This window comes from Chryseobacterium sp. CBSDS_008, assembly GCF_049959325.1.
GTDB lineage: Bacteria > Bacteroidota > Bacteroidia > Flavobacteriales > Weeksellaceae > Chryseobacterium.
This window is the reverse complement of sequence record NZ_CP188202.1, coordinates 1,211,101-1,268,771: the sequence shown is the minus strand read 5'-3', so window position 1 is coordinate 1,268,771 and position 57,671 is coordinate 1,211,101. Positions and strand designations below refer to the sequence as shown.

52 protein-coding genes and 1 CRISPR repeat array (2 of these 53 only partly in view) are annotated in these 57,671 nt (G+C 36.4%); of the genes, 31 read left to right on the top strand and 21 right to left on the bottom strand.

From position 1 onward, the window contains the following. From ACP3T3_RS05635 to ACP3T3_RS05620, 4 genes are all read left to right on the top strand, one after another. A protein-coding gene (locus tag ACP3T3_RS05635; protein ID WP_426478936.1) for a bifunctional 4-hydroxy-2-oxoglutarate aldolase/2-dehydro-3-deoxy-phosphogluconate aldolase crosses the window boundary here: on the top strand, positions 1 to 96 show its end. Its footprint begins 573 nt before the window's first position; only the last 96 of its 669 coding nucleotides appear in the window; its start codon lies beyond the left edge, outside the window; its stop codon occupies positions 94 to 96. 226 nt (positions 97 to 322) lie between these two features. Beyond that, positions 323 to 1,849, top strand: coding sequence for an MFS transporter (locus tag ACP3T3_RS05630; RefSeq protein ID WP_426478935.1), 1,527 nt, complete (start codon positions 323 to 325; stop codon positions 1,847 to 1,849). Between the two features lie 108 nt (positions 1,850 to 1,957). Next, positions 1,958 to 3,421, top strand: a complete 1,464-nt coding sequence (locus ACP3T3_RS05625; protein ID WP_426478934.1) for a tagaturonate reductase — start codon at positions 1,958 to 1,960, stop codon at positions 3,419 to 3,421. Between the two features lie 5 nt (positions 3,422 to 3,426). Further along, complete coding sequence (locus tag ACP3T3_RS05620; protein ID WP_426478933.1) at positions 3,427 to 5,040, top strand: UxaA family hydrolase; 1,614 nt, start codon at positions 3,427 to 3,429, stop codon at positions 5,038 to 5,040. Positions 5,041 to 5,268: 228 nt separating this feature from the next. Here the strand turns inward: ACP3T3_RS05620 and ACP3T3_RS05615 are convergent, their stop codons facing one another. Next, the gene (locus ACP3T3_RS05615; RefSeq protein ID WP_426478932.1) at positions 5,269 to 6,297 is read right to left on the bottom strand and encodes a LacI family DNA-binding transcriptional regulator; all 1,029 of its coding nucleotides are present in this window, start codon (positions 6,295 to 6,297) and stop codon (positions 5,269 to 5,271) included. Positions 6,298 to 6,694: 397 nt separating this feature from the next. On the opposite strand from ACP3T3_RS05615, the gene ACP3T3_RS05610 reads away from it, so the two are divergent. Then, positions 6,695 to 7,735, top strand: a complete 1,041-nt coding sequence (locus ACP3T3_RS05610) for an alpha/beta fold hydrolase (protein WP_426478931.1) — start codon at positions 6,695 to 6,697, stop codon at positions 7,733 to 7,735. Between the two features lie 77 nt (positions 7,736 to 7,812). Here ACP3T3_RS05610 and ACP3T3_RS05605 read toward each other — a convergent pair whose 3' ends face one another. Then, positions 7,813 to 8,385 (bottom strand): ferritin-like domain-containing protein, encoded by a 573-nt coding sequence (locus tag ACP3T3_RS05605; RefSeq protein ID WP_426478930.1) that lies wholly within the window; start codon positions 8,383 to 8,385, stop codon positions 7,813 to 7,815. Positions 8,386 to 8,590: 205 nt separating this feature from the next. Here ACP3T3_RS05605 and ACP3T3_RS05600 point away from each other — a divergent pair, with 205 nt between their 5' ends. Both ACP3T3_RS05600 and ACP3T3_RS05595 read left to right on the top strand, forming a co-directional pair. Further along, positions 8,591 to 9,010 (top strand): low affinity iron permease family protein, encoded by a 420-nt coding sequence (locus tag ACP3T3_RS05600; RefSeq protein WP_426478929.1) that lies wholly within the window; start codon positions 8,591 to 8,593, stop codon positions 9,008 to 9,010. Positions 9,011 to 9,642: 632 nt separating this feature from the next. Next, positions 9,643 to 10,779 (top strand): hypothetical protein, encoded by a 1,137-nt coding sequence (locus ACP3T3_RS05595; RefSeq protein WP_426478928.1) that lies wholly within the window; start codon positions 9,643 to 9,645, stop codon positions 10,777 to 10,779. 81 nt (positions 10,780 to 10,860) lie between these two features. Here the strand turns inward: ACP3T3_RS05595 and ACP3T3_RS05590 are convergent, their stop codons facing one another. Then, on the bottom strand, positions 10,861 to 11,499 hold the full coding sequence (locus ACP3T3_RS05590; RefSeq protein ID WP_426478927.1) for a response regulator: 639 nt from the start codon (positions 11,497 to 11,499) through the stop codon (positions 10,861 to 10,863). A gap of 1,000 nt (positions 11,500 to 12,499) precedes the next feature. Here ACP3T3_RS05590 and ACP3T3_RS05585 point away from each other — a divergent pair. Then, on the top strand, positions 12,500 to 14,302 hold the full coding sequence (locus ACP3T3_RS05585; protein ID WP_426478926.1) for a hypothetical protein: 1,803 nt from the start codon (positions 12,500 to 12,502) through the stop codon (positions 14,300 to 14,302). 126 nt (positions 14,303 to 14,428) lie between these two features. Here the strand turns inward: ACP3T3_RS05585 and ACP3T3_RS05580 are convergent, their stop codons facing one another. The 5 genes from ACP3T3_RS05580 to ACP3T3_RS05560 all read right to left on the bottom strand — a co-directional run bounded on the left by ACP3T3_RS05580 (position 14,429) and on the right by ACP3T3_RS05560 (position 17,954). Next, positions 14,429 to 14,887 (bottom strand): organic hydroperoxide resistance protein, encoded by a 459-nt coding sequence (locus tag ACP3T3_RS05580; protein WP_426478925.1) that lies wholly within the window; start codon positions 14,885 to 14,887, stop codon positions 14,429 to 14,431. A 214-nt stretch (positions 14,888 to 15,101) separates the two neighbouring features. Continuing rightward, a complete protein-coding gene (locus ACP3T3_RS05575) occupies positions 15,102 to 16,217 on the bottom strand; it encodes an epoxide hydrolase family protein (RefSeq protein ID WP_426478924.1) in 1,116 nt (371 codons plus the stop codon). 245 nt (positions 16,218 to 16,462) lie between these two features. Further along, the gene (locus tag ACP3T3_RS05570; protein ID WP_426478923.1) at positions 16,463 to 16,753 is read right to left on the bottom strand and encodes a hypothetical protein; all 291 of its coding nucleotides are present in this window, start codon (positions 16,751 to 16,753) and stop codon (positions 16,463 to 16,465) included. Continuing rightward, positions 16,734 to 17,270: an SDR family NAD(P)-dependent oxidoreductase gene (locus ACP3T3_RS05565; protein ID WP_426478922.1), complete on the bottom strand. Its 537-nt coding sequence runs from the start codon at positions 17,268 to 17,270 to the stop codon at positions 16,734 to 16,736. Before ACP3T3_RS05565 ends, ACP3T3_RS05570 begins: the two co-directional genes overlap by 20 nt. Positions 17,271 to 17,366: 96 nt before the next feature. After that, the gene (locus tag ACP3T3_RS05560) at positions 17,367 to 17,954 is read right to left on the bottom strand and encodes a TetR/AcrR family transcriptional regulator (protein WP_426478921.1); all 588 of its coding nucleotides are present in this window, start codon (positions 17,952 to 17,954) and stop codon (positions 17,367 to 17,369) included. A 141-nt stretch (positions 17,955 to 18,095) separates the two neighbouring features. Between ACP3T3_RS05560 and ACP3T3_RS05555 the strand changes: the two genes are divergently transcribed. After that, the gene (locus ACP3T3_RS05555; protein WP_426478920.1) at positions 18,096 to 18,374 is read left to right on the top strand and encodes a response regulator transcription factor; all 279 of its coding nucleotides are present in this window, start codon (positions 18,096 to 18,098) and stop codon (positions 18,372 to 18,374) included. 200 nt (positions 18,375 to 18,574) lie between these two features. Here the strand turns inward: ACP3T3_RS05555 and ACP3T3_RS05550 are convergent, their stop codons facing one another. Continuing rightward, entirely contained in the window at positions 18,575 to 18,934 is a 360-nt protein-coding gene (locus tag ACP3T3_RS05550) for a prevent-host-death protein (RefSeq protein WP_426478919.1), read from the bottom strand. 252 nt (positions 18,935 to 19,186) lie between these two features. Between ACP3T3_RS05550 and gndA the strand changes: the two genes are divergently transcribed. The 5 genes from gndA to ACP3T3_RS05525 all read left to right on the top strand — a co-directional run bounded on the left by gndA (position 19,187) and on the right by ACP3T3_RS05525 (position 25,416). Then, positions 19,187 to 20,605, top strand: coding sequence for an NADP-dependent phosphogluconate dehydrogenase (gene gndA / locus ACP3T3_RS05545; protein WP_426478918.1), 1,419 nt, complete (start codon positions 19,187 to 19,189; stop codon positions 20,603 to 20,605). Positions 20,606 to 20,616: 11 nt separating this feature from the next. Beyond that, a complete protein-coding gene (gene zwf / locus ACP3T3_RS05540) occupies positions 20,617 to 22,098 on the top strand; it encodes a glucose-6-phosphate dehydrogenase (protein WP_426478917.1) in 1,482 nt (493 codons plus the stop codon). Positions 22,099 to 22,123: 25 nt separating this feature from the next. Further along, positions 22,124 to 22,834, top strand: coding sequence for a 6-phosphogluconolactonase (gene pgl / locus ACP3T3_RS05535; RefSeq protein WP_426478916.1), 711 nt, complete (start codon positions 22,124 to 22,126; stop codon positions 22,832 to 22,834). 636 nt (positions 22,835 to 23,470) lie between these two features. Next, positions 23,471 to 24,109: a TetR/AcrR family transcriptional regulator gene (locus tag ACP3T3_RS05530; RefSeq protein WP_426478915.1), complete on the top strand. Its 639-nt coding sequence runs from the start codon at positions 23,471 to 23,473 to the stop codon at positions 24,107 to 24,109. A gap of 668 nt (positions 24,110 to 24,777) precedes the next feature. After that, positions 24,778 to 25,416: a TetR/AcrR family transcriptional regulator gene (locus ACP3T3_RS05525; protein ID WP_426478914.1), complete on the top strand. Its 639-nt coding sequence runs from the start codon at positions 24,778 to 24,780 to the stop codon at positions 25,414 to 25,416. A 58-nt stretch (positions 25,417 to 25,474) separates the two neighbouring features. Here ACP3T3_RS05525 and ACP3T3_RS05520 read toward each other — a convergent pair whose 3' ends face one another. From ACP3T3_RS05520 to ACP3T3_RS05510, 3 genes are all read right to left on the bottom strand, one after another. After that, positions 25,475 to 25,726 (bottom strand): hypothetical protein, encoded by a 252-nt coding sequence (locus ACP3T3_RS05520; protein ID WP_426478913.1) that lies wholly within the window; start codon positions 25,724 to 25,726, stop codon positions 25,475 to 25,477. A gap of 300 nt (positions 25,727 to 26,026) precedes the next feature. Beyond that, positions 26,027 to 26,446, bottom strand: a complete 420-nt coding sequence (locus ACP3T3_RS05515; protein WP_426478912.1) for a RidA family protein — start codon at positions 26,444 to 26,446, stop codon at positions 26,027 to 26,029. A gap of 148 nt (positions 26,447 to 26,594) precedes the next feature. Further along, a complete protein-coding gene (locus ACP3T3_RS05510; RefSeq protein WP_426478911.1) occupies positions 26,595 to 27,197 on the bottom strand; it encodes an FMN-dependent NADH-azoreductase in 603 nt (200 codons plus the stop codon). Positions 27,198 to 27,312: 115 nt separating this feature from the next. On the opposite strand from ACP3T3_RS05510, the gene ACP3T3_RS05505 reads away from it, so the two are divergent. Together ACP3T3_RS05505 and ACP3T3_RS05500 are read left to right on the top strand one after the other, a co-directional pair. Next, entirely contained in the window at positions 27,313 to 27,669 is a 357-nt protein-coding gene (locus ACP3T3_RS05505; protein WP_426478910.1) for a winged helix-turn-helix transcriptional regulator, read from the top strand. A gap of 103 nt (positions 27,670 to 27,772) precedes the next feature. Continuing rightward, positions 27,773 to 28,369, top strand: coding sequence for a Crp/Fnr family transcriptional regulator (locus tag ACP3T3_RS05500; protein WP_426478909.1), 597 nt, complete (start codon positions 27,773 to 27,775; stop codon positions 28,367 to 28,369). 15 nt (positions 28,370 to 28,384) lie between these two features. On the opposite strand, the gene ACP3T3_RS05495 is transcribed toward ACP3T3_RS05500, so the two are convergent. Beyond that, positions 28,385 to 29,227 (bottom strand): universal stress protein, encoded by an 843-nt coding sequence (locus tag ACP3T3_RS05495; protein ID WP_426478908.1) that lies wholly within the window; start codon positions 29,225 to 29,227, stop codon positions 28,385 to 28,387. Next, a complete protein-coding gene (locus ACP3T3_RS05490) occupies positions 29,224 to 29,700 on the bottom strand; it encodes a MarR family winged helix-turn-helix transcriptional regulator (RefSeq protein WP_426478907.1) in 477 nt (158 codons plus the stop codon). The genes ACP3T3_RS05495 and ACP3T3_RS05490 overlap by 4 nt, the downstream gene beginning before the upstream one ends. 202 nt (positions 29,701 to 29,902) lie before the next feature. Between ACP3T3_RS05490 and ACP3T3_RS05485 the strand changes: the two genes are divergently transcribed. Then, positions 29,903 to 30,256: a DUF488 domain-containing protein gene (locus ACP3T3_RS05485; protein WP_426478906.1), complete on the top strand. Its 354-nt coding sequence runs from the start codon at positions 29,903 to 29,905 to the stop codon at positions 30,254 to 30,256. 94 nt (positions 30,257 to 30,350) lie between these two features. Here ACP3T3_RS05485 and ACP3T3_RS05480 read toward each other — a convergent pair whose 3' ends face one another. The 3 genes from ACP3T3_RS05480 to ACP3T3_RS05470 all read right to left on the bottom strand — a co-directional run bounded on the left by ACP3T3_RS05480 (position 30,351) and on the right by ACP3T3_RS05470 (position 33,223). Then, positions 30,351 to 31,568 carry an MFS transporter gene (locus tag ACP3T3_RS05480; RefSeq protein WP_426478905.1) on the bottom strand — a complete coding sequence of 406 codons (1,218 nt, stop codon included), beginning with the start codon at positions 31,566 to 31,568 and terminating at the stop codon, positions 30,351 to 30,353. Between the two features lie 87 nt (positions 31,569 to 31,655). Continuing rightward, complete coding sequence (locus ACP3T3_RS05475) at positions 31,656 to 32,570, bottom strand: helix-turn-helix domain-containing protein (protein ID WP_426478904.1); 915 nt, start codon at positions 32,568 to 32,570, stop codon at positions 31,656 to 31,658. A 137-nt stretch (positions 32,571 to 32,707) separates the two neighbouring features. Continuing rightward, positions 32,708 to 33,223, bottom strand: a complete 516-nt coding sequence (locus tag ACP3T3_RS05470) for a hypothetical protein (protein ID WP_426478903.1) — start codon at positions 33,221 to 33,223, stop codon at positions 32,708 to 32,710. Positions 33,224 to 33,571: 348 nt separating this feature from the next. On the opposite strand from ACP3T3_RS05470, the gene ACP3T3_RS05465 reads away from it, so the two are divergent. The 3 genes from ACP3T3_RS05465 to ACP3T3_RS05455 all read left to right on the top strand — a co-directional run bounded on the left by ACP3T3_RS05465 (position 33,572) and on the right by ACP3T3_RS05455 (position 37,950). Beyond that, positions 33,572 to 33,748, top strand: coding sequence for a histone H1 (locus ACP3T3_RS05465; RefSeq protein ID WP_027373301.1), 177 nt, complete (start codon positions 33,572 to 33,574; stop codon positions 33,746 to 33,748). Between the two features lie 294 nt (positions 33,749 to 34,042). After that, entirely contained in the window at positions 34,043 to 35,614 is a 1,572-nt protein-coding gene (locus ACP3T3_RS05460; RefSeq protein ID WP_426478902.1) for a M28 family peptidase, read from the top strand. Between the two features lie 995 nt (positions 35,615 to 36,609). Further along, positions 36,610 to 37,950 (top strand): hypothetical protein, encoded by a 1,341-nt coding sequence (locus tag ACP3T3_RS05455; protein WP_426478901.1) that lies wholly within the window; start codon positions 36,610 to 36,612, stop codon positions 37,948 to 37,950. 89 nt (positions 37,951 to 38,039) lie between these two features. Here ACP3T3_RS05455 and ACP3T3_RS05450 read toward each other — a convergent pair whose 3' ends face one another. Both ACP3T3_RS05450 and ACP3T3_RS05445 read right to left on the bottom strand, forming a co-directional pair. Beyond that, positions 38,040 to 38,675 (bottom strand): HAD family hydrolase, encoded by a 636-nt coding sequence (locus ACP3T3_RS05450; protein ID WP_426478900.1) that lies wholly within the window; start codon positions 38,673 to 38,675, stop codon positions 38,040 to 38,042. 38 nt (positions 38,676 to 38,713) lie between these two features. After that, positions 38,714 to 40,837: a Tex family protein gene (locus ACP3T3_RS05445; RefSeq protein ID WP_426478899.1), complete on the bottom strand. Its 2,124-nt coding sequence runs from the start codon at positions 40,835 to 40,837 to the stop codon at positions 38,714 to 38,716. Between the two features lie 624 nt (positions 40,838 to 41,461). Between ACP3T3_RS05445 and cas9 the strand changes: the two genes are divergently transcribed. The 4 genes from cas9 (at position 41,462) to ACP3T3_RS05425 (ending at position 49,389) form a co-directional block, all read left to right on the top strand. Continuing rightward, complete coding sequence (cas9, locus tag ACP3T3_RS05440) at positions 41,462 to 45,748, top strand: type II CRISPR RNA-guided endonuclease Cas9 (RefSeq protein ID WP_426478898.1); 4,287 nt, start codon at positions 41,462 to 41,464, stop codon at positions 45,746 to 45,748. Positions 45,749 to 45,752: 4 nt separating this feature from the next. Beyond that, positions 45,753 to 46,646, top strand: coding sequence for a type II CRISPR-associated endonuclease Cas1 (gene cas1 / locus ACP3T3_RS05435; protein ID WP_426478897.1), 894 nt, complete (start codon positions 45,753 to 45,755; stop codon positions 46,644 to 46,646). Beyond that, positions 46,643 to 46,981 (top strand): CRISPR-associated endonuclease Cas2, encoded by a 339-nt coding sequence (gene cas2 / locus ACP3T3_RS05430; protein ID WP_007842732.1) that lies wholly within the window; start codon positions 46,643 to 46,645, stop codon positions 46,979 to 46,981. Before cas1 ends, cas2 begins: the two co-directional genes overlap by 4 nt. A gap of 57 nt (positions 46,982 to 47,038) precedes the next feature. Beyond that, a CRISPR array of direct repeats spans positions 47,039 to 48,471; the repeat unit is 47 nt; unit sequence GCTGTGACTAATCACGAAGATAATAATTTTTGAAAGCAATTCACAAC. A 240-nt stretch (positions 48,472 to 48,711) separates the two neighbouring features. After that, positions 48,712 to 49,389, top strand: coding sequence for a YceI family protein (locus tag ACP3T3_RS05425; RefSeq protein ID WP_426478896.1), 678 nt, complete (start codon positions 48,712 to 48,714; stop codon positions 49,387 to 49,389). A gap of 81 nt (positions 49,390 to 49,470) precedes the next feature. Here ACP3T3_RS05425 and ACP3T3_RS05420 read toward each other — a convergent pair whose 3' ends face one another. Further along, the gene (locus ACP3T3_RS05420) at positions 49,471 to 49,827 is read right to left on the bottom strand and encodes a hypothetical protein (protein WP_426478895.1); all 357 of its coding nucleotides are present in this window, start codon (positions 49,825 to 49,827) and stop codon (positions 49,471 to 49,473) included. Between the two features lie 173 nt (positions 49,828 to 50,000). On the opposite strand from ACP3T3_RS05420, the gene ACP3T3_RS05415 reads away from it, so the two are divergent. The 6 genes from ACP3T3_RS05415 (at position 50,001) to ychF (ending at position 56,312) form a co-directional block, all read left to right on the top strand. Continuing rightward, positions 50,001 to 50,255 (top strand): DUF1294 domain-containing protein, encoded by a 255-nt coding sequence (locus ACP3T3_RS05415; protein ID WP_426478894.1) that lies wholly within the window; start codon positions 50,001 to 50,003, stop codon positions 50,253 to 50,255. A gap of 89 nt (positions 50,256 to 50,344) precedes the next feature. After that, complete coding sequence (locus tag ACP3T3_RS05410) at positions 50,345 to 50,551, top strand: bacteriocin-like protein (protein ID WP_426478893.1); 207 nt, start codon at positions 50,345 to 50,347, stop codon at positions 50,549 to 50,551. A 133-nt stretch (positions 50,552 to 50,684) separates the two neighbouring features. Beyond that, complete coding sequence (gene typA, locus ACP3T3_RS05405; RefSeq protein ID WP_426478892.1) at positions 50,685 to 52,490, top strand: translational GTPase TypA; 1,806 nt, start codon at positions 50,685 to 50,687, stop codon at positions 52,488 to 52,490. A 128-nt stretch (positions 52,491 to 52,618) separates the two neighbouring features. Beyond that, positions 52,619 to 54,232 (top strand): glycoside hydrolase family 10 protein, encoded by a 1,614-nt coding sequence (locus ACP3T3_RS05400; RefSeq protein WP_426478891.1) that lies wholly within the window; start codon positions 52,619 to 52,621, stop codon positions 54,230 to 54,232. Between the two features lie 258 nt (positions 54,233 to 54,490). Further along, positions 54,491 to 55,042, top strand: a complete 552-nt coding sequence (locus tag ACP3T3_RS05395) for a ferritin (RefSeq protein WP_426478890.1) — start codon at positions 54,491 to 54,493, stop codon at positions 55,040 to 55,042. A 178-nt stretch (positions 55,043 to 55,220) separates the two neighbouring features. Further along, a complete protein-coding gene (ychF, locus tag ACP3T3_RS05390; protein WP_426478889.1) occupies positions 55,221 to 56,312 on the top strand; it encodes a redox-regulated ATPase YchF in 1,092 nt (363 codons plus the stop codon). A 128-nt stretch (positions 56,313 to 56,440) separates the two neighbouring features. Here ychF and ACP3T3_RS05385 read toward each other — a convergent pair whose 3' ends face one another. Then, positions 56,441 to 56,599 (bottom strand): hypothetical protein, encoded by a 159-nt coding sequence (locus tag ACP3T3_RS05385; RefSeq protein ID WP_426478888.1) that lies wholly within the window; start codon positions 56,597 to 56,599, stop codon positions 56,441 to 56,443. Between the two features lie 167 nt (positions 56,600 to 56,766). On the opposite strand from ACP3T3_RS05385, the gene ACP3T3_RS05380 reads away from it, so the two are divergent. After that, on the top strand, positions 56,767 to 57,671 hold the 5' portion of the coding sequence (locus tag ACP3T3_RS05380; RefSeq protein ID WP_426478887.1) for a helix-turn-helix domain-containing protein. The gene runs 34 nt beyond the window's last position; the window shows 905 of its 939 coding nt (coding positions 1-905); it begins with the start codon at positions 56,767 to 56,769; its stop codon lies beyond the right edge, outside the window.

The following is a 57,671-nucleotide window of genomic DNA, read 5'->3' as shown; positions in this document are numbered from 1 at the left end:
CAGTTATTTGTGAAAAATGAAAATGGGGAATATGACTATGCGAAAATTAGAGAAGCTGTTGCCCATTCAATACAGATGATTAAAGAAATAAGATAATCTGGTCTTACAATTTTAAATATGTGATGAAGGAACCCCGAAAAATTAATTAAGAGATCAGCAGAAATCCTTACATAAAGTTCAACCTGATTATTCCCAGTTCCTTAAGTCAATGTAAATGATTTAAAAAAATTAACCAATTCCGTACTATAGCAGTATGGATAAGGAGCTTTTTGCTCTGTTTTGTTGTCAAAATCAATAAAAATCAATACTATTAACGATTGATATGAAAAAAGAAATATCCCCGAAACCGACTCACTTCAGATGGACGATCTGCGTGCTTCTTTTTATAGCAACGACCATCAATTATATGGATCGGCAGGTACTGTCACTCACCTGGAAAGATTTTATCGCTCCGGAGTTTCACTGGAATAATAATGACTATGGAAATATCACGGCATTATTTTCTATTTTCTATGCAGTAAGTATGCTTTTTGCAGGAAAGTTTGTAGACTGGATGGACACTAAAAAAGGGTTCCTCTGGGCTATAGGGATCTGGTCTGTAGGAGCGGTAGTACACGCTTTCTGCGGTATTGCGACCTCTGGGGTTCTTACCGGAAACTGGCTGGTAGGCTTTGAGGAATCCAAAGAAATTATCGGAAGAGTAAATAATGTGGGCGCAATTATCAGTACCAGTGTTACCCTGTTTATTTTTGCCCGTTTTGTTCTGGCAGTCGGGGAAGCAGGAAATTTCCCTGCGGCGATAAAGACTACGGCAGAATATTTTCCCAAAAAAGACAGAGCGTTTGCCACCAGTATTTTTAATGCAGGTGCCACGGTAGGAGCGCTGGCAGCACCTGTTACCATTCCGTTTATTGCAAAATCTATGGGCTGGGAGTGGGCGTTTATCATTATCGGGGCATTGGGATTTTTATGGATGGGGCTTTGGGTATTTTATTATAAAAAACCGCACGAGCATCATAAAGTAAATGAACATGAACTTACCTATATTCAGCAGGATCAGGATGATTTGTCTGCAGCAGGTATATCCGCATCAGAAAAGAAATTTTCTTTCAGAGAATGCTTCAGTTACAGACAGACCTGGGCTTTTGCCTTCGGAAAATTTATGACAGACGGGATATGGTGGTTTTTTCTTTTCTGGACACCTGCCTATCTGAGTTCTGTTTACAAAATGGATTCCACACAAAGTGCCTTACCATTATTTGTCCTCTATATGATCACTTTGTTGTCCATCATCGGAGGATGGCTTCCTAAGTATTTTGTGGAGAAAAAAGGGATGAATGCGTATTCCGGAAGGATGAAAGCGATGCTGATTTTTGCTTTTTTTCCTTTGCTGGCGCTATTGGCTCAGCCTTTAGGCTCTGTTTCGCATTGGATTCCGGTATTGATCATCGGAGTGGCAGGAGCAGCTCATCAGGCATGGTCAGCGAATATCTTCTCAACGGTAGGCGATATGTTTCCCAAAAAAGCCATTGCCACCATTACGGGAATCGGTGGAATGGCAGGAGGAATCGGCTCTTTCTTAATCAATAAATCATCAGGGGTATTATTTGACCACGCTCACAAAGCATGGACTACGATTGACGGAATGCCTTTACTGGAGAAATATCCGCAATATATTAATGAACGTTTACCGGAAAATTTTCTTCAGGATCTGGAAAAATCGGGCGCCATTATTTCTGACGGAATTGATAAGGGGTATATGATTATTTTCTCTGTGTGTGCAGTAGCTTACCTCATTGCATGGAGCGTTATGAAAACATTGGTCCCGAAATACAAAGCGATTCAATAAAAAAGAAAGGTGAAATCATACTCTTTAGCTGTGTAAACACCTTGCGAACGAAATTAAATGCAAGCTTACAAGTCTTGCGCTAAAATTCAAAAAATATCAGGATTAAAAATGGAAAATCAGATAAAACAAAAACTAAATCGTGAACTCAATGGATTCCGGGAAAAGCTTCCAATTAAAATCGTACAGTTTGGCGGAGGAAATTTCATGAGAGGATTTACAGATTATATCATTGATGAATTAAATAAAAAAACAGGTTTCAATGCGGGAATTGTAAATGTTCAGCCCACACCGGGTGGTTCTGTTCACAAACTGGAAGAACAGGATAACCTGTACACCCTTTTTACAAGAGGAATAAAAAAAGGTGAAATTATTGATGAAAAACAAGTGATTTCTTCCATTCAAAAATCAATTAATCCTTATACGCAGTATGATGAATTTCTTGCTTTAGCAAAAGAAGAAGAACTGGAATTTATCTTTTCCAATACCACAGAAACGGGGATTGCTTATGATGAAACCGAAGATCAATATGCCGGACCTCATAAAAATTTTCCAGCGAAAGTAACGGTTTTATTATACGAAAGATTTAAACATTTCAACGGAGCACCGGAAAAAGGGTTAAGAATCATTCCCTGCGAACTGATTGAAGACAATGCTTTCGCTTTAAAAGATATCATTCTTCAATATGCCCGGCTTTGGAATTTAGAAGATCGTTTTGTGCAATGGATTGAACAGTCTAATTATTTCCATAATACGTTGGTAGACAGAATTGTTCCGGGATATCCTAAAGATGATATAGAAATATATGAAGAGCAGCTGGGATATGAAGACCGGATGATGGTGGTTTCTGAAGTGTTTTTACTTTTTGTTATCCAGGATGTTAAGAATTTAAAAGAAAGAATACCTTTTGATCAAATTAATGAGCAGATTCTGGTTGTAGATGATATTCAGCCTTACCGCCTCAGAAAAGTAAGAATCCTGAACGGCGGACATACTCTGATGCTGGCTCCGGCCATTTTATCAGGAAAAGAAACAGTAAAAGATTCTATTGATAACCCGTTTATCGGGAAGTTTTTAAAAGAGGCCGTTTTCAATGAAGTTAACCCGACGTTAGGACTGGATGAAAATGAATTAAAAGATTTTGCTGAAGAAGTTTTCGACAGGTTTAGAAATCCTTTTATCAAACACCATCTGGCAAGTATTGCTTTATATTTTGTGTCTAAATTTAAAGTGAGGGTACTGCCGAGTTTATTGAAATATATTGAAACCAATCAAAAACTGCCGCTCCATTTAACATTTTCTTTAGCGGGTCTCATCAGGTTCTATCAGGGAAACTTTGAGGATAAACCGCTTCCACTGAATGATGAACAGATGATTGTGGACCGGTTTAGAGAAATCTGGTTAACAAATGATTATACAAAAGTGTCAGAACTTGCATTAAGTGAAACTTCTTTCTGGGATACAGATCTGACAGAGATTGAAGGTTTGAAAGAAGCAGTAGCAAAAGCTTTGTGGGAAATAGATCATCACGATATAGAAACTGCTTACCATAATTTTGTTCAATTTTATTCTTAAAAATCATGCAAAAGAAAGTACTGAAAGTAAATCACAAAGATAATGTCGCCGTAGCTCTGGTTGATCTGTTGCAGGGGGAAACGGTTACTTTGGATACTATTACTTACGAAATTATAAAAGATACAAAAGCCAAACATAAGTTTGCTACAGAAAATCTTTCAGCTGGGGATCCTGTTATGATGTATGGTGTTTTGGTGGGGAAAGCCAGCCAGCCTATTCAAAAAGGTGAAGTCATTACTACTGAAAACGTAAAACATCAAAGCGCAAAAGTAGAAGGTAAAACAGAAACAACTGCGTGGACAGCTCCGAATGTAGAAGCATGGAAAGGCAGAACATTCATGGGATATCACAGAGAAGACGGACAGGTAGGAACGGAAAATGTATGGCTGTTTTTTCCTTTGGTTTTTTGTGAAAACAGAAATGTAGAGATTTTAAAAGATGTTTTTGAAAAAGAACTCTTATTCGAAAAAGTAACAAAACATCAGCTGTTGCTGAGATCGCTGATCAATAATTCAGATCCGGAAACCATTGCTGAAGAAGATCAGAATGAAAGAGTTTTTAAAAATATTGATGTTAAGTTCATTACCCATCAGGGCGGCTGTGGCGGAATTCGTCAGGATGCCGAAGCGCTGGGGCGTTTACTGGCAGGATATGTCAATAATCCTAATGTAGCCGGAGCAACTGTTCTGAGCCTGGGATGTCAGAATCTGCAGATTCAGATTTTCAAAGATGCTTTGGAAAAGATCAGCCCCGACAATAAAAAACCGATCATCGTTTATGAACAGCAAAAATCCGGAACGGTAGATGAAATGCTGAGTGGAATTATCAGAGATTCTTATGAAGCGATCAAAAAAGCCAATGAGATTCAAAGAAAGCCGGCGCCTGTCTCCAAACTGGTATTAGGTCTGGAATGCGGCGGGTCAGACGGTTTTTCAGGAATTTCTGCCAATCCTGTTTTAGGACAGTTGTCAGATGTAATGGCGGCAATTGGTGGGACAACTATTCTTTCAGAATTTCCGGAATTGTGTGGAGTGGAGCAGGAGCTGGTCAACCGCTGTGTTAATGAAAAAGATGCAGAAAGGTTTTTGCAGTTGATGAAAGACTTCGAAGAATCAGTCGTTGCTGCAGGATCCGGTTTTGACATGAATCCGTCACCGGGGAATATTAAAGACGGGTTGATCACTGATGCCATGAAATCTGCAGGAGCGGCTAAAAAAGGAGGTTCTTCTCCCATTAATGATGTTCTTGATTTTACGGAATACATTAAGAAACCGGGATTAAATTTACTGTGTACTCCCGGAAATGATGTAGAATGTACAACGGCTTTAGCAGGTTCGGGTTCCAATATCGTGCTATTTACAACAGGCCTTGGAACTCCTACGGGAAATCCTGTAGTTCCGGTAGTGAAAATATCTTCCAATACTTCACTTTCGGAAAGAATGCCCGATATTATCGACTTCAATACCGGAGATGTAATCACCGGAGAAAAGACCATTGATGAAAAAGCAGAAGAACTGCTGGAATACATCATCAAAGTAGCCAGTGGAGAAATAAAAACAAAGGCAGCTATTTTAAATCAAAATGATTTTATCCCCTGGAGAAGAGGCGTAAGTTTATAAAAATGTTTTTAAGTATAAATATTAATTAGGGATGAAAATGCTTTCTACATGAATAGGAAGCATTTTCTTTTTCTAAAAATGAGATCTTCCCATCATTGTTAAAATTTGTAATAAAGAACCATAACCTCATTCAATAGGAATGGGCTTTAGCCCGTTTAATAAAAAGATACATCATAATTGGCTTAAGCCAAAACCTATAAAGTGAGAATATATTTTAGATTCTTCCCCTTATTTTCTCTTCGATGATTTCCTGATATAAAGCTGCGGTGTAAGCACCACCTTTTTCTCAATAGAAACTCCGGAACCGTTTTCTTTTACACTTTCTAAAAATACCTGCCCTGCCATTTTTCCCATCAATACAGGAGTCTGATCAACAGAACTGATCGGAAGCTCCATAAATTGAGTAAAAGGTTCATTAGAAAAACCGATAATAGCGACTTCCTGAGGGATTTTGATATTTCGTTTCTTCAATTCCTGACAGGCGCCCAGCGCAGCAAAATCACTGGAAGAGAATATGGCATCAGGAACCGACTTTTTACCCCAAAGCTTTTTAATAGCTTCCGTTCCTTCATCAATAGAGCTGCCTGTAAAAATAATATTGTCTTCTTTTACAGGAAGATTGTGATCGGTAAGGGCTTGTTTATATCCGTTAAGACGGTTCTGGTAAATTTCAAGATTAAGGTCACCTGCAAAATGGCATATATTCTTATAGCCTTCTTTAATCAGATGTTCTGTAGCCATATACCCGCCGCGATAATCATCAATAGTCACCGTGCTGATCCCTGAAATATCTTTTTTACGGTCAAAAAAGATAACCGGTGTATTCGAAGTATCTATAATACTTTGGATATGACTGATATCTGTTGTTGTTTTGGAAACAGACATGAAAATACCATCTACCTGAGCATTCAGCAATGTATTAAGCTGTCTCTTTTCAATATTGACATCTTCATGGCTCTGGCAGATAATAACATGATACCCTAATGGAGACAGTTCTTCCTCAATTCCCCGAATGACGGAAGAAAAGAAATTAGTGTTGATGTAAGGAACTATAATCCCGACATTTTTGGTTTCACCGCTTTTCAAGGCTTTAGCAAGGTTATTCTGTTTATAGTTCATTTCCTTAGCCGTTTTACGGACCAGTTCTTTGGTTGCTACACTTATTCTCGGGTGGTCATTCAATGCTCTCGAAACAGTTGCCACACTTACGTTGAGCTTATTGGAAATATCATATATTGTGGCACTTTTCTTATTCATACTGATTTTTTCTGAAACGTTTTTAAGAGGTCTGAACAACAGACCTTATTGACGTAAATTTAATCAAATTATAGCTATTTGGAAGGAAAATACCTGTATTTTATACTTCACAAGCCTATATTGATGAGATAATCTGTTTGATATTTGGTTAAACAATTGATTTTTATTGTGTTACGTGTTTTTTATGTTGGAAAAGTTCCGAAAAGCTAAAAAAGCTGTGGAGCTGAACATATAATCGTTTTAATTCCTGCTATCTCTTTCAGACAATAAGATTAATTGCTGTCCGGTTTAACGCCCGGAATTCAGACTTTACCGTTCAATATGACCTCTTCAAAGTATTTGCCCTTATTTCTAGCTTTATTTTACTATAATTTTACCATAACAAAAGATCACTATTATGAATACTACATTGAATTTAAGTAAAAAAGTATTATCCCTGGTCATTTTTATGGGGATGGGATTATTGTCTCTGAAAGCACAGACTAATACTTCAGTTGAAAAAAAACTGGAAAACACAACTGTCAGATCAGCTTTTCAGAATACAAAGAAAATCAGGGCCGGGCTGCTGGATGTAGGCTATGCAGAAGTTGGACCCGAAAATGGAAAACCTGTTATCCTTCTTCATGGGTGGCCCTATGATATTCATAGCTTTGAAGAGTCCTCTGCTATACTTGCTGAAAAAGGCTACCGTGTTTTGGTGCCTTATTTAAGAGGTTACGGTACCACCACATTTGTATCTCCAAATACAAAACGTAACGGTCAGCAGAGTGCTGTTGCATTGGATATTATTGCTTTTATGGACGCTTTGAAAATAGATAAAGCAGTCATTGGTGGTTTTGACTGGGGAGCGAGAACTGCTGATATCATGGCAGCATTGTGGCCTGAACGCTGCTCCGGGCTTGTTGCTGTAAGCGGGTATTTAATAGGAAGTCCAAAGGCAAATGAAAAGCCTCTGCCACCCAATGCTGAGCTTTTATGGTGGTATCAGTATTACTTTTCAACAGAAAGAGGATATAAGGGCTATAAAGCCAATACAATGGCATTTAATAAATTAATCTGGAAGACTGCTTCGCCAAAATGGACTTTTGATGATCAGACTTATGAACGCTCTGCCGGTGCATTTAATAATCCGGATCATGTTGATATCGTGATCCATAATTACCGCTGGCGTCTGGGATTGGTTCAAGGGGAAAAGCAATATGATGAGCTTGAGTCCAGGCTGGCAAAATCTCCTAACATTACAGTTCCAACCGTTACCTTGGAAGGGGATGCAAACGGAGCAGCATTCCCGGCACCGGAAAGCTATGCCTCAAGATATACAGGAAAATATGCCCATCACACACTTACAGGTGGAATTGGACATAATTTACCACAGGAAGCTCCAAAAGCATTTGCAGATGCAATTATAGAGGTAGACTCCATGTCAAAGTCCCGATAATCTGCACAAGTACCATAATGCTGAAAATTCTCACATAAAACAGATTGTTTAACGCATCTGTTTTATGTGATATTTATTTATACAGCCTTTGTATTAAGTCTGGTATCAGCAACTTTACTTAAAAGTGCATCACATTTTTTTTCTTCTCCGAGAGTAGCCAGAAAATTTTTAAGGCATACATTTTCTTTTAAAACCTTAGCATAGGCGGCCAGTGTTCCATAAGTGGCAATTTCATAATGTTCTACTTTTTGGGCTGCCGCAATGATGCCTGCATCTCTGACAGATCCTGCTTCTGTTTCTTCCATAATACTTTTGCCCTCATCCAGTAATCCCTGCATCGCATCACATTTTTTGGCCTGCGGTCTTTTCTTTAATGATTTAAAGCATTCCTCCAGTCTTTTTACATGAATTTCCGTTTCCATTAAATGGTTTTCTATAGCCGTCTTAAGTTTTTTGTCGGTAGCATTTTTATGCATTTTAGGCAATGCTTTAACAAGTGCTTTTTCAGCCCAGTAAATATCTTTCAGTGAATCTTCAAATAAGTCTTTCAGCTCTTTTGCTGCACCCTTTTTAGCAGGAGTTTTAGCTGATTTTTTTACAGGGGTTGCTTTTTTTGTAGTGGTCTTTTTTGTAGTGGTTTTGGTTGCCATAATAATAGATTTTGTGATTAACATTCATATGTGCAATTTTAAGGCCATCCGGTTTTGGAGATTATCAGGGAGTAGTTGACCTTATGATCCGGCTCATAAAAAAATGCCTGAATTCTTCCTACATTAGAGAATTATTTACCAGGCAGCATTATATTTCTTTTACAGTTCGGTTTTAAAGATTGTTTTGCACAAAATCCCCCTAATTATGAAAAAGAACCTTTTTGACCGGTTTTCGGACTGGGCTGTATGTTTTACAGGAAGTGCCGGAGCATTTGTTGGCGCAAGTTTAATGGTGGTTGCATGGGCAGCTACAGGACCTATATTTAAATTTTCAGAAGTTTGGCAGATGGTAATCAATACCGGAACCACTATTATCACCTTTCTTATGGTGTTCCTGATTCAGAAAGCACAGAATAAGGATTCGAAGGCGATTCAGATTAAGCTTAATGAACTTGTTGCGAGTCATCAGAATGCAAATAACCGGATTGTTGATATTGAAGACCTCACTGAAGATGAGCTTGATGAGCTTCATAAGTTTTATGAGAAACTGGGAAAAGTTCACGGAAGCAAAAATCAATCTTCCGGAAGAAATAATGATCGGCACAAAACTGATCGTTATAAATAATGAAATTCCGTTTCCCGGCTTATTCAGGATATAGGAACCCCTTCTTAATTCTCAAAAGAATGCAGAAGAGTAAAATCAAATCAAAAAAAGACAAATCCATCAATATACTTTGTTGATTGAAAAAATGTTCCCTGAAATCCTCCTGTCCATATGATCAGGAGGATTTTTATAATATAGGCTACTTATATTTCACTATACAATGTGTAATTTTTAAACTACATAATTGAGACATAATACTACATATGAGGCAATTTGTTTTTACATGGGTAAATTAAGTTTTTACGTTTCGAATTTTAAATTTGTACTAACAAATGATCAGTTTAATATTTGAAAAATAGAAGACTTAATAAGTCAATGATGAAATGCAAATAAAAAGAATAATAAAATCACATTAGTCTCAAAAAGTAATGGTAAGGTTCCCCAGAATATATTGATATCAGGTTGCCTCTGTAAGATTTTAATGCTCCATTTTATTTATTCTTAAACAAAAAACTCATTTTTTTTATTTCAATTTTAGTAAAGGAATATTTCTCTGCTTTGTGCTGATAATGCACAGATCGGGACATAAGAGTCATTTATTTGCTCATCCGGTATTTTTCATTTTAAAAAATTTAAACACTAAAATTAAGATAATGAAAAAAAATTTAACAACTTTATTAACAGCAGTCCTATTGGTTTCCTCTACGGGTATTTTTGCTCAGACAGCAGGAGTTGGGATTGATACTACAACCCCTAATTCCACATTGGACGTCAGTGGAAAACTGGGAAATACCGATATTGACGGAATCCAGGCGCCGAGACTTACACGCGCACAGCTTTCTGCTAAAGGAGATACGCTTTATGGTACTAATCAAAAAGGAGCTTTGATATATATTACCGATATATCTGCCGGTGATAATACGGGATCCAGAGTTAATGTCAACAGCATTGGGTATTACTATTTTGACGGTACGTTATGGCAGAAGCTAATCAGTAATTATAATAATATTTATAATGCAGATGGTACCCTTACCAGTACCAGAATTGTTGCTCAAAATGGGATGGAATTAAGATTTATGAACCAACAGAATACAACATTTAGTAATAGTACCGGCCTTGGTATCGTTCAGGATTCCGGTACTGGATTAAGGTCTTCAATGGGGTTTTCCAATGGGGGGAATTATTCCTTATTTATCTATTGTGATACCGATTCGGCGGCACAGATTGTTGCTACCGGAAAAAGTTCATCCCTTTTCTTAGGAACCAGCAGTACCCATGCTCCAACGGGTATTGATTTTACCACAACAATGGCAGGAGATGCTTTAGGGCAGGTGCAGATGCGGATTTCACCAGCAGGGAATATTACGGCAATGAATAATCTGGCAGTAGGCTATAATACAGAACCCGCTTTTGGTTCAGAAAAATTAAATGTAAACGGTAGTATTAAAACGGCTTCAGCTACCTACCCTGACTATGTCTTTGACCAGTATTTCACCGGTACATCAAGTATTAATTCAAATTATAAATTCGCCAGTATCTATGACACAGAGAAATTTATTAAACAGAACAAACACCTGCCTGGAGTAACTTCCATCAAGGAACTGGAAAAAACAGAGGATGGATATTCTTTTGATATTACCAAATTGTCTACTCAAACCCTGGAAAAAATAGAAGAATTGTATTTACATGTTATAGAACAGCAAAAACAAATTGATATGCAAAAAAAACAAATAACTACTTTACTCAATTTAACCCAACAATTACAAAAGACTAAGTCAAAAAAACATTAATAACCTGTAATAAAGGATTTTGCGATTCTGATAGAATACAGATGAATAAAAAAACGGAATATTTATTCCGTTTTTTTATTACTATTTATATTTGTCTGTCTGGTTTTTATCTCCTAATCTGATAAGATCAACCGTATTTTTAATATTCAGTTTTTTGAACATTCTTGATTTATAAGTACTCACCGTCGATAAATGAAGGTTTAATTCATTTGATATTTCAATGTTGCCATAACCTTTTACCAGAAGGTCAAATATTTCCCTTTCTCTTTTTGATAATGTTTCAAATGGATTGGTAGCATTATTTTTTTTGGCAGAAGAAACCAGTTTTTTTACAATATCCGGAGAATAATAAGTCCCTTTTTCAAAGATCTGCCGGACTGCTTCCAGGATATTGTTTTCATCTGATAGTTTACTGATAAAGCCGTCAGCACCTTCAACGATATACTGTACAGCGATATCATTGTCACATACAGAGAATATTAAAATCTTAAGATCGGGCTGTATCTTTTTTAACTCACCAATCATGCTTACATAGTTGCTTTCCGGCATATTGACATCCATAATCAGCAAATCGAATTGTTCAGCATGCAACTTTTCTGTGAGTTCCGGGTAGGATCCCGCACAGGAAACCTTTATCTCTTTGTAGTGGGATTCTAAAATCAGAATTGTTCCTAACCGTATTACAAAATGATCGTCTGCGATAATAATTTTTTTAGTCATCTTTTTGTGTTTTTATTTTAATTGAAACTACATATCTTAACGATATCTTCACTGTTTTGTGGAGCCCGTTATCTGTACCACACATACAGAAGCTGTTTGCTGGCTAAAAGAATTGTATCCATACAGATAGCAGGAATATTAGTGGAAATTAAAGGTAATTGTAGCATTTGTGTTGTTGTAATTATTATAAATGTAGTGAAAATTAATAATTGCTAAAAGGATAATGTCATTTACGAACTCCCCTGAATTAGATCAAAAAGGACAGGATCGGCAATCTGTTTTTACGCAATATTATTTTTGGATTTATCAATATTATCTGGCTTTTTCCGTGTTAATTATTATTTGATGTTAGCGCCCGGACATTTTAACCTGAATTCCAAGTTGACTTCATCCAGAGAAAAAGAAGAGTTATCTCCTCTCTATCTAGTGAAATAACGTATTTGCTTTGCAAAATATTTTAAATAATACTATATAAATTTTCCAGTAAATAGTATAGGACACAATTGAATAAATTATGCCCTAAAACGAAAGGTGAATTACAGGTAAGTGAATGAAAAAAAATAAACCTGAGTATGGGAATAAAAATACACAACATTACTTTAGCGGTAGTATTGTTAAGAGCTGCCATCAGCTTTAAAAGCCGGGGTATACAATCTGTTGTATAGAATTATATAAAGCATTGAAATTTTTAATTACACTTTTGAATGAGCGGAATATTGCTATTCCACCATTTGAATTTAATGTTGAAAAAAAAGTAGTTGTTTTTTTAAATTTAAAACTATTTCTTGGCCTGTAAAGAAGTACTATTGAAAACCACCGCCACTCTGCATCAACGATTGAAAATGCAGGTCAAAGCACAATAGGATATGTCTGTGGTGGGAAAAAAGAACGGACTGCGGTGGTATATTCGTTTTTAAGCTGTAGATAGAAATTTTTCTATATTGTAAGCCTATTGGCGTATAAATTGATACTACAAACTGAATTTGAATTGTGATGACTAATGACTAGATTGACTGTAACTCTGATTTTCTTTTTAAGTGGTCTTTTCTTCTTAAATGCACAGGAAAAGAAAGACTCATTATACTACAAAATAGAAAAATTTTCTGACCAAAGAAAGGTTACCAAATTCATTCACCGTTTTATATTCCGCAGGGAGCCGGATTCAACTTCTGTTAAGTCCAGAACGGAAAAACTTTCGCAGGAGGCCTATAACAAAAAGTATATCAGAAATATCAGGATAGAAACTATAGATCCTTTCGGATATGGCTCCAAAGACAGTAAAGAAATTGGCAGATGGTATGATTGGCTGGCAGATCATCTTCACGCCAGTACCAGAAAATCTACCATCAATAATTATTTGCTTTTTGAGGAAGGTGAACAATACAACGCCCAGAAACTCTATGAATCTGAACGTCTGCTCAGAACAATGCCTTTTATAAACAGAGTGAATATCAGTGTTTCCGACAGTACTTCCGGCAAGGATTCTATAGATGTGGTCGTAAAAATCCTTGATTCCTGGAGCCTGAAGCCGAGAATCAGCTATTCCGGGAGTAAGCTCGGCTTGGGCGTTACTGAAGAAAATGTCCTGGGGTTAGGTCATACATTTGATTTCCTGTACAGAAATGATTCCAAAGAAAAACAGGATTATATGATGGGAAGCTACACCACTTATAACCTTTTTGGTACTTATATCAGTGCCCAGCTTCTTGGAGAACGTGATTTTTTGAGAAATGAAAGAATCAGTTTCAATGTAAGGAGAGACTTTTTCTCACCTTTGACGAAGTGGGCAGGCGGTTTTACATTTGAATATTTTATGCGTAAGGTTTTACTTCCTACGGAAACAGCGGATACCACTTTTCCGGAAGTTCAAATTAAAGTGTATAACCAGGATTTATGGGGTGGTTATCAGATTCCCGTTTCATCAGATGCAAGCGAAAAAGTATCCAGCAATATTGCAATAATAGGAAGGTTCCAGAATTATCAGTACAAAGACAGTCCCGGAATCGATCAGTATCAATATTTCAGCTCTTACAACAGTTTTCTGATGTCTGTTGGACTCATTCGCAGAAATTTTTCGGTTCAGAGGAATATTTTTCAATATGATTTGCCGGAAGATGTTGCTTATGGGAATTCTGTGAATATTACCGCAGGAGGTTTGTCAAGAAATAAAAAAGTGAACCCATATGTAGGAATTTCCGCATCGTATGGCAGCTTTACAAAGCTGGGATATTTCACAGTGAAAGCCCAGTTTGGAAGATTCTTTAATGAAGACAGCCAGAACAGGGAATCTTTCCGCTTTGACGGAACGTATTTTACCCATCTTATGGATTGGAAGTTTGCCAAGGCAAGACATTTTTTCTCTCCCACGTTAGCGCTGGGAAATCCACAGCACAATTACTCTTATAAGGATAGAATAAACCTTTCTTCCGCAGACGAATTTCCCGTTTACAACTCAGATTATATCGGAACTAAAAAACTGGTTTTAAGGTATCAGCTCCAGTTGTTTATTAATAAAACCTGGAAGAATTTCCATTTCAGTCCTTATTTAACTACAGCTGTGGGCTGGCTGGGAATGCCTGATGATAAACTACTTAAAACAAAGGCAAATACAAAAATCGGAATAGGAGTGTTAATTAATAATCCCTATCTGGTTTTCAACAGGATTCAGATTTCTTTCATGTATTATCCGCGTGTTCCTTTTGACAATAACTCGGTTTTTGATTTTAACAGCAACAGGAATAACCTTTTACCAATGAACAGCTTTGCAACGGATATTCCTCATTTTGTGAATTTTGGAAATTGATAATAATGAAAAATCAGTTCAGGATTTAACGGTCTGAAAACAGATAGATTTTCTATAAAAATAAAAAACTTCCCTGTCTTTTGGCAGGGAAGTTTTTGAATCAAAATGTTATAAGCATCTTGAAAATTACACCACTACATCAATCTTTACATTGATATTTCCACGTGTCGCTTTTGAATAAGGACATGTTGCATGAGCTGTTTCCACAACTTTTCTGGCTTCATCTACCGGAAGACCTGGTAGAAGGACCTGCAAATGAGCCTGCAGAAAAAAACCGTCATCATTGGTCGCCAGATCTACTGTGGTATTAACAGAAAGATCTGAAGGGAGAGTAATCCCAGTTTTAGCGGCTGCTAAATGCATGGCCCCAATAAAACAGGCCGACCATCCGGCTGCTAATAGCTGTTCCGGATTCGTTCCGTTTCCTTTTGTTCCGGGAGCGCTCAGTTCAATGTCCAGCTTTCCGTCACTGCTTTTTGCTTCTCCGTTACGGCCTCCTGTTACAATAACATGACCGGAATACAGCACTTTACTGATATTAACTACTGCTGTGTTTTCTACTTCCTGAATGGTATTTAATTCCATATTTTTATTATTTAAATTTATTGATACTGTTGTTAAAGTTTTTTTCTTACATCTTTGAATGCCGCCCTAAGCTCTTCCGTAAATACCTGTGGCTGTTCCCAGGCTGCGAAATGTCCGCCTTTTGAAGCTTTATGATAATAATATAGAGTAGGATAGGCAAGCTTTGACCAGCTTTCGGGAGCCTGATAGATCTCGTGAGGAAATACCGAAATAGCTACAGGAACCTTAATGTCTCTTGTTTTCTGCGCTTCAGCACTGAAATTATTTTTATTATTTTCCCAATAGAAACGTGAAGATGACGCGCTGTATTGGTAAGCCAGTATAGTGTAATGTCATCCAGAATTGCATCACGGCCAATTACATTTTCAGGATGAAGATCACTTTCGCTCCATTCCGCGATTTTCTCGTAAAGAAAAGCCGCTAAGGCACCTGGAGAATCAGAAAGCAGATACCCTGTCGTCTGTGGACGTGTTACCATCATTCCTCCATACGCCGCATTTCTCCCAAAGAAAGTACTCATTGCATTGTAAGCTTTTGTTTCTGAAGCAGAAAGTCCTGATGGAGCAGGATCACCGGCATTGATAGGTTTTACAAGATCAGCAGGAATAGTTGCCGGCATCGTAAGGTGTATTCCCAGCAGCCCTGAAGGAGCCTGCTTGGCCAATGCATCAGAGATTACTGAACCGTGGTCACCGCCTTCAGAAACATACTTTTTATAACCAAGTCTTTTCATCAGTACATCCCAGGCGCGGGCAACGCGGTCGGGATTCCAGCCCACTTCAGTAGGGATTTCTGAAAAACCATATCCCGGAATAGCGGGTATGATCACGTCAAATGCATCACTTGCTTTCCCTCCATATTTTACAGGATCAGTCAGAGGGCCAATTGCATTGATAAACTCCAGTGGAGAACCCGGCCAGCCATGGGTAAGGATTACAGGCAATGCATTGGACTCTTTTGAACGTACATGGATAAACTGAATATCAAGACCATCAATTTTGGTCACAAATTGGGGTAGAGCGTTCAGTTTATTTTCTGCTTTTCTCCAGTCATATCCATTGCCCCAATACGTAATGAGTTCTTTTAACTGTTCAAGCTGAATTCCCTGGGAAGCATCTTTCACCGTCTCTTTATCTGGGAAGCGGGTTTCTGAGATGCGTTTTTTAAGATCATCCAGCTGAGATTGCGGGATACTGATGTGAAAAGGCCGGATACTGGTATCGGTTTTTGATGATAGAGCAGCAGCTTCATTACTCTGAGCTTTAAAAATAGCAGGTGTACTTACCATAAAAGTTGCTGCTAACAGGATGGTTGAAATTGTTGTTTTCATTGTTTTGTTGTATTAGATTTTAAATCTGTTTTTCTTTTTGATAGAACAAAATTATGTCCTGAAAAGCGCCAGAGAAATGGGAAGTTTGTTCAGGTAGTCATATTTCACAGCGAAACAGACATTACAGGAGGTGAATATGAAAAATGATATTGAAAAAGATTCCGGCTATTTATTCAGAAGAACAAAAAAATAAGCTCCGTTGTGTATAAACGGAGCTTATTTTGTGAGTACATTTTGTTAGAAGATTATCCATGCGCTTCTACAGATACCTCATTCCATTCTTCCCAAACTTTTAATCGCTGTTCGTAGTTATGCTTTACAAAGGGAAGAGCCACTTTCCCAAGCAGTAAACGCAACGGAGGATTTTTAGTTTCTGCCAGCTTTATAAGTGCCGGGGCAGTAGCTTCTACATTTCCAAATGAGGTTTCGGATGCTGAAAATGCTTTTCTGACTCCATCATACACGGGATTACTTTGGGTGTTGATTCCTGTATGCCAGATATTAGAAGCATAGCCGTTAGGTTCTACCAGCGTCACATGAAATTCCAAATTCTTTAACTTCTGTAGCCAGCGTTTCACTTAATCCTTCAACAGCAAATTTGGAAGCATTGTAAAGCCCCATGGTTGGTAAAGTTGCTAATCCTAAAATAGAAGAAACCTGGATGATATGGCCGCTTTTCTGATCTCTCATTATTGGGAGTACGGCCTGTGTAAGCCATAAAGTTCCAAAGAAATTTGTGTCAAACTGGGCTCTGGCTTCCTGTTCATTTGTTTCTTCCACGGCACCGGTTAATGCATAGCCGGCATTATTGATCAGGATATCAATACTGCCAAAATGCTGCTGCACTTTCTGAACCACAGCTAATGATTCTTCCCGTTTGTCAACGTCCAGGGTTAAAGGCAACATGGAATCTCCATATTTATCTTTTAAATCATTAAGTGTTTCTACATTTCTGGCTGTTGCCGCTACTTTGTATCCTTTTGCTAAAAAAGCTTCGGCCCATGTTTTTCCGAAACCTTTTGATGCCCCTGTAATTAAAACTGTTTTTGACATTGTTTTGTTTATTTAATTGTTATATGATTAAGCTTTTTAAAGCTATGTTTTGATATTTACACATTTGACCGATCGGTCATTTTTTTGATAAAAAAATTATACACTATTTTTCATTATAATTTTTTTCAGGCTATTGCCAATGACTTCCATTTTAGCATTATTGCCAGACATTCGTGACATTAAGTGTCCTCCTTCAAGCATTGCAAAGAGAACCGTTGCAAAGTCTGCCGGATTCCAGTCTGATCTAAATTCCTTATGGGCAATTCCGTTCTTTATAATATCGGCAAGCAATTTTTCGCTCTGTTTAATGGCGTGGTTAACTTTTTCTTTTACAATAGGATTGGTATCGTCAGCTTCGGTTCCAAAATTTAATAAAGGGCAGCCTCCAGTTACCGGCGGATGATTGGGATCACTAAAAAAATCAATGTATGCGAATAACTGCTCCTTAGAAGTTTTGAATTTGCTTAACGTTTTTTGAAGTTTATCATTCAGCATTTTCATATTATGCTCAACAGCAGCGCAGGCAAGCACTTCCTTATTTTCAAAGTGAACATACATACTGCCTTTAGACAACTTCGTAGCCTCCATAATATCACTCATAGAAGTAGCTGCGATCCCTTTTGTGTTAAAAATAGGAGCCGCTTTTTCTATAATGAACTGTCTGGTTTCTTCACCTTTTGCCATGATATAATGAAATAATGATGCAAATATATGACCGATTGGTCATAAAAACAAATTTTATTTAATTTATTTTAAAAAAACAGATAGATATCCAATCATAAAATTACACCTATAGAACTTCGTGTTGACGGAGAGATCGCTAAAGTGGTTTGTGTAGGGGCTTATCCGCTCAATCTTGATGCCGGAAATATCCGGATTATATCCAATACCTCAGCATCTTTCTGGAAATATAATCTCTTTACCGGAAAATGGACAGAAGAAGGTAAAGTCGCCTTAAAAATAAGGAAAATCGAAATTATGCGATTATACCTTCAGGGACTAAAAATAGAAGAAATTGCAGAACAGCTGTTTGTCTCACCAAGTATGGTAAAGTTTCACAGGAGCAAGCTGGTTGAAAGAATTGGAGTGAAAAAATATAATTGAAGCAATATCCTGCGTAATAACGAATAATTTGATTTAAACTATACTCTTTAAATGTTTCCAGGCCGAAAGTGCTGAGAAACAAATATTCTTCTGCGTCATATAATTTACAGTTTTGAATGAGAAAACTGCAGGTTTTGTATGTCGTTTTTCTGAGAATTCTCCCTCAGCAAAAATCAGAAGGAGAATACTCAAAAAACAGCTTAACTAAGCTGATAGTTTGTAATCACTAAACTCAGGATGAAATGAACATAATTCTGTTCTACCTCTTTTCTGTTAATCAGTTTGTTTTTGTATTCGTAAGAGTTCAGGTCTCTGGATAATTTCTGATAGGTTTCAAAATCATCCCCTTTTACTTTTACTCTTACATGGCCATCTTTTCTGTTGATAATTACATCATCTAAAGTTCTTACTTTAAATAAAACTTCACACAATGTAGGACGAGCCTTCATTGACCCGATATATCTTTCAACTATATTAATCTTGAACGAATCAAATATGATGTTATTAAAAACGATTTTAGAATTAGGCTCCTGAGTGTTGAGTTCAAGTTTATAGTTCATTACTTTATAAATTTTGGCAAATATAAGTTTAATTATGCCAAAAAACAGACTGTTTTAATAGATCATTCCCATATTAATGATTGAATTTTATTCTATAGATTCAAAAACATATGAAAATGTGAATATTAGTAGCTTAACAATGAGGCCAAAAAGAACGTGTTGGGAACTTTTTCTTTCCTTTTATTTTTTTCATTATAGGCATTTGCGTAATTTTAATGTCTGTATAACAAAATTCATATTAATACCAATATAATGGAAAGATATAGTTATGGAATGGTTGGCCTTGGAGTAATGGGGAGGAATCTGCTTTATAATATCGCTGACAACGGTTTTTCAATCGCAGGATTTGACCTTGATCAGGAAAAAGTTAAAGGATTAGAAGGCGGAGCTGTTTCAGAAATGAAAGTAAAAGGAACAGATTCTTTGGAAGATTTCGTATCTGCTTTGGAAGTTCCAAGAAAAATTATTCTTATGGTTCCGGCAGGAAAACCTGTAGATGCCGTACTGGAAAATATTACCCCGCTTCTGAGCGCAGGCGATATCGTAATTGATGCAGGAAATTCTTATTTTGAAGATACCAACAGGCGTGTTGCTGACCTGGCATCAAAAAAACTGCATTTTATGGGAATGGGAGTATCAGGAGGAGAAAAAGGAGCCAGAACAGGTCCCAGTATAATGCCGGGAGGTGATCCTGAAGCATTTAAACTTCTGAAACCTATGCTTGAAGCCATTGCAGCAAAAGTTGATGACGAAGCATGTACAGCCTATATGGGTAAAGGATCTGCCGGCAACTATGTGAAAATGGTTCACAACGGTATTGAATATGCAATTATGCAGCTTATCAGCGAAGCGTATGACCTCCTGAAAAGAGGGGCAGGTTTAAATAATGATCAGCTGTACCAGGTTTTCAAAGAGTGGAATAACGGTGAAATGAACTCATTCCTTATTGAAATTACCAGAGACATTTTCACCCAAAAAGATTCGTTGACAGACCGCTATCTTGTTGATCAGATTTTAGATAAAGCAGGAGCAAAAGGAACCGGGAAATGGACTTCCGAGCAGGCTATGGAGATAGGGGTTTCTATTCCTACCATTGATATTGCGGTAACTTCAAGAATTTTATCAGCATATAAAGAAGAGAGGGTTCAGGCTTCTGATATATACTCCGGACAAGAAATTACAAAGCCGGAAGATACAGAATTGTTCATTAAGGAAGTAGGTGATGCTCTTTTCCTTTCTACATTGATCAGCTATGCACAAGGTTTATCCCTGCTGGTAAAAGCTTCTGAAGAATATGGCTTTGAAATTCCACTGAAAGATGTTGTGAAGATCTGGAGAGGAGGATGTATCATCCGTTCTGTATTGCTGGAAAAATTCTATTCCGCATATACTCAAAATCCTAATCTTTCTAATATTTTACTGGATCATGATATTTCAGAACTTGTAAAATCAAAAATCAAATCTTTAAGAAAAACAGCAGGATATGCTGCTACAAATGGAATTTCCAGTTTAGGAATCCAAACTGCCCTGGGATATTTTGATGCCTATACAACAGAATCTCTTCCAGTGAATCTCATCCAGGCTCAGCGTGATTATTTCGGAGCTCATACTTACCAGCGTATTGACAGGGAGGGTGTTTTCCACACGTCATGGCAGAGTGCAAACAATTAAAATTCGGAAAAATGAATCAAAATAAAGTCTTGCAGCCAACAACTATTGTAATTTTTGGTGCTACAGGCGATCTGGCAAAAAGAAAACTTTTTCCGGCTTTTTATAACTTGTATATCGATGGGAGAATGCCCAAAGGCTTCAATATTGTAGCATTGGGAAGGGCAGAAAATACCGATGAACTTTTTAGAAATTATGTCAAAGAAAACCTTGATAGTTTCTCCAGGAAAAAAGTAACCTCTGAAGACTGGGCGGGTTTTCAGGCTCACATCACTTACTTTCAGCATCAGCTGGATGAAGAAAGCTCTTATCAGAATCTACAGCAAAAACTCCAGGATCTTGATTCCGTTTACGGGATGAGAGCAAACCGATTATTTTACCTGTCAATCGGGCCTAATTTTATTTCTACAATATCCAATCATATTAAAACCACATCTCTCGCTTCTGATCCGAAAAAAGACAGGATCATCATTGAGAAACCTTTTGGCCACAATAAGCAGTCTGCTATTGAACTGAACAGCCTTCTGGCAAAAACGTTTGAAGAAGAACAGATTTATCGTATCGATCACTATCTGGGAAAAGAAACAGTGCAGAATATATTGGCATTCAGATTTGGAAATTCAATTTTTGAACCTTTATGGGATCATAAATATATAGAATCGGTACAGATTACAGTAGCTGAAGAAGTAGGAGTAGAGACAAGGGGTGCTTTCTATGAACAGACAGGAGCATTAAGGGATATGATTCAGAATCACCTGTTGCAGATCCTGTGTATGGTGGCTATGGAACCGCCGGCTTCTTTGCAGTCGGGTGAGATCAGAGATCGTAAAGTTGATGTACTGAAATCAATCCGCAGAATATCTCCGGATCAGGTAGATCATTATGCAGTAAGAGGCCAATATGCAAAAAGCACAATAAACGGAATTGAAGTGAAAGGCTACCGCCAGGAAAGCGGGATTGCAGGGGATTCTAATACAGAAACTTTCGCCGCTATAAAATTTTACCTGGATAATGAAAGATGGAAGGACGTACCTTTCTATGTGCGTACCGGAAAGAAAATGAAAGAAAAGCATTCTTATATTACAATTCAGTTTAAACCGCTTCCTCACTCCACATTCTCAGACAGTCCGCACCTTTTATCAGCTAACAGACTGATCATAAATATTCAGCCGATGATGGATATCAGATTACAGTTTATGACCAAAAAACCCGGACTGACATTAGATTTGAAACCCGCAGAAATGATTTTTGATAATTTTGCCTGCCAGGAAGATACGCCGGAAGCTTATGAAACATTGCTGCAGGATGCTCTTTTAGGAGATCTGACTTTATTTATGCGTTCCGATCAGGTAGAAGAGGCGTGGGATGTTGTTACCACCATACAGGAAGCCTGGGAAAATAACAAAGACTTATCTTTCCCGAATTATAAAGCCGGAAGCTGGGGACCTGAAGACTGTAATGCTTTGGTTGAAAGACAAGGGCATAGCTGGGTATAAACAATATAAATTTAAACAGACAAAAATGAATATTACAGTATTTGACGATCTGGAAAAACTGTACACAAAGGCTGCAGATACATTTGTTGACCTTTCTAAAAAATCTATTCTGGAAAACGGCCGTTTTGTAGTGGCATTAAGTGGAGGCTCATCTCCCAAAGCTGTTTTCAAACTATTGGCAACGCCGGAATATAAAGAACAGGTGGAGTGGAATAAAGTTTACTTTTTCTGGGTTGATGAGCGTTGGGTTCCTTTAAACGATGATAAGAGTAATTTCCGGATGACCGAGGAAGCCCTGCTGAATATGGTTCCTGTTGACAAAAGCCATATTTTTCCCATGTATGCTGAAGGAATAACTCCTGAAGACTATGCAAAAACCTATGAACAGCAGATCAGGACTGCTCTCGGGAATGAAGGGGTTTTTGATTTTATCCTTTTAGGAATGGGCGATGATGGCCATACAGCATCTCTGTTTCCGGGCGAACCTGTTTTGGAAGAGAAAGAAAAATGGGTATCAGCCTATTATCTGAAACCCCAGGAAATGTTCAGAATTACTTTGACAGCCCCCATTATCAATAAGGCTGAAAATATTCTGCTTATTGCGTTTGGTGAATCCAAAAAGCACGCATTGAATGAAGTGCTGAACGGGGAATATAACCCTTCATTATATCCATTACAGCTTATTGAAAAAAAGGACGGATTTCAGCTCTTTACAGACCAGAAAGCAAAGGGATAATATTACTTCTATCTCTAAAATATAAGAGACTGTCCAAGGACAGTCTCTCTTCATATCAACTATTCTATACCGAACCGGTATATATTTCTGTACATCACATCAAAAATCAAAACTTTAAATTTAAAAACAGTATCATCAGAGAATTAATGATACTGTTGCATTTAGTGTTTTTACCTTAGTTGCTTTTGTTCGAAATTTTTAATTTTTCCAGCCACATAGTGTTGTATATAAAATGGTTATTAGTTTGAAGCAAATATACAAAATAAGACACTATGAAGTGTCTAAAATGAAAAAAAAATGAAAAAAAATTTATTAAGTAAACGGAATATAAAATAAATCCTTTTGTACAGGCATTTTTCAATAAAATATTGCAACCAAAACAATAGTTTTATTAATGAAAACAGCACCATTATACTGATAATGATGCTGCTTGAGTAATGCTTTACCTCAGTTTTGAATGTTAAAACATGTAAACTGAGGGAACTAACGGTACAATCTGATCTCTTTCACAATCTCACAACTTGATCGTCTGTTATGTAAAAATGGTTATTAGTTTTTGCAAATATACACATTTAGACACTAAAAAGTGTCTAATATGAAAAAAAATACATAATCTTGCATGATTGAAAGTTTGTTATGGAAAGAAAGTCAGTAGCAGGAAGTATTCGGAACAAAGAACGCAGTAAGAAAAAATTTTTGGAGGCAGTAGGGAAAATATTGAGAACAAAGGGGTATACAGCATTGAAAGTGAATAATATCGCTGCAGCAGCCGGAGTGGATAAGAAAATGATCTATGCTTATTTTGGCGGAATAGACGGTTTGATGGATGAATATATCCGCTCACAGGACTACTGGAGTAAAATAACCATAGAAGAAGTTGAAAAAATAAAGCCCCAATCAGATGACGGAGGAAAATCTTTTATAGAAGAAATGCTCCTGTCACAATTTGATTACGTCTATCAAAACAAAGAAGCTCAGAAATTACTTTTATGGCGCCTGTCTGAGCCCCGAAAATCATTAAAAAAACTGACGGATACCCAGGAAGAAAACGGCGAATATATTTTTAAGCTGCTGATGGATTCCCATTTTAAAGATAACGCTGAACATGTTCGTTCTATAATGGCCATCCTCGTGTCCGGGTTTTATTATCTGAACATGTATGCCGCAATGAATGGCAGTATTTTCTGCGGAATAGACGTTAATACAGCTACAGGAAGAAATAAAATAAAAAAAGCTGTTTCTTTTCTGCTGGACCATACCTATAAAAGTCTGTAATAATCAATTGATGTACGGAAATTTACCATTAAGAAAAAACAAAACCATTAGAAAAATCTAATGGTCAGTTACTCGGTTGTGTTTCTACCTTAGTTGTTTCATGTTCGAAATTATCTTAAAGTAAGGGAACATAATAATACAATTTGAATTGTTTTATTTTCAACCTTTTAGTGTTTTAAAATATATAGATGGTATTAGTTTGTACAAATATATGTAAATAAGACACTGTAAAGTGTGTAATTGAATAAAATTTTTCTGTATTTTATTTAAGTTGCTGATTTTAAATGAATTAATTTTATATTTAATGATTGATTTTTCTTCTGAAGCTTTTACCCTAAATTTCATTTAATAAATATAATATCAGGGTATTTTTAAGTTTAAAAAATATCTTTTTAAAAAGTTTCTTCGTTTTTATTAAAAAATGATAGCCTTCCTGAAATGATGCCGTTGGGATGCATTTTGCCTCAGCGTTTTATATCCGAAATATTTTAAACTGAGTAATCTAGCGATGCAATCCGAATTGTTTTTAATTTTCAATCTTCATGGAATTTTTATACAGAGAATAGTATTGGTTTGCGTAAAAATATACAACCGGTTATTATTAGACACTGTTTGGTGTTTAAAATGATAAAAAAAATTCTTAAACTTGTATCATAGAATATTGAATTATGGAAAGAAAGTCAGCGTCGGGCAGTATTAGAAACAAAGAGCGCAGTAAAAAGAAGTTTTTAGATGCGGTTGGTAAAATTCTGAAAACGAAAGGATATGCAGGGTTGAAGATTAATGATATTGCTGCTACGGCAGGTGTGGATAAAAAGATGATTTACACTTATTTTGGTGGTATGGATGGGCTGATGGATGAATATGTCCGTACACAAGATTTTTGGGTGAAGGCAACAAGTGAAGAAGTTGAAAAAATGAAACCAAATCTTGAAGATGGAGGAAGGCAATTCATAGAACATATGCTGACTTCACAGTTTGATTATGTATACACCAACAAAGAAGCCCAGAAATTATTGCTCTGGACCATATCTGAACCCAGAAAATCACTGAAAAAACTTATCGATACCCAGGAGGAAAATGGTGAATATATTTTTAAACTGTTGATGGAATCACGCTTCAAAGAAAATATGGATATTTATCGTTCCATCATGGCCATTATGGTTTCCGGGCTTTATTACCTGAATATGTTTGCTTCCCTGAATGGCAGTATTTTCTGCGGGATAGACACCAATACTCCTGAAGGACGCGAAAAAATAAAAAAAGCCATCTCTTTTATGGTAGAGCAGACGTATGAAAACCTTTAATCTTTAACAGCAAAAAGAGGCCGTAATCTGCCTCCTTCCTTTCGTAATTAATTGTAGTTTATCCTTTATGGTAAGGACATCCCGATGCTGCACCAGAACCTCCGCGCGTGTTAAAGAATTGCTCTTCGATCACTTCTCTCTGATCTTCAGGAATATCTTCAATCTTATGAAGTGTATTAACCTGAATGTGCGGCCAGCTTGTGGTGCCTCCGTCATTTCCGAAATCAAATTCGAAGAATACAATTTGCTCATATTGAAGCTGAAGAATCTCTTTTTCATCTTCAATAATTGTCTCAAACCACATGTTCATATCTACCTCACCGGTCGGAATAAACCGGTTTACAAAAGGAACATTTAAAAACAGTAAATCCGGTAAGGGTTTCCGGGATAGACATAAACACGTCGAAATAATAATCGTTGATGTTGAGGATTTTGCTAATAATATTCATTTTGTTAAAAATTTGGTTAGATATCTTCAACCTCCTTTCCAAAGAAGGGATCATACCGATTGATCTACAGCTTCCGGATTTTCAGATACCGCTTCTTTTGCAGAAGTGACAGAATGTATTTTCACGTGATCCATAGTCATCAGTTTTTTGTTGATCCGAAATTACAGCTGTTTCACTGCAATTGCATCGATCTCAAACAACATTCCGGGTAAAGCCAGCTGACTCACCGGAATAAGCGTACTGGTAGGTAGGAATGAACCTTTCCATACTTTTTTAGCTTCTTCTGCCCATATTTCAAGTTTGTCCTGATTATGGTCTACAATCAGAAGAGTGATTTTGACAATATTTTCAAACGTCATGGTATGGCTTTGTAAAACAATTTCCATATTTTTCAAAGCATCCTGAACCTGAGTTTTAAAGTCTTCAGCCAATATGTGATTGCTGCCTGCGCCGCCGCTCTGTCCGGAGATAAAGCACATCCGGAAAGGCGATTCCACAGAAATGCTGTGCGAAAATCCATAAGGACCGGGATTGAATAATTCAGTAGGATTTACAAGTTTGGGTTGTTTATTATTTTCCATAATCTTTTATTTAATGCAGTAAAAATGAACGATAAAAACTGAAAAAGTTTTTACAAATGTTGAGAAAATTACTCTTTTAATTACGTAAACTTTTTTGTTTGATGAAATCCAATATAAAAAATGCTGCTCATAAGAACAGCATTTGATTTTACTCTACAACAATACTTTCAATGCCTTTTTGCAGGGCAGTTTCCTGAATGACCGGTATGGAGAGTCCTTCTGCACGGACTACAGAAATATCTGTCATTCCCATGAATCCTAGAGTTCGCTTTAAATAAGGAACTACAAAATCATAAGCCTGTCTTTCCCCTTCTGAATACACACCACCGCTTGAAAAAGCAAGGTATACTTTCTTATTTTTTACCAAACCTTCGGGGCCGTTTTCACCGTAGCTGAATGTTTTTCCTGCTCTGGCAATATGGTCAAGCCATGATTTCAGGGTAGAAGTGATGCTGAAGTTGTAAAGAGGAGCTTCAATAATGATAATGTCAGCCTCATGAAGTTCATCAATTACTGTATCGGAAAGTTTTACGGTTTCCCATTGTTCAGAAGTGCGGTTTTCAGCAGGAGTAAAAAAAGCATTGATATGTTCTTCTTCCAGATGGGGAAAAAGAGGATTTGCCAAATCACGCTTTTTTATAATACGGTCAGGATATTTTGCCGTAATTTTTTCTACAATAGCATTTCCCAGTTTTTTACTGATTGATGATTCACTTCTCGGGCTTGAAATAATATGAAGTACACGTTTCATTTTTTATTTTTTTAAAATTGATATTTCAAAATTATCTATATTTACTAATAAAAAGATAGTAGTTACCAAAAGGTTAGTAATAACATTTAGGTTAGTAATAAGAAAAACAGAGACTATGGAAGAAGAAAAAATAGTGTATTCAAGGCCGCAATGCAGTACTCATCTGGCTGCTACTGAGGATGCTTTATATGTTTTGGGAGGCAGGTGGACCATCAGGGTAATGATTGCTATTTTAGGCGGGCATACACGCTTCAATGAGCTGCAGCGAACCATCAGCGGAATTTCAGCAAGGGTTTTATCCAGCGAATTGAAAAAGCTGGAAGTCAATCATTTGGTGGAAAGAACCGTTCTTACCGATCATAAGCCTGTATTGGTAGAATATATCCCTACAGAGTATAGTGAATCATTGAAAGATGTGATTGCTGCTCTGGCCGATTGGGGTACAAAGCATAAAAAGAAAATAATGGCATAATAAAAGAGTAGTGTTGCATCAGAAAACCTCTTTACTGTGGTATCTGTTAAGTTGCAATATTGTTTATACTTAAGTATTTTTACTCAAAATTAATAATCGCAAGATGATCATATGTGAAGATTTGTTATTTTCCCGGGGAGCCAGCCAGGAAAACTATGAAGCCGGGGATTCTGTTTTTCAGGAAGGCACTGCTGCTAAATATTATTTTCAGATCAGGAGCGGTACTGTGAAGCTGAATAATTTTTTGGAAGACGGAAAAGAATTTGTTCATGGGCTGCCTTTTGATGGTCATTGCATCGGTGAAAGCTATTTATTTACCGACCATCATTATGCCATTAATGCCATTGCGGTGACCAATTGTAACATTATTAAGATTTCCAAAGATAAATTTTTGCAGATACTGCTGGAAAAACCTGCATTAATGCTTGAAATTAACAGGTATACAGCAGACAGACTGCATTTCAGGTATATGATTTCCAGTTTTCTGGCGATTTCAGATCCTATTGTAAAGCTCATGAAACTTTTTGATCACCTAAAAAAATATTTTGGATTTGAGGAGGTTTATTCGTTTCTGATTCCCTATACAAGGCAGCAAATAGCAACCTTAACCGGTCTTCGGGTAGAAACGGTGATCAGGTATGTCAAAAAAATGCAGGAACAGAAACTTGTTAAAATTGAAAGCACTAAAATTTATTATTAATTTTCAGTGATCTTGCTATTTCAGGATCAATACAGGCTGGTGGGTATTCTGATAAATTCCCTCGGAAATACTCCTGCTAGCCAGATAATATAAAAAGCTGTGTTTACCCGGTAAAGCAATAATAAGATCTGCTTCATGTGAAGCTGCAAAGGCCAGAATCCCATCAATAATATTTTCGTCGTGAGAATAATGAATGCTGCTTGGGATTTCTGTTAAATGTTCACGGATATAATCCTCGAGTTCTTTTTTCTTGTTTTCATCCTCTTTTTCACTTGTGTTGATATTTAGAAATGACAGATGTACATCCTGTTTATGAATGACGGATTTGTGATGAAACAATCTTTCTAATCTTTTAATTCCCTTTATATCACAAGGAATAAATATATTCTTAATTGGAGTATAATGGTAGCCGTTAGGGACAATTAATGTCTTCACCGGACTTGTTCTTGCAATACTTATAATATGATCAGAAACAAAGCTCTCGGTGGCAGAAGTCTGATCGTCACTTCCAAGAATAATCAGTTCCACAGACGGCTCATTTTTTAAAAGCTCATTGATGCTTCTGGTAATAGCCCAATCACTTAATATCCTTGAAACCTTTATTTCAGATGATTTTTCCGTTATAATACCGGTTAAATGATCGAATAATACCTCCGTTTTTTGCAGCAGATTATTTACATTTTCTTCATTCACAAACGAATGTCCCTCTGCGATATGCAAATAATCAAATTCAGATTCTCCCGCTGTTTTTAGTAAGATAATGTTTTGGTATTCATAGGTTTTTGCCCAGTCTGCGGCAATTCTTACTGCATTTTCCGTAGTTGATGTAAAATCAATGGGTACAAGGATTGTTCTCATATTGTATTATGTTTTGGTCCTGATTCTTCCAGGTTTGCTGTCATTTTTTTTACCAGGAGCAGCGCTTTGCTGATTTCTTCTTCATCAATACTGCCAGCCGCCTTTTTGTAAAGATCCAACGCCCACGGATAAACGGTTTCTACAACATGCTTACCCTTTTGGGTCAAAAAAACCTGCTTATTTCTTCTGTCATTTTTATAAGCTATCCGTTCCACCAAATCTCTTTTTACAAGGCTGTTGATGAGATACGTTATGCTTGATTTGTCTTTGCTTACCTTATTTCCTATTTCCTGCTGGTTGATTCCATTATTACGGGAAAGGAGTCCGAGAATTTCAATCAGTTCAAAAGAAAGATCCGGATCATACTCATTAATAGTAGTCTGAATCTTCTGTCGAAGACGGCTTTTCATTTCACTCATTGCCAGACCGAGCTCCAAAGCCAGTTCTGATATATTATTCTGTTTTGCAGACATAGTGTTATAATAATAGAGCAGGATAAAATATATATCCAAAAAGATTTTTTAGCATGACTTACCCTAACAAATATACGGAAAATTAGTTTTAATTAAAACTAATTGGCTGTAAAATGTTATAAAAGCCACAGATAAATAAATTGAAAATACCGCCTTACAGGAACAGGTTTTGCTGTTTTATACCAAAGTTAAAACAAAAAGAATGTCTGTAATTGCCTTAAAGAGAGTGTATGAAACCCCATCCCCGGATGATGGTTACCGTATTTTGGTTGACCGTTTGTGGCCGAGAGGGCTATCCAAAGAAAATGCTGATCTTGATGAATGGGAGAAAGACCTTGCTCCTTCCACAGAGCTAAGGCTTTGGTTTCATCACGATGTTACGCTTTGGAAGGAATTTTCGGAAAAATATATGAACGAACTTCACGAAAGCAACCTGGGAAAAAATTTCCTCAAACGTCATAAAAAGCAGCAAAAAATTACGTTGTTATATGCTGCTAAAGATGAAGAACACTGTCATGCAATTGTTCTCAAAAAATACCTTGAAGGTATAAAATAGAGATTGTAATTGTCATTCTGAACAAAAGAAATCAAGGTCTAAGTGTATAGATCATTGAAACTCATTCTTTCGCCAGAATGACAAACAGTAAAAATTATCTGGCTTCTGAGACCGTATTTTTTTCTTTTTTCACAGCCTGATTCATAATAAGGATAATCCCGAAAAGGAAACATGCAATGATCAGGTAACGCCAGGAAAGATCTTTTTGCTCACTTACCGTTCCGCTTACCGAAATGATAAAACTTGTAACAGAAGTGATTACATATACCAATCCGCCCATCAGGCCACCTGCTGTTCCTGCATTTTTAGGAAAGTAAAGCATGCTTGTTGTAAAAAAGGAAGTAAATAAAATTCCCGAACAGATATGAATGAAAAAGGCAAAAGGGATCATAATGAAGAGACTTTCTGCACAATAACTCGTGATGATCAGTCCTGCAATCAAAATAAGCTGCAATAGGATAGGCTGCAAGATTCTGGGCTTAAAATCAAGAGTCAGCCTTCGTTTCCCGATAAATCCCCCAATCATCCAGGAGAAACCTAAAATAAGCGTACAATATCCAATAACTACCGGAGTAAAATGAAAAGTGTTTTCAATAATAAAAGGTCCGGTAATATTAAATAGCATTACTATAGAATAACTCAGCCCTAAAATGAAAATTCCCAGCATGAATATCCTGTTTTTAAGCATCATTTTATACAGACTGATATTCTCGGAGAGGTCCAGCTTCTTTTTCTGAGGAAGGCTTTCTCCGCTGAAGAACCATTCAAATAAAAATAAAAACCCTGCGTAGCCGGCCAGAAAATAAAAATTGGCATGCCAGTTAAATATTTTCTCAAGATAACCACCCAGAAAAGGTGCAAGAATAGGGCCGCATGACCAGACTATGGTAAAATAGCTCAGATAATGCTTTACTTTTTCCGAGTCATAAATATCTACAAAAATAGCACGTGTAGCCACCACAAGTACTGAAACAGCTGCACCCTGAAGAATACGAAGCAGACAGATCAGCAAAATACTGTTCGTCATCGTAATTAAGATACTGGTCAGAATCAGTAGAAACAAGGCTATCAATTTGGGGCGGTAGCGTCCGATACTGTCCAGAATTCCCCCTACAAACAATTGGGAAATTCCATAGCTCAGCAGATATGAAGTCAATGTGATCTGGATATCTTTTTCTGAAACCATCATTTCTTTAGCCATAGAGGGAAACGATGGTAAATAAATGTCCGTAACAAACCCCGAAAGCGGGATAGACACGAACGCCATAATGGTAATTAATCTGATTCGTTGCTCAGATGCTTCTCTCAACATATTCATTCATTTTTACAATGCAAAAGTAAGCCGGGAAATACGAAATTGAATTTTAAAAGACAAAGTAAAAATTGCAAAAATCAAATATTAAGATAAATTCTTGAATTTTAACGGCGAAGTCCGGGCATGCTTTTTAAAGAAGTTGTTAAAATGTGCAGGCTGATCAAACCCTAAAGTATAGCCTATCTGAGCGATATCCCAATTCGTATACTTCAACAGATTTTTAGACTCTTCAAACATTTTTTCCTTAATGATCTGTGTTGTCGTAAGATGAGTTACGGATTTTACAGAAGAATTCAAGTGGTTGACATGCACGTTCAGGTGCCCGGCAAAATCTGAAGGTGTTTTTAAAGCCAGCGGATAAGCAGGAGAATCCAGAGGAAATTGTTTGTTGAGCAGTTCATCAAACAGCTTGTACAGGCGCACATTTGCAGGTAGTTCATTCGGATTAATGTCTTCTACACGGTTTTCCAGTGCCAGATGCATAACCGATGCCAGGTTGCTTTTGATGCTGCTGCAGCGAAAAGGATAAGCAGAATTATTCATTTTGTAGATCTGCTCAAAATAAAGAGTGGCCAGCTGGGTCTGCTCCTCGGTAAGAAAAACAACCGGTTTGCTCCATTCCTTGAACATTGAGGTCTTTTTAAACAAATTAAATTCTGAATTTCCTTTAAAAAACTCCTGGTTAAAAAGACAGAAATATCCCTCCTGGATATCGCTTTCACACTCCCATGAATACGGGATACTTGGAGACGGGAAAAATAAAGCAGGACGATCTATATACAGCTGATGTTCGCCATAATGAATGGTGCCTTTCCCAATAATAAAGCTGATTTTGTAATAGTCGCGGCGGTTGTAGGGACTCTTAAAACTGCAATACTTCCGCATGGAAATATTAAAATGGGATTTCCCCGTTTCAAAATTCTCAGAATCAAACATTTTGATCTGATCTTTACGAATACGTCTGTAATAATCCTCAATAGTTTCCAGTTGATCACTCATAGGTAGAAATTATAAAAATCAAAGATATGCAAACTAATGCTCAGTTAAATTATTTTAAATGAGATAATAGAAATGAGAATCATAGCTTTGCTCAATATCTATATAAATCTGACAATGCAGGGTTAAAAATGATTAATCTATTTCTTATTAATCTCCAGTTCTAAAATATGGGACGGAAGCTCAAAAGGGCCTGCTTTTGAACTGGTTACAGGTATAAAGCCGGATTCTTTTAAAAACACTGCAAGCGGATCATGATCCAGCATATTAATCCATATAATATCGGTGAAGCTTACTGCAGATCTACATTTTTTCCAGAGTGACAGCCTTGTTTCCGGTGAATCAAATGCTGAAAGAATCACAAAACTGATTTCTGTTGCTCTTTTTCCCCCAGAGATTCCGGGATGAAGAGAGCCGCTTTTGATAATACTGTATCCAACAGGCTTTTGATCTGCGTACATCATGATAAGCTGGTTGGAAAGGTCATTCAGCTCATTGATCATCTTTCTCGGATCTATTTCATTCTGAATATATCTTTTAATATTTTCTTCCTTTACAAAGTCTTTATGCAGCGTATCAACAGAAGAATCAACAAGGGTTATGAGATCAGAAATTCCCTCTTCGGAACCTACTGTAAATTTTGAAATGATATCCATGGGATCTTTTTTATTCAAAATTATAAGATTAATCCATTAAAAAAGGATACAGTTGATGAAAATATCATCAGTACAGATGTTGTTTTCCTTAATTTGTTCAATACGGTGAATCTAATGTTATTTTCCTCTATTCATTGTGATTCTTAACGGTTTATTACCTGTTAGCCTTGTAATTTACATACTATTCAAATACATGATTGATTTTCCGTAATCATTGGATTTTATTTTAAAAATTAAATTAAAATTAGAAAATGCTCAAAAAAAATAATTAAATCGACTATTTTTTTTCTGCACAATTAGGCTGGAATCACCATAAAACCTATATTTGCAGCCTAAATTTTTAAATAAATGAAAGAACTAATTGAAAAAATCAACGCAGAATTTGAAGCGTTTACAACTGAGGCAAACCAACAAGCGGAAAAAGGAAACAAGGCAGCGGGTACAAGAGCTCGTAAATCAGCTTTGGAACTAAGCAAATTGTTCAAAGAATTCAGAAAAGTTTCTGTAGAAGAAGCTAAGAAATAATTCACCTTTAGCCGGCTTCTGAAGCCGGTTTTTTTCTGAACATAACGGTGTTTTTATTGAAGTACGTTAAAATATTTCCGGTTTTTCAGGAAGGTTTTGATGATATTTTACTATTTAATTATGCTGTATGAGACTATCGTATCGATGGTCTTTTTTTATGAATTATATTCAGTGATTAGCATTTTTTCTTTTACTCATTGGGGAAGTTGATAATATCATGAAAAACCGCTTTTTTAGGATGTTTTTTCACCATCTCCTTAATTTCTTTTATCTTTAAACCAATCAATATATATTATGAGGATAAATAGATTTTTTGCAGTGCCTGCAGTAATGCTGGCTGCTCAGTTTTCCTGGGCTCAGGTAAAGGTTGACCCAAAAGAAAGGTTAGATCCTATCGTAAAAAGTTTTGTAGATGAAGTTAATAATAATTCCCAGCTGGAAAACCTGGCATATGAGCTGTTGGACGGGATAGGGCCACGTCTTGTGGGAACCCCGGAAATGCTGGCGGCAAATGAATGGAGTGCAGGTAAGCTTCGTTCGTGGGGCGTGGATGCCGACCTTCAGCAATTTGGAACATGGAAGGGATGGCAGAGAGGAATTACTCATGTGGATATGACATTTCCACGTGTAAAGTCTCTGTCTGCAACGCAATTAGCATGGAGTCCTGCTACTAAAAAGGCTGTTGAGGCAGAAGTGGTTATTCTTCCGAAAGTAACTTCTAAAGCAGAATTTGACCAATGGCTCCCTTCTGTAAAAGGAAAAATTGTGCTGATGGCACAGTATCAGAAAGTCGGACGTTCTGATGAGCAGATCAAAGAATTTGCAACTCCTGAGCTGTATGAAAAGCTGAAAGCAGAAAAAGACCAGGCTGCCAAAGATTTTACATCTTATATAAAGAATATAGGATATGATAACAACAGCCTTCCGGATGCTCTGGAAAAAGCAGGGGCGGCAGGAATTGCCATTTCGAACTGGACAGGAATCATGGGCGCCAACAGGATATTCGGAGCAAAAACAAGCAAAATCCCAATGATTGATATTGATGTGGAGGATTATGGAATGCTGTACAGAATGTCAGAAAAAGGAGGAAAGCCTAAAATCAAAATTGATGCTCAGTCAAAAATACTTCCAGAAGCCAAAAGTTTCAATACAATTGGAATGATCAAAGGCAAAGAAAAGCCTGATGAATATGTTATTCTTTCTGCTCACCTTGATTCATGGGACGGAGCTCAAGGGGCTACAGATAATGGAACCGGCACGATTACCATGCTTGAAACCATGAGGATTCTGAAGAAATATTATCCCAATAATAAACGTACTATTGTAATCGGGCTGTGGGGCAGTGAAGAACAGGGATTAAACGGCTCACGCGGTTTTGTTGCGGATAATCCTCAGATCATAAAAGGTGTGCAGGCTGCTTTTAATCAGGATAACGGAACCGGGCGCGTGGTAAACATCAGCGGTCAGGGATTTGTAAAAGCGTACGACTATATCGGAAAATGGCTTGATGGAGTTCCAAAGGCTGTAAAAGGCCATATCAAAACTGATTTCCCCGGGATGCCTGGTGGAGGTGGCTCTGATCATGCTTCATTTGTGGCGGCAGGAGTGCCGGGATTTTCTTTGGGTTCTCTGAACTGGGGCTATTTCGGATATACCTGGCATACTACGAAAGATACTTATGACAAGATCGTTTTTGATGAGGTGAAAAACAATGTGATTTTAACAGCAGCTTTGGCTTACATGGCATCTGAAGACCCGGAATTCACTAACAGGGAAAAGAGGGTAATGCCTCAGGATGAAAAAGGAGAGGCGGTAAAATGGCCTGAAGTAAAAGATCCTAGAAGAAGTTCTAAAGATTATAAATAATTTTCTTATTTAAAATAATAAAGAATAACTGTTATCAGTTGGAGATGAAATTTAATCAGCGGTAATTCAAATGGCTCTGCGTAAGCCTGATATTGTATTCTTTTTTTTGCCGTTATGGGTTGAAAACACTGTAATTTAATAATATATGTTTTAGCCGATAACGGCTTTTTCTGTTTTTATATTTGCTTTTGAGGCTGTATTTCTAATAGCCGTCAAATAAAAACTCCCGTAAAACGGGAGTAGCAACTTTGATCAGTATTATAGATCGCTAAAAATCAAAATGAAAACTGATTTTGTTATTGAAAATTAAATCTAATTATAGAGAAGCATCTATTTCTGTTTTAAAAACTTGGCAAGATTTTCAAGCCGGGCATTTTCATTATGCACCAAGTCAGTTCATAGAAATATTGTGCTGTAAATTTAGATTTGATATTTCACCTAAGCAAGATTATAGGTACATCAAAAGTACATCATTTGGCCTTTTGTGGTACTACAACTTTTTTAAGTGATGGAAAATGCTTTTTTACAAGAAATTTATAACGTATCAGTGAACTTCAACTTCATTAAATTATACAGCTGCTTCAAAAACATATTTATCTATAGCAATGTAAGGTGAATTTTTGGTTTATTTATTCCTATATCGATTCCGTTTATGGGTTTTATTTAATCAGTATTTATTAATAATTAATTTTTTTTCATTTTAACTAAAATTACGAATAATTTTGCAAGTATTCTTATTTTTATTTAATTTTATGGCAACAAAATTGCACTGTACAATTCGGTTATAAAAATTTGTTATGCATATTCTGTTAAATGATTTTATATTGTTAAGAATTATCATCAATTTTTGCCACCTTTGAATTAATCATTATAGAATTACTATGCAAACACTAAAGCTTAATCGATTTTTAAAAATATTGATAAGCATCCTGGTATATCTGTCTTTTTCTCAACTATTATATTCCCAAACCTATACTCCTAAATATATAGATAGTATGTTGGTAAAGGTTAATGAGGATTTAAGAGTAAGCGGCAGGAAGAAAGAGCTGATTGACCTTAATAAGAAATTTAATACAATCAGTAAAAAGCAGGATTATAAGAGAGGTGAGGTGCTTTCATATATTAATCTGGGTAATATCTATGCAACTGTTGGCATGTATGAAAAAGGATTCCAATATCTGCAGCTTGCCGAAGAAAGCCTTGAAGAAGCAAATGATAACTATCTGTCTGCTAAGTTATATCAGGAATATGGCCAGGCCAATTATGTAATAGGTCTTTATAAAAAAGCAATTAAGTATAATTCAAGGGCAGTTTATTATGGAAAACAAATAAAAGATAAACAAGACCGCGAAATTTTGTCTCTGGTTTATGCAAATAGGGCTGACTTTCTAAGGAATACCAATTCAATTGATTCTTCACTGATTTATTTACATAAGGCTTTGGACGTAAAACCTACACCCGTCATCAATTCTATGATTGCCAATCACTATTTACTGTATGGTAAAAATGAGGATTCAGCAAGAGTGTATTTTGATAAAGCGCTTTCTCTTTTAAGAAAAAGAGATTACTGGGATTCTCAAAGAGCTCTCACCTATTTTTATTATGGAGATTTTTTATTTGCAAAAAAAGAATATACCCCGGCATTAGAATATTATAGTAAATCATTGGAAATACTCAAGAAAACACAAAGGGTATATCAGATTCCTGTATTATATCAGGCAATTGCCAAGACGTATAAAAAGCTAAACAATGATTTAAAAGAAAAGGATTATCTGGAAAAATACACCCAAATAAAGGATAGTCTCAGGAGTGTATGGGAGGAGTCTGTCAATACTTCTGTTGATAAAATGACGCAGGAAAAGGAGAAAGATGAGACAGCAAAACGAAGTCTAACCATTATGTATAATGGAATCGTTTTTTTATTAATTGCCCTTATTGTAATTGTTTATTATATCCATAACAGAAAAATTGCTCAAAAACATAAAATTATAGAAGAAAGAGAATTAGAGACAGAGTTTTTAATGAAAAAAATGTCTATTGATGATGAAAGACTGATATTTTTGGCAAAGAATAATGATCCTGTATTTTTTAACGAATATCAGGAGGCTTATCCTGAATTAGTGAATAGGCTTCTTGAAATTCATCCTAAGTTATCAATAAATGAACTTTCTTTTTGTGCCATGATACAGCTGGGTTTTTCTTCCAAAGAGATTGCTCAGTACGGATTTATGCAGCACAGATCGGTGCAGACCAAGAAAAACAGATTACGGAAAAAATTGAACATTCCATCTGATGTGGATATTTATTTTTTTTTACAAAATTTAAATTCCAGATAAGGTTTTGAAGATTCTTATACAAATGGTATGAACAAGGTGAAAATAAGATAAAGGCGTCTCCAGAGAAACGCCTTTTATTTTGTACTATCTTAAATATGCATTCCCAAATGTGAAAACGTAGAAACTGCCGGCTCATACAGGGAATCTGCCAGCTTTCCAAATCCATATTTACAGAAAATAAAGGGTAATCCATTAGAGCCGGCTGAATCATAGTCGGTTTGAGTATCACCAATGTACACAGAATCTTCTGCGGACAGCTGATTTCTCTCCATAAGCAGCCGGATGTTTTCAGATTTTGGCTTTTTGGTTCGTCCGTGAGATTCAAAATCAACAAACAGATCGTTGAACCGGTAATATTCCAGGAATGATTCAATATAACCTTCCTGGCAATTGCTGACGATAAAAAGAGAATGGGTATTAACCATGCTTTTAAGAGTATTTTCCACGCCATCATATAAAATTCCACCCTGTATGCGAAGTACTTTGTTTTCCCGGGCTACAATTTCAGAAAGAAGTTCCTGTGCCTGCAGATCCGAAAGACCTGGAATGATATCTTTTATAATATCATGAGCCAATAATCCCATATATTGGTCCATGTCTTCAGGTTTCAGTTCTCTTTTGATCAACTGATGTTTTCCTAATACTTCATTCCATATTTTGATGATTGTTGCTCTGGGATCCCATAATGTTCCGTCCAGATCGAAAATTAAGTTCTTTGTGTTCAAAATGACTGTTTTGTTGTTATATTTTAACTTGAAATCAATTACAAAACCATACTCAGCTGCACTCTTTTCCTCGCCTCATCCACTTCGGTTACCTTTACGCGAACATGCTGGTGAAGTTTTACCACCTCGTTGACATCTGAAACAAATCCGTCTTTCAGCTGGGAAATATGGACCAGTCCGCTTTCTTTGATTCCAAGATCTACAAAACATCCAAAAGCGGTAATATTATTGACGATTCCCGGAAGAATCATACCTGTTTTTAAATCTTTGATGCTTTTAACCCCCGGATCAAATTCAAATACTTTTGCTGCTTTTCTTGGGTCCAGTCCCGGTTTTTCAAGCTCTTTTAAAATATCCTTAATTCCTAAGATGCCGATCTCTTCTGTAATATAGCTTTCCGGCTTTACCTGAGCTATTTTTTCTTTGTTGGCAATCAGTTCATCAGTTTTAATGCCTAAGTCTCCGGCTATTTTTTCTACAATTCCATAAGCTTCAGGGTGTACTGCAGAATTATCCAGCGGATTTTTGGCATTCGTGATCCTTACAAAAGCTGCAGCCTGCTGAAAGGCTTTTTCTCCAAGTCTTGGAACTTTTTTAAGCTGCTTTCTGTCTTCAAAAGCTCCATGTTCAGTACGGTAATTGACAATATTTTCAGCCATTTTCTCTCCGATTCCTGAAACATAGCTCAGAAGCGACTTGCTGGCGGTATTTAAATTGATTCCCACAGAATTGACACATTTCATCACCGTAGAATCCAGCTCATTTTTTAATTGTGTCTGATCTACATCATGCTGGTACTGACCTACACCAATAGATTTGGCGTCAATTTTCACCAGTTCGGCCAGCGGATCAGAAAGTCTTCTTCCAATAGAAACCGCTCCACGTACTGTTACATCATACGAAGGAAATTCATCCCTTGCGATTTTACTTGCAGAATAGACTGATGCCCCGGCTTCCGAAACCACAAAAACCTGCAAGGGCCTGTCAAAAGCAATCTTTTTAATAAAGAATTCTGTTTCGCGGCTTGCTGTTCCGTTACCAATGGAAATAGCTTCAATATTATAGGCATTCACCATGGAACGGATCTTTTTCATGGCCATTCCGCTTTCATTCTGCGGGGCGTGAGGGTAGAGGGTTTCATTGTGCAGTAAGTCTCCTTTTTCATCCAGGCATACCACTTTGCATCCGCTTCGATATCCAGGGTCTATTGCCAGAATTCTTTTCTCTCCCAAAGGGGGTGCAAGAAGCAGCTGGCTTAAGTTTTCAGAGAAAATCTCAATCGCTTTTTTATCTGCTTTTTCTTTGGCTTCCTGCAGGGCTTCATTTGAAATGGCCGGTTCCAGAAGCCTTTTATAGCTGTCTTTTATGGCCAGTGCAATTTGTTCCGAACTTTCATTATTGGATTTAATGACAGCTTTTTCAATAAAATCAATGGCTTCTTCTTTATCTATTCCTACATTCGTTTTTACAAAGCCTTCTGTTTCGGCTCTTAACATAGCGAGAAGCCTGTGGGAAGGTGTCCGGTTGAGACTTTCTTCCCATTCAAAATATTGGGAGAATTTCTGCGCATCTTCTTCGTCTTTTTTAGCTTTTACCACTTTTGAAGTGATGACCGCCTTACGCTGAAAGAGCCTGCGGAGATTTTTACGGACGTACATATTTTCATTGATCCATTCTGCCATAATATCTCTCGCTCCCTGAAGGGCTTCTTCCTCAGAGGTAACTTCGTGGGTAAGGTATTTTGAAGCCAGGAAATGTATGTTATTGTTTTTCTGGCTCATAATAATCCTGGCTAAAGGTTCCAGTCCTTTTTCCTTGGCCGCATCAGCTTTGGTTTTCTTACGTTTTTTGAAAGGCAGATAAAGGTCTTCCAACTCCTGGATATCAAAGCTGTCTTCAATTCTCTGTTGAAGTTCAGGAGTCAAAGCATTCTGCTCTTCTATAGATTTTAAAATGGATTCCTTTCTTTTACCTATCTCTTCAAACTGCTTGCTGATTTTTGAAATCTGTTCGATCTGTACTTCATCAAGGTTTCCGGTTTTATCTTTTCGGTAGCGGGAAATAAAGGGAATAGTGCAGTCTTCTGCTAATAATTGTAACGTATTGCTGATGCTCTTTTCAGAAATATTAAGCTGTTTCTGTATAAATTCTACGGTCGTCATTGTTCTGTTTTCGGATAGCTAAAATAGGGTTTTAAAACGAAAAAAGGCGAGTTGCCTCGCCTTGAATGTTTTAGTTCACTAATTTATTTATAATTATTTAATGGCGTTTACTGAAACATTTGGCATAAAAAAAGCCCCCTGATTATGGACAAGAGGCGACCCAAATGTTTTCACAACGGAATAATCCTTATTGTGAATTGCTTTTCAAAATTATTAATACAAATATAGAAGAAAAAATGGAAATGTATTTACGGGAAACCATAATTTGGATACTTTTTTTATTGCTACTTTTATATGGTATCAAAAAATTAATAACGATGAAAATATCTATTAAGAGTAGAATAAGAAAGGCTACTCGAATAAGAGTAGCCTCAGTGAAAAGCAATTCACAACTGACTCCGCACGATCTAATTTCTTAAAACTTAGTTTATGCTTAGTCATTAATAAAATATTGACCAGTTACAAATTCTCGGGAAATTTATAAAATGAGATTGGTGCCTCATAAAATTCAATTCGTCAATTGTATTACTATCAATTTTAGACAAAGTTAAGATATATTTGTTTAAATTTGTGCGGAGTCAAAAAATAATTTATATTTTTAAATGTAAAATACTGATTATCAAAATGAAAAATATACTTGGATTAGATTTAGGAACGAACTCTATTGGATGGGCCCTGGTAAAACAGGATTTTGAACACAAACAAGGTGAAATTCTTGGAATGGGTAGCAGGATTATTCCAATGTCACAGGATATTCTGGGCGATTTTGGAAAAGGGAATTCTGTTTCGCAAACCGCAGAACGTACAAAATACAGAAGCGTGAGAAGATTACGTGAACGATTTTTATTGAGGAGAGAACGACTACACAGAGTTTTACATCTTTTAAATTTTCTTCCACAACATTATGCTTCACAAATTGATTTTGAAAAAAGATTCGGGAAGTTTAAAGTTGAAACCGAACCCAAATTGGCGTGGGAAAATTGGGATGGAAAGTTTTCATTCCTTTTCCAAAACTCTTTCAACGAAATGCTTGAAGATTTTAAAGCAAACGGACAGGATTTAAAAATTCCTTACGACTGGACAATCTATTATCTCCGCAAAAAAGCACTTTCTCAAAAAATTGAAAAGGAAGAATTGACCTGGATTCTTTTAAACTTTAATCAGAAACGAGGGTATTATCAATTGCGTGGTGAGGATTTTGAAGAGGAAAAAGATAAAACATTTATTCGATTAAAAGTTGAGAGGATTGTTAATTCTGGTGAAAATATTAAAGGAAAAATTCTATATGATGTTTATTTTGAAAATGGTTGGAAATATGACAAGCAAATTGTTAAAACTGAAGACTGGATTGATCGTACAAAAGAATTTATTGTAAGTGAATCCATTTTAAAAAGTGGGGAAGTTAAAAGAACTTTCAAAGCAGTTGATTCTGAAAAAGATTGGATTGCAATAAAAACCAAAACCGAACAGGAAATAGAGCAGTCTCATAAAACCGTTGGAACTTATATCTACGAAACACTTCTTCTAAATCCGAAACAAAAAATTAAAGGAAAATTGGTTCGGACGATTGAAAGAAAATTCTATAAAGATGAGCTAAAACAAATTTTAGAAAAGCAAAAGGAGTTTCATCAGGAATTACAAAATGATGATTTGTATAATGACTGCATTCGTGAGTTGTACCGAAACAACGAGTCTCATCAACTGACTTTAAGCAAGAAAGATTTTGTTCATCTTTTAATGGATGATCTTATTTTCTACCAAAGACCTTTGAGAAGCCAGAAATCATCTATTTCCAACTGTACATTAGAGTTTAGAAAATATAAAGATGAAAATGGAATAGAGCATACACAATATTTAAAAGCCATTCCAAAATCAAATCCTTATTATCAGGAATTTCGTCTTTGGCAATGGATGTATAATCTGAATATTTACAGAAAGGACGATGAAGCGAATGTTACCAAAGAATTTTTAAATACGAACAAAGATTTTGAAAGTCTGTTTGAATTTTTAAATAATAGAAAAGAAATTGAGCAAAAGCCATTGATTAAATTTCTTTTGGAACAAAAAGATATTAATAAAAAATTGCTTAACGCTGAAGCAGAAAAATATCGCTGGAATTATGTAGAAGACAAGAAATATCCCTGCAACGAAACCAAAACGATGATTTCTTATCGATTGGATAAAGTAGAAAACATTTCTGATGATTTCCTGACAAGGGACATTGAGCAGAAAATTTGGCACATCATCTATTCCGTCAATGATAAAATAGAATATGAAAAAGCCTTGAAATCTTTTGCGGCTAAAAATGCTTTGGATGAAAGTTCTTTTATCGAAGCGTTTAAGAAATTCCCGCCTTTTAAAAGTGAATATGGTTCTTTTTCGGAAAAAGCAATTAAGAAATTGCTGCCTTTAATGCGATTGGGTAAATATTGGAACTATGCTGATATTGATAAGTCTTCAAAAGATAGAATTCAGAAAATCATCAATGGAGAATATGATGAGAATATAAAAGATAGAATAAGAGAAAAGGCAGTTCATCTTACGACTGAAAATGATTTTCAGGGTTTACAATTGTGGTTGGCTCAATACCTTGTTTATGGAAGACATTCAGAAGCTTCAATGATTGGAAAATGGAATTCTGCCGAAGATTTAGAAGGATTTTTAAAGGATTTTAAACAGCATTCACTTCGAAATCCAATTGTAGAACAGGTGATTACAGAAACTTTACGTGTTGTAAAGGATATTTGGCTAAAATATGGAAATGGAGCAAAAGACTTCTTCTATGAAATTCATATAGAGTTAGGAAGGGAAATGAAACTTCCGGCTGACGATAGAAAAAAACTAACGAATCAGATTACTGAAAACGAAAATACCAATCTCCGCATTAAAGCTCTATTGGCTGAAATGATGAATGATCGTTCTGTAGAAAATGTTCGTCCGTTTTCGCCGATGCAACAAGAAATTCTGAAAATTTATGAAGATGGTGTTTTGAATTCAGGCATTGAGATTGAAGATGAATATTTAAAAATAAGCAGAACGGCGCAACCTTCTCCTTCAGATTTAAAACGATATAAACTTTGGTTGGAACAGAAATACAAATCGCCTTACACGGGGCAAATTATTCCTTTGAATAAATTGTTTACGCCAGAATACGAAATTGAGCACATTATTCCGCAGAGCCGATATTTTGATGATAGTTTTAGTAATAAAGTAATTTGTGAATCTGCGGTTAATAAACTGAAAGATAATTACATCGGACTTGGATTTATTAAGCAGTTTGGAGGAACTATTATTGAGCTTGGTTTCGGAAAAAGTGTAAAGGTTTTTGAAGCTGATCAATACGAAGATTTCGTCAAAAAACATTATGCTAATAACCGCAGTAAAAGAAATAAGCTTCTTTTAGAAGATATTCCTGAGAAAATGATTGAACGCCAATTGAACGATACAAGATACATCAGCAAATATATTTCGGGTGTTTTATCCAATATTGTTCGTGTAGAAGACGGTTCAGACGAAGGTGTGAATTCTAAGAATATTGTTCCCGGAAATGGAAAAATCACTTCCCAACTGAAACAAAATTGGGGATTGAATGATGTTTGGAATGACTTGATTTTGCCACGTTTTGAAAGAATGAACCAACTCACCAATTCAACAGATTTTACTACCTGGAATGAGAATTATCAAAAGTTTTTGCCAACCGTTCCTATTGAATATTCCAAAGGGTTTTCAAAGAAAAGAATAGACCACCGCCATCACGCTTTAGATGCTTTGGTGATTGCATGTGCTACAAAAGATCACGTGAATTTATTAAATAATCAATCGGCAAAATCGGATACCAAACGATACGATTCGAAAAAGAAATTGATGAAGTTTGAAAAAGTAGTTTACAATGATGCCAAAACAGGAGAGAAAATTGAAAGGGAAGTGCCAAAACAATTTTTAAAGCCTTGGGAAAATTTTACGCTAGATGTTAAACATAATTTGGAAACTATTATTGTTAGTTTTAAGCAAAATCTTCGTGTTATTAATAAAGCGACTAATTATTACGAAAAGTATGTTGAGAAAGACGGTACAAAAAATAAGGAAAGAGTAGAACAGAAGGGAATAAACTGGGCGATTAGGAAACCAATGCACAAAGACACGATTTCCGGTAAAGTGGATTTACCCTGGGTAAAAGTTCCGAAAGGGAAAATTTTAACAGCAACAAGGAAAAGCCTTGATAGTTCGTTTGACTTAAAGTCAATAGGCTCTATTACGGATACAGGAATTCAGAAAATACTCAAAAATTATTTAGCATTTAAAGACGGGAATCCTGAACTGGCTTTTTCACCAGAAGGAATTGACGATTTGAATAAAAATATTGAAAAATACAATGATGGAAAATCGCATCAACCCATCAATAAAGTAAGAGTTTTTGAATTGGGAAGTAAATTTCAGGTGGGACAAACAGGAAACAAGAAAGACAAATATGTGGAAGCTGCAAAAGGAACTAATCTATTCTTTGCTGTTTATGAAGATGAAAAAGGAAAGAGAAGTTATGAAACCATTCCTTTGAATGAAGTTATTGAAAGACAAAAGCAAGGTTTGTCTGTTGTTGATTTAAAAGGTACAAATGATTTCTACTTATGTCCGAATGATTTGGTTTATATTCCATCTGATGATGAATTGGAAAATATAAATAATATTGATTTTAAAAATATAGCAAAAGAGAAAAATGAAAGAATTTACAAAGTAGTAAGTTTTTCAGGAAGTCAAATTTTCTTTGTAAGACAGGATATTGCTACATCTATAGTTAATAAAGCGGAACTTTCAACCTTGAATAAAATGGAACGAGCAATTGATGGTTCTATGATTAAGGAAAATTGTATAAAATTAAATGTTGACCGTTTAGGTAACATTTTGAAAACATAGTATTATGATTACTCGCTCTATCTATATAGGCAATGCCGCTTATCTCAAGCTCAAAGATGAGCAAATGAAAATTCTCTGTCCGGAAACCAAAACGGAGAAGGGGAGTATTCCTGTGGAAGACCTGGGTTTGCTGATGCTGGATCATTATCAGATTACTATTTCGCACAATCTGATTCAGAAAATGATGGGCAATAATGTCGTGGTGGTGAGTTGTGATGCGCATCATTTGCCACATGGCATTATGCTTCCATTTTATGGTCATACCGAACATTCCGACAGAGTAAAAGATCAGCTGGAAGCCAGTGAACCGCTGAAAAAACAGCTTTGGAAGCAGACAGTGGAATGTAAGATTGAAAACCAGAAAAATGTCCTGATGAAACTTGGGAATTATTACGAACCGATGATTGAATATCAGAGAAATGTAAAGTCCGGCGACATAACAAATATGGAAGGGATTGCGGCGCAGCATTACTGGAAATATCTGATCAGCCTGGATTTTCTGAGACAGCGTTTTGGAGACTCTCCCAATCAGTTTTTTAATTTCGGGTATGCAGTTCTTAGAAGCATTGTTGCAAGAGCCATTGTGGAGACAGGACTGCTGCCTGTTCTTGGTATTTTTCATAAAAATAAATACAATCCGTACTGTCTTGCAGACGATTTGATGGAACCTTACCGTCCATTTGTTGATTTACTGGTGATGCAGTGGCTGAAAATTCATCCTGATACGGAAGAACTGACGAAAGAATTTAAAGCACATATTCTGCAGATTGCAACCAAAGATGTGAGCATAGATGATAAAACAAGGCCATTGCTGGTTGCTGTAAAAACAACGGCTTCGTCGCTTTACAAATGCTATACAGGAGAAAAACGGCTGATCTCTTATCCTCAACTGCTATGAATGCCGAAAGGTTTAATGCATACCGGATTATGTGGGTTTTAGTATTATATGACCTCCCGACCGAAACGAAAGCGAATATGAAAGATGCAAACCGCTTTCGGAAGGCATTAATTGATGACGGCTTTACGTTATTTCAGTTTTCGATGTATGTACGCCACTGTCCAAGCCGTGAAAATGCAGAAGTACATATCAAAAGAGTGAAATTTATGCTGCCGAAAGCCGGGAAAGTGGCCATCATGTGCATTACCGATAAACAATTTGGAGACATTGAAATCTTTTTTGCCAGAAATAAAGAAGAGCCACCACCAACTTTTCAGCAGCTTGAATTATTCTGAATTTTAATTCCTAAAAACAAAAATAATCTACTGAAAACCAGTAGATTATTTTTTGAGGCTGTGACTAATCACGAAGATAATAATTTTTGAAAGCAATTCACAACGTAGAAACTACTCTTCCAAATTATGAAATTGCTGTGACTAATCACGAAGATAATAATTTTTGAAAGCAATTCACAACATTATTCAGACCCTTTAATGATAATTTAACGCTGTGACTAATCACGAAGATAATAATTTTTGAAAGCAATTCACAACCAGTGGCCCAAGCGCCTGAAACTAATGAGTGCTGTGACTAATCACGAAGATAATAATTTTTGAAAGCAATTCACAACAACGATTTCAGTTTTACCATTATACTTAAAGCTGTGACTAATCACGAAGATAATAATTTTTGAAAGCAATTCACAACAAGTTTATATATTTGTGAGAAATTAAATCAGCTGTGACTAATCACGAAGATAATAATTTTTGAAAGCAATTCACAACGCAGCGCCTAACAGAATGCCGTTGTTTAGAGCTGTGACTAATCACGAAGATAATAATTTTTGAAAGCAATTCACAACATGTTCAAACTGTACTGAGCCTGCTGGCACGCTGTGACTAATCACGAAGATAATAATTTTTGAAAGCAATTCACAACATACTTTTGCATCTGTCAAAGTTTTTTGATGCTGTGACTAATCACGAAGATAATAATTTTTGAAAGCAATTCACAACAAATTTACGTTTCATTTATTTAAAACCAAAGCTGTGACTAATCACGAAGATAATAATTTTTGAAAGCAATTCACAACACTCCGCTTTGGCGGCTTTAGATACTTCCGGCTGTGACTAATCACGAAGATAATAATTTTTGAAAGCAATTCACAACACAAAGAATAATAGATCTTGAGGAACAAAAGCTGTGACTAATCACGAAGATAATAATTTTTGAAAGCAATTCACAACTGCAGTCACTAATGCTTATCCTATAAGCATGCTGTGACTAATCACGAAGATAATAATTTTTGAAAGCAATTCACAACATAAATCTTCTACCCAATATTCATCCTGAAGCTGTGACTAATCACGAAGATAATAATTTTTGAAAGCAATTCACAACATTTTTACACGTCAACTTTTGTCGTATTATGCTGTGACTAATCACGAAGATAATAATTTTTGAAAGCAATTCACAACTTCCTTCTTTGATCATAAACATTATATCTGGCTGTGACTAATCACGAAGATAATAATTTTTGAAAGCAATTCACAACAGGAAAGAATGTTGATAATGATGAGTGGATGCTGTGACTAATCACGAAGATAATAATTTTTGAAAGCAATTCACAACATAGCTACCTTTTGTCCCAATATGAAATCAGCTGTGACTAATCACGAAGATAATAATTTTTGAAAGCAATTCACAACGGTTTTCGGCTTCCCCTGTTTGGTTATTAGGCTGTGACTAATCACGAAGATAATAATTTTTGAAAATTATCTACACAATTTTGATTTTTTTCTGAATATCAATTTAAGTTCTATAGAAAATACATAAGGCCGGCTGTTTTTTACAAATGAAATATTCGAAGTATAGAAGAGAGGTGTCTCGGAAATGGATTTATAAATGCCAATAATATAAAGAATACCACATTTCTTGATGTATGGTAAGGATGCTACAAATAGGTTTTCATACTTTTGTACCCGAAAACAACAAAATTTCAACAAACTTTTTTAAACAGTTCAATATGAAAAAAATTAGCGTAATTGCATTTGTGGGAGTAGGATTGCTTTTAGCATCATGTGATAAAGGAAAATCTGCGGAGACTGCAGCTACAGCTCAGGAGCAAACCGTAGCAGAAAGCAAAGGAGAAACATTGGCAGTAGATACAGTAGGTTCAATAGTAAACTGGAAAGCATTCCACAAAGGAGGAATGGCTCCTCGTTGGGGAACACTTACTGTAAAATCAGGAGATATCAGTGTTGATGGAGGTCAGGTTTCTGCTGGAAACTTTGTGATTGACATGAACTCTATCAAAGTAGATCCGGCTTCAGTAACGGAAAAAGATAAAAAACCTGCAGATCTTGAAGCTCACCTTAAAAACCCTGATTTCTTTGATGTAGCAAAAAATCCTACCTCAGATTTCAAGATTACAAGTGTTACAGATTTGAAAGAAGCACCAAAAGATGCGGTAGCAGGAGCTAATAAAACAGTAAGCGGAAACCTTACATTATCAGGAAAAACAATGAATGTTACTTTCCCTGCTAAAGTGGATGTAGCAGAAAACTCAGCAGCTATTCAGGCTGAATTTACGGTAAACAGAGCAGACTGGGGAATTAAATTCGGTACTTCAGAAGCTGATCCGGCAGAATGGATGATCAGCAAAGATATCGAAATTGCTATCGATGTAAAAGCTAAAAAATAAGTTATTCAATTTCAATAACTACCAAGCTGTCTTGAAAAAGGCAGCTTTTTTATTGAGAAAGTTTTTATTCCAACTAAAAAACTAATTCAGAAACTTAGAATTCGGAATTCTTACACAATATTCACTCCCGAGATACAAAGGATTACCATGCTTTTCAGACCAGAATCCATCCAGCACATCCTTATTCAGGCATCGGTATACAGCAACACCTTTATAGGTTTTATGGTCTTCCCCTTTGTAGTTGAAGTTAATCACTAAAATCTGGTCTTTATAAAATCCTGTACCATTTTGCTGGTGGTCACCAATCATCCATTGGGCAATAATTCGGTTGTTCTCATCAAGGGATAAGGTTAATAGGCCATGGTAGGTGGGCACGGAAGATTCCTCCTGGTTGCTTCCTTCAATAGTATAGCTTCCGGCCAGATCATGTACTGTCATTGATTTGTTTTTATGAAAGGCAAATTTATAAAATCTTATTTTGGTAGTAAATCTTTTGCCTTAAACTTAAAAATCAGAATACTTAATCTTCGCTATGCCTTGTTTCTTGAAATCTTAAAATATTGGATCTTCTCTATAAATTAAACTTTAATTTTGCAGCAAATTAATTTTGAATGATTCCTTTTCTGTTCATAACAAACCTGGTTACATTTGGGGTTTTTGGTTTTGACAAATGGCAAGCCAAAAAACATCAATGGCGAATTTCTGAAAATACCCTTTTGGGAATTTCCCTGCTAGGGGGAATTATTGGAGCAGTCTCAGGAATGATCATTTTCAATCATAAAGTTTCCAAAAAATCCTTTCTCATGAAATTCATTCTTGTTGTCTTAATTGACCTGGTTTTGTTATACAGGTTGATAAGGCATTGATATTAAAAATGTTAAATATTTTAAAAATATACTTTTGTTGTATGTTTTTTTATATTTTTATCAGGCTAATAACAAATAAACAAATCAACATGAAAAATCTCAAAAAAATTTCCAGAACTGAAATGAAATCAGTTCTTGGAGGAATTACGAAAGGAATGGTAAAGTGTAAAGACGCAGATACCTGTATCGTAAAATGGGGATGGGGAACAGGATTCTCCAGTAATTGCGGAGAATTTGACATTATTTGCGGAGAACCGCCTGCAGTAGATCCTTGCGAAATAGTAATATGTGCATAATCATACAGGGTGTTTTCGAACACCCTTTTTTTATTCTATTGCCAATAAGTATTTTAAACAAAATATTAAATATTTGTATAACTAAATATTTTTTCATTAAAAATCACTACTTTTGCACCCGTAAAAATCTTTTATGCAAAACATTAGAAATATTGCGATTATCGCACACGTTGACCACGGGAAGACGACTTTGGTTGACAAGATCATTCACGCTACCAACATTTTCAGAGAAAATCAGGAGAGTGGGGAGTTAATTATGGATAACAACGATCTTGAAAGAGAAAGAGGGATCACAATCTTATCCAAGAATATTTCTGTTACTTATAAAGACACAAAAATTAACGTAATCGATACTCCTGGTCACGCCGATTTTGGTGGGGAAGTAGAAAGAGTATTGAAAATGGCTGATGGGGTTATTTTGTTGGTGGATGCGTTCGAAGGACCAATGCCGCAAACAAGATTCGTACTGCAGAAAGCATTGGAATTAGGATTAAGACCACTAGTGGTTATCAATAAAGTAGATAAACCAAACTGCCGTCCGGACGAAGTTCATGATAAAGTATTCGATTTGTTCTTTAACCTTGAGGCTACAGAAGAGCAATTGGATTTCCCTACATTCTATGGATCTTCAAAACAAGGATGGTTCAACACTTCATTAGAGCAGACTGAAGACATCCTGCCACTATTAGATGGTATTTTACAATATGTTCCGGAACCGAAAGTAACCGAAGGAAATCTTCAGATGCAGATTACTTCTCTTGATTTCTCTTCTTTCTTAGGAAGAATTGCAATCGGGAAAGTGACAAGAGGTGAGATCAAAGAATCTCAGTGGATCGGTCTTGCTCAGGCAGACGGTAAAATTGTAAAAGGAAAAGTAAAAGAACTTTACGTTTTTGAAGGATTAGGAAAGAAAAAAGTAACAGAAGTACAGGCAGGAGATATCTGTGCTGTAGTAGGTTTTGATGCTTTCCAGATTGGAGACTCTTTCGTAGATCTTGAAAATCCTGAGCCATTGGAAAGAACGGCAATTGATGAGCCTACATTGAACATGACGTTCTCTATCAACAATTCACCTTTCTTTGGTAAAGATGGTAAATATGTTACTTCTAACCACCTGAAAGAAAGATTAACTAAAGAATTAGAGAAAAACCTGGCATTAAGGGTTCAGCAGACTGATGATGCAAACACATTCTTAGTATTCGGTAGAGGTATTCTTCACTTGTCAGTTTTGATTGAAACGATGAGAAGAGAAGGGTACGAAATGACAATCGGTCAGCCGCAGGTTATCTTCAAAGAAATTGACGGTGAAAAATGTGAGCCTTACGAATCTTTGGTTGTTGATGTTCCTGAAGAATTTGCTTCAAGAGTTATCGATTTGGCAACTCAGAGAAAAGGAGACCTTCATATCATGGAAACTAAAGGTGAAATGCAGCACATGGAGTTCGAAATTCCTTCAAGAGGTTTGATCGGACTACGTTCTCAGATGTTAACAGCTACAGCTGGTGAAGCTATTATGGCACACCGTTTCACAGAATATAAGCCTTTCAAAGGAGCTATCCCTGGAAGAAACAATGGTGTTTTGATCAGCAAAACTACAGGTCCTGCTACAGAATACTCAATTGCTAAACTACAGGATAGAGGTAAGTTCTTCGTTGATCCGGGTGAAGAAATCTACACAGGAATGATCATCGGTGAGCAAAACAAACCTGGAGACCTGGTAGTAAACATCGTAGAAGCAAAACAGTTGAACAACATGAGAGCTTCAGGAAAAGATAAAGATACAGGTGTTGCTCCGAAAATCTTATTCTCCCTTGAAGAATGTATGGAATATATCCAGGGTGATGAAGCGATTGAGGTAACTCCAAACTTCATCAGGATGAGAAAGAAAATCCTTTCAGAAGAAGAAAGAAAAAGAGTAGAAAGATCTGCAAAAGCATAATATACTCTTATACATAAAATCAAAGCCTCGATTTTCGAGGCTTTTTTCTATACCAACCCATTAAATTGCTTATTTTGGCATAATAATCTCTGAGAAATAAAAATAAATTTTAAAGTAGTTTTGTGACTATGAGAATGAATAATTTAAAACGTATCGTTTTATTGGGTGTTTTTGCGTCTTACGCCTCATGTTCCGTTCAGAACAATGTGGTAAAAACACCTTCCACGAAGAATCCGACAAAACCCACCAACAATACAAGCCCACCAAAAGTAAATCCGGTGGCTGCAAAGCCAACAGCAGGAACAGCAGCTTCAACTGAAGAAAATTTCAGAACCAATCTTCCGGAAATCAAAAGAGAATTCCGTGGTGCCTGGATCGCGAGTGTAGCCAACATCAACTGGCCTTCAAGAAACGACCTTACCGTAGAACAGCAGAAAGCTGAAGCTGTCAATATGCTTGATATGCTGAAAGATAACAATTTCAACGCAGCGATCTTCCAGATCAGGCCATCCGCAGATGCACTTTATACAAGTAATATCGAGCCGTGGTCTTACTTCCTGACCGGAGAAACGGGAACTGCACCTTCTCCAAACTATGACCCGCTTCAGTTTTGGATTGAGGAAGCCCACAAAAGAGGATTGGAGCTGCATGTCTGGTTAAACCCTTACCGTGCACACCATACCAACGGCGGAGCGGTCAATAAACTGTCAATGGCCAACAAGCTGTCTGATATTGTTGTAAGACTGAAAAACGGAATGTACTGGTTTGATCCGGCTAATCCAAAAACTCAGGGGCACGTATCAAACGTTGTAAAAGACATTGTAAAAAGATATGATATCGATGCTATTCACTTTGACGATTATTTCTATCCGTATGCAACTTATAATAAAGGGGCCGATTTTCCTGATAATGCAACCTGGAATGCTTATGTAAGCAGTGGGGGCACCCTGTCCAGAGGAGATTGGAGAAGAGACAACGTTAATAAATTTGTAGAACGTATCTACAAAGAAATTCATGCCGAAAAAAATAACGTAAGATTCGGCATCAGCCCGTTCGGGATCTGGAAGCCCGGATATCCGGCTGGAATTGTAGGATCTTCGCAATATGATGAATTATATGCCGATGCTAAGTTATGGCTCAATAAAGGATGGGTAGATTATTTCTCTCCACAGCTTTACTGGCCTATAGATTCCAAAGGGCAAAGTTTTGAAGCGCTGCTAAGCTGGTGGCAGTCCGAAAATACAATGAAACGCCATTTATGGCCGGGGCTGAATACTGTTGAAATAAAGGTCTCGGACCGTCCTGCAGAAATCAAAAACCAGATTGCAATTTCAAGAAATATCCTGAAAAATGATGCCGGGGAAATCCACTGGAGTATTGCCGGGCTTACCAGGAATCCGAACATGCTTCCTGCTTTGAAAAACGGACCATACAATGAAAAAGCTTTAGTGCCGAGATCCCCGTGGATAAAGGCTGCTCCATTGCAAACCCCTACATTGTTTATGACTGACAACGGAAGTTTCGTACAGACGAGCTGGAGCACAAAAAATGCTGCCGATGTTTTCCTTTGGGCCCTTTTTACCCAGTACAACGGAGTATGGCAAACAGAAATTGTAACGCTGGATACCCTTTCAAAAGACATTCCTAAATTTAAAGATGGTAAAAAACTGAACGCAGTGGCTATTAAAGCTATTGACAGATTAGGAAATGAAAGTGATTATACTGCCAGAAAAATCAAATAATATGGAGGCAAAAGAGCAAACAGTTTGTCATTGCAAACCATTAAGTAAAGCAATCTAAAGAGGTGTTTTTCATAAAAATTAAAAGACAGCCAGTTCTGAAAAGAACTGGTTTTTATTTTAGAACAACTATAAATTATTGATTTAAAGTGTTGAAAATCAGTTGTTTTTTAACACCTTGTTCGGTTTTTTGAGTAAAACAACAGTTCTATCGGAATCATTTTTGCATGAGTACTCCCATAATCATCAAAATATAACATTATGAATACTAAAAGACTTTCCGACAACATGGAAAAGGCACTCAGTGATCAGATGAACAAGGAAATTCATGCGTCACACGTTTTTTTATCTTATGGAATTTGGGCTGATGATAAAGGATATCAGGGAATTGCCAATTTCCTTTACCGCCATGCACAGGAAGAAAGAAATCATTCAATCAAATTCATGGAATATATTTTAAACAGAGGAGGAAAACCAAAAGTAGAGGCTATTCCTGCTCCTCCGGCTGATCCGGAAAACCTGACAGCCTGTTTTGATGGAGTTTTTAAACATGAAGTTGACAATACAACCGCTATTTACAGAATTGTAGATCTTTCCATGGAAGAAAAAGACTGGGCAACCTGGAATTTTATGCAATGGTTTGTACAGGAACAGATTGAAGAAGAGACATTAGCTCAGAATTTAATTGATAAACTGAAAATCGCAGGTGGCGACAGAGCTACTGATGAATCTTTATTTACTTTAGATAAAACTTTACAGGAAGCACCGAATGATGTTCCGCTGGCGCAGAATGCTACAGGTGACAATCCATAAAACATCAGGTAACCCAAACCTTTTGAAAATCTGTCGGAATGCCGGCAGATTTTTTTATTATGAAACTCCCTTAAAAATCACTATCTTTGCACACTCATAATTCAAGGTTCAGAGTCCAATGTTTAAAGTTGGAGAAACCTTGGATTGCTCATAAACCTTAAACTTTGAATTTTACAATATGAAATGTGGAATCGTAGGCTTACCGAATGTAGGTAAATCAACTCTTTTTAACTGTCTGAGTAACGCAAAAGCTCAATCAGCAAACTATCCTTTCTGTACTATTGAACCGAACCTTGGAACGGTTTCTGTACCGGATCAGAGATTGTTTGAACTGGAGAAAATCGTAAAACCTGAGCGAGTTTTACCAGCTGTAGTTGAAATTGTTGATATTGCAGGTCTTGTAAAAGGAGCCAGCAAAGGAGAAGGATTGGGGAACCAGTTCTTAGCTAATATTCGTGAGTGTGAAGCGATTATCCATGTTTTAAGATGTTTTGAAAACGGAAACATTGTTCACGTAGAAGGTTCAGTAGATCCGTTAAGAGATAAAGAAATTATCGATATTGAGCTGCAGCTGAAAGATCTTGAAACTGTAGGGAAGGCCGTTGAGAAAGCTAAAAAATTCATCAAATCAGGGAAAAAAGAAGATATCCTTACTTACGAAACCCTTCAGAATTTACAGAAATTCCTTGAAGACGGTAAAAATGCAAGAGAATTTGGTACTGATGATTTCACAGCATCCATTATCGGAGAAGTTCAGTTGTTAACAAATAAGCCTGTACTTTACGTTTGTAATGTAGACGAAAACTCTATCAAAAACGGAAATGAGTGGATTGCCAGGATTGAAGAAATGGCTAAAGGCGAAGGTGCTGAAGTGGTGGTTCTGGCTGCGCAGATTGAAGCGGATATCAACGAGCTTGAAACTTTTGAAGAAAGAGAAATCTTCCTTGAAGAACTGGGACTTACGGAACCGGGTGTTAACCGTTTGATCAGAAAAGCTTACGATCTTTTAAAACTTCAGACGTATTTTACTGCCGGAGTGAAAGAAGTAAGAGCCTGGACTATCGGACAGGGATGGACGGCTCCACAAGCTGCAGGAGTAATCCACACAGACTTCGAAAAAGGATTTATCCGTGCAGAAGTAATCAAGTATAACGATTATATCAATTACGGATCTGAAGTAAAAGTAAAAGAAGCCGGAAAACTTTCTGTAGAAGGTAAAGAATATATTGTACAGGATGGTGACATCATGCACTTTAGATTCAACGTGTAATAAAAGTATTAAAGTTAGTTATAATAAAAAGCGCTTCCATGTATTTGGGAGCGCTTTTTGCATTTATGTGCTAAGCTTTTAATGATGAGAATCTTTTATTCTGCAATCCTTATTTTATTATTTTGAAACTATAGTTCAATACCGGGCTGGCATTGAATTTCTGCACAGGTAAAGGAAAATTTTTTGCAAGTCAGATCAGGGAGCAAGCACATTTCTTTTCCACCAGTAATTACTCTTAATTGTTTTTTGTTTAATTTTTTTCCAATTTGATTGATTTGATTTTTCATTGTTTTGACTTTTAATGGGTTAGTTATAACGAAAATAAGAAAAATAAATGAAGTATATCACAATGACTGGAAAAAATAAAATATAAATCAGAATTGCCAACATCAATTAAATCTTAAATCTGAAGTATTCATAACTTCGTATATTTGAATTTTACAAATCATCTGCCATGGAAAAAGTAGCACATACTTCACTGGAAGATTTTTACAGAGAGATGGCTGTCAAACTGGGCAAAGATCTTGAAAGTATTTTTCCAAAGGGGCTTCATAAAGACATCGGACACTTTAATGTTTTCGATATTGCCCAAACGTTAGAAAGAGCAAAGACCACTTACGAAATGCCTTATAATAGGAGAAAATACTATAAAATCAGCTTTATAAGAGGGCGGAACAGGGCAGAATATGCAGACAAGGTTATTTCAATACAACAGAATGCCTTATTATTTGCAACTCCGAAAGTTCCTTATCATTGGATTCCCGAAGACCCTGATCAGTCAGGGAGTTTCTGTGTTTTTACCGAAGATTTTTTCATTAAGGATAAATCTTATTACCATCTCGAAGATCTTCCTATTTTTCAGCCGGGAGTAATACCGGTTTTTGAAATTGATGATGAACTTGCAGAAGAAATTGAAAATCTTTTCAAAAAGATAAAAAAAGAAATCGATTCTAATTATGTATTCAAATATGATCTGATCAGAAACTATGTTCTTGAATTGATCCATTATGGGCAGAAACTGCAGCCGGCATCCAAAATATCGGCATCCAATGATGCTTCCATGAGAGTGGTTTCTTTGTTTATAGAGCTGCTGGAAAGGCAGTTTCCTATTGAATCCTGGGAACAGAGACTGCAATTGAAGACTGCTAAAGATTATGCAGACAGACTGGCAGTTCATGTCAATTATTTGAATAAAAGATTGAAAGAAAGCACGGGAAAGACCACCACAGAATTTATTTCAGACCGTATTATTCAGGAAGCTAAAATACTTTTAAAGCAGACGAAATGGAATGTTTCAGAAATATCTTATGCCCTGGGATTTGAGGAAATTGCCCATTTTTCCAATTTCTTTAAAAGGAA

Coding starts and splice junctions, on each gene's coding strand:
- ACP3T3_RS05630 (WP_426478935.1), top strand. CDS start 323: ATGAAAAAAGAAATATCCCCGAAACCGACTCACTTCAGATGGACGATC.
- ACP3T3_RS05625 (WP_426478934.1), top strand. CDS start 1,958: ATGGAAAATCAGATAAAACAAAAACTAAATCGTGAACTCAATGGATTC.
- ACP3T3_RS05620 (WP_426478933.1), top strand. CDS start 3,427: ATGCAAAAGAAAGTACTGAAAGTAAATCACAAAGATAATGTCGCCGTA.
- ACP3T3_RS05615 (WP_426478932.1), bottom strand. CDS start 6,297: ATGAATAAGAAAAGTGCCACAATATATGATATTTCCAATAAGCTCAAC.
- ACP3T3_RS05610 (WP_426478931.1), top strand. CDS start 6,695: ATGAATACTACATTGAATTTAAGTAAAAAAGTATTATCCCTGGTCATT.
- ACP3T3_RS05605 (WP_426478930.1), bottom strand. CDS start 8,385: ATGGCAACCAAAACCACTACAAAAAAGACCACTACAAAAAAAGCAACC.
- ACP3T3_RS05600 (WP_426478929.1), top strand. CDS start 8,591: ATGAAAAAGAACCTTTTTGACCGGTTTTCGGACTGGGCTGTATGTTTT.
- ACP3T3_RS05595 (WP_426478928.1), top strand. CDS start 9,643: ATGAAAAAAAATTTAACAACTTTATTAACAGCAGTCCTATTGGTTTCC.
- ACP3T3_RS05590 (WP_426478927.1), bottom strand. CDS start 11,499: ATGACTAAAAAAATTATTATCGCAGACGATCATTTTGTAATACGGTTA.
- ACP3T3_RS05585 (WP_426478926.1), top strand. CDS start 12,500: ATGACTAGATTGACTGTAACTCTGATTTTCTTTTTAAGTGGTCTTTTC.
- ACP3T3_RS05580 (WP_426478925.1), bottom strand. CDS start 14,887: ATGGAATTAAATACCATTCAGGAAGTAGAAAACACAGCAGTAGTTAAT.
- ACP3T3_RS05575 (WP_426478924.1), bottom strand. CDS start 16,217: ATGAAAACAACAATTTCAACCATCCTGTTAGCAGCAACTTTTATGGTA.
- ACP3T3_RS05565 (WP_426478922.1), bottom strand. CDS start 17,270: ATGTCAAAAACAGTTTTAATTACAGGGGCATCAAAAGGTTTCGGAAAA.
- ACP3T3_RS05560 (WP_426478921.1), bottom strand. CDS start 17,954: ATGGCAAAAGGTGAAGAAACCAGACAGTTCATTATAGAAAAAGCGGCT.
- ACP3T3_RS05550 (WP_426478919.1), bottom strand. CDS start 18,934: ATGAACTATAAACTTGAACTCAACACTCAGGAGCCTAATTCTAAAATC.
- gndA (WP_426478918.1), top strand. CDS start 19,187: ATGGAAAGATATAGTTATGGAATGGTTGGCCTTGGAGTAATGGGGAGG.
- zwf (WP_426478917.1), top strand. CDS start 20,617: ATGAATCAAAATAAAGTCTTGCAGCCAACAACTATTGTAATTTTTGGT.
- pgl (WP_426478916.1), top strand. CDS start 22,124: ATGAATATTACAGTATTTGACGATCTGGAAAAACTGTACACAAAGGCT.
- ACP3T3_RS05530 (WP_426478915.1), top strand. CDS start 23,471: ATGGAAAGAAAGTCAGTAGCAGGAAGTATTCGGAACAAAGAACGCAGT.
- ACP3T3_RS05525 (WP_426478914.1), top strand. CDS start 24,778: ATGGAAAGAAAGTCAGCGTCGGGCAGTATTAGAAACAAAGAGCGCAGT.
- ACP3T3_RS05520 (WP_426478913.1), bottom strand. CDS start 25,726: ATGAACATGTGGTTTGAGACAATTATTGAAGATGAAAAAGAGATTCTT.
- ACP3T3_RS05515 (WP_426478912.1), bottom strand. CDS start 26,446: ATGGAAAATAATAAACAACCCAAACTTGTAAATCCTACTGAATTATTC.
- ACP3T3_RS05510 (WP_426478911.1), bottom strand. CDS start 27,197: ATGAAACGTGTACTTCATATTATTTCAAGCCCGAGAAGTGAATCATCA.
- ACP3T3_RS05505 (WP_426478910.1), top strand. CDS start 27,313: ATGGAAGAAGAAAAAATAGTGTATTCAAGGCCGCAATGCAGTACTCAT.
- ACP3T3_RS05500 (WP_426478909.1), top strand. CDS start 27,773: ATGATCATATGTGAAGATTTGTTATTTTCCCGGGGAGCCAGCCAGGAA.
- ACP3T3_RS05495 (WP_426478908.1), bottom strand. CDS start 29,227: ATGAGAACAATCCTTGTACCCATTGATTTTACATCAACTACGGAAAAT.
- ACP3T3_RS05490 (WP_426478907.1), bottom strand. CDS start 29,700: ATGTCTGCAAAACAGAATAATATATCAGAACTGGCTTTGGAGCTCGGT.
- ACP3T3_RS05485 (WP_426478906.1), top strand. CDS start 29,903: ATGTCTGTAATTGCCTTAAAGAGAGTGTATGAAACCCCATCCCCGGAT.
- ACP3T3_RS05480 (WP_426478905.1), bottom strand. CDS start 31,568: ATGTTGAGAGAAGCATCTGAGCAACGAATCAGATTAATTACCATTATG.
- ACP3T3_RS05475 (WP_426478904.1), bottom strand. CDS start 32,570: ATGAGTGATCAACTGGAAACTATTGAGGATTATTACAGACGTATTCGT.
- ACP3T3_RS05470 (WP_426478903.1), bottom strand. CDS start 33,223: ATGGATATCATTTCAAAATTTACAGTAGGTTCCGAAGAGGGAATTTCT.
- ACP3T3_RS05465 (WP_027373301.1), top strand. CDS start 33,572: ATGAAAGAACTAATTGAAAAAATCAACGCAGAATTTGAAGCGTTTACA.
- ACP3T3_RS05460 (WP_426478902.1), top strand. CDS start 34,043: ATGAGGATAAATAGATTTTTTGCAGTGCCTGCAGTAATGCTGGCTGCT.
- ACP3T3_RS05455 (WP_426478901.1), top strand. CDS start 36,610: ATGTTGGTAAAGGTTAATGAGGATTTAAGAGTAAGCGGCAGGAAGAAA.
- ACP3T3_RS05445 (WP_426478899.1), bottom strand. CDS start 40,837: ATGACGACCGTAGAATTTATACAGAAACAGCTTAATATTTCTGAAAAG.
- cas9 (WP_426478898.1), top strand. CDS start 41,462: ATGAAAAATATACTTGGATTAGATTTAGGAACGAACTCTATTGGATGG.
- cas1 (WP_426478897.1), top strand. CDS start 45,753: ATGATTACTCGCTCTATCTATATAGGCAATGCCGCTTATCTCAAGCTC.
- cas2 (WP_007842732.1), top strand. CDS start 46,643: ATGAATGCCGAAAGGTTTAATGCATACCGGATTATGTGGGTTTTAGTA.
- ACP3T3_RS05425 (WP_426478896.1), top strand. CDS start 48,712: ATGAAAAAAATTAGCGTAATTGCATTTGTGGGAGTAGGATTGCTTTTA.
- ACP3T3_RS05420 (WP_426478895.1), bottom strand. CDS start 49,827: ATGACAGTACATGATCTGGCCGGAAGCTATACTATTGAAGGAAGCAAC.
- ACP3T3_RS05415 (WP_426478894.1), top strand. CDS start 50,001: ATGATTCCTTTTCTGTTCATAACAAACCTGGTTACATTTGGGGTTTTT.
- ACP3T3_RS05410 (WP_426478893.1), top strand. CDS start 50,345: ATGAAAAATCTCAAAAAAATTTCCAGAACTGAAATGAAATCAGTTCTT.
- typA (WP_426478892.1), top strand. CDS start 50,685: ATGCAAAACATTAGAAATATTGCGATTATCGCACACGTTGACCACGGG.
- ACP3T3_RS05400 (WP_426478891.1), top strand. CDS start 52,619: ATGAGAATGAATAATTTAAAACGTATCGTTTTATTGGGTGTTTTTGCG.
- ACP3T3_RS05395 (WP_426478890.1), top strand. CDS start 54,491: ATGAATACTAAAAGACTTTCCGACAACATGGAAAAGGCACTCAGTGAT.
- ychF (WP_426478889.1), top strand. CDS start 55,221: ATGAAATGTGGAATCGTAGGCTTACCGAATGTAGGTAAATCAACTCTT.
- ACP3T3_RS05385 (WP_426478888.1), bottom strand. CDS start 56,599: ATGAAAAATCAAATCAATCAAATTGGAAAAAAATTAAACAAAAAACAA.